At 72.9% G+C, this 50,911-nt stretch carries 43 protein-coding genes, 2 tRNA genes and 1 other RNA gene; 20 read left to right on the forward strand and 26 right to left on the reverse strand.

Annotated features, from left to right (window positions below):
* Positions 1–488 precede the first annotated feature (488 nt).
* Positions 489–1,547 (forward strand): LPXTG cell wall anchor domain-containing protein, encoded by a 1,059-nt coding sequence (locus C5N14_RS30060; RefSeq protein ID WP_117673069.1) that lies wholly within the window; start codon positions 489–491, stop codon positions 1,545–1,547.
* Between the two features lie 128 nt (positions 1,548–1,675).
* On the opposite strand, the gene C5N14_RS30065 is transcribed toward C5N14_RS30060, so the two are convergent.
* Positions 1,676–2,335, reverse strand: coding sequence for an HNH endonuclease family protein (locus C5N14_RS30065; protein ID WP_117673071.1), 660 nt, complete (start codon positions 2,333–2,335; stop codon positions 1,676–1,678).
* Positions 2,336–2,609: 274 nt separating this feature from the next.
* Between C5N14_RS30065 and C5N14_RS30070 the strand changes: the two genes are divergently transcribed.
* Complete coding sequence (locus C5N14_RS30070) at positions 2,610–4,529, forward strand: hypothetical protein (protein WP_117673073.1); 1,920 nt, start codon at positions 2,610–2,612, stop codon at positions 4,527–4,529.
* Positions 4,530–4,578: 49 nt separating this feature from the next.
* Here the strand turns inward: C5N14_RS30070 and C5N14_RS30075 are convergent, their stop codons facing one another.
* Entirely contained in the window at positions 4,579–5,052 is a 474-nt protein-coding gene (locus C5N14_RS30075) for a hypothetical protein (RefSeq protein WP_117673134.1), read from the reverse strand.
* Positions 5,053–5,223: 171 nt separating this feature from the next.
* Here C5N14_RS30075 and C5N14_RS30080 point away from each other — a divergent pair, with 171 nt between their 5' ends.
* Positions 5,224–6,507, forward strand: a complete 1,284-nt coding sequence (locus C5N14_RS30080) for an MFS transporter (protein WP_117673075.1) — start codon at positions 5,224–5,226, stop codon at positions 6,505–6,507.
* 181 nt (positions 6,508–6,688) lie between these two features.
* Positions 6,689–7,495: an alpha/beta fold hydrolase gene (locus C5N14_RS30085; RefSeq protein ID WP_117673077.1), complete on the forward strand. Its 807-nt coding sequence runs from the start codon at positions 6,689–6,691 to the stop codon at positions 7,493–7,495.
* A gap of 76 nt (positions 7,496–7,571) precedes the next feature.
* Here C5N14_RS30085 and C5N14_RS30090 read toward each other — a convergent pair whose 3' ends face one another.
* Both C5N14_RS30090 and C5N14_RS30095 read right to left on the reverse strand, forming a co-directional pair.
* Positions 7,572–8,030 carry a lamin tail domain-containing protein gene (locus C5N14_RS30090; protein ID WP_243640243.1) on the reverse strand — a complete coding sequence of 153 codons (459 nt, stop codon included), beginning with the start codon at positions 8,028–8,030 and terminating at the stop codon, positions 7,572–7,574.
* A 219-nt stretch (positions 8,031–8,249) separates the two neighbouring features.
* Positions 8,250–8,882 carry a histone deacetylase gene (locus C5N14_RS30095; RefSeq protein WP_117673079.1) on the reverse strand — a complete coding sequence of 211 codons (633 nt, stop codon included), beginning with the start codon at positions 8,880–8,882 and terminating at the stop codon, positions 8,250–8,252.
* A 332-nt stretch (positions 8,883–9,214) separates the two neighbouring features.
* On the opposite strand from C5N14_RS30095, the gene C5N14_RS30100 reads away from it, so the two are divergent.
* Complete coding sequence (locus tag C5N14_RS30100) at positions 9,215–10,591, forward strand: diguanylate cyclase (protein ID WP_243640245.1); 1,377 nt, start codon at positions 9,215–9,217, stop codon at positions 10,589–10,591.
* A gap of 124 nt (positions 10,592–10,715) precedes the next feature.
* Here the strand turns inward: C5N14_RS30100 and C5N14_RS30105 are convergent, their stop codons facing one another.
* Both C5N14_RS30105 and C5N14_RS30110 read right to left on the reverse strand, forming a co-directional pair.
* Positions 10,716–11,780: an aspartate-semialdehyde dehydrogenase gene (locus tag C5N14_RS30105; RefSeq protein ID WP_117673082.1), complete on the reverse strand. Its 1,065-nt coding sequence runs from the start codon at positions 11,778–11,780 to the stop codon at positions 10,716–10,718.
* Between the two features lie 5 nt (positions 11,781–11,785).
* On the reverse strand, positions 11,786–13,051 hold the full coding sequence (locus C5N14_RS30110) for an aspartate kinase (protein ID WP_117673084.1): 1,266 nt from the start codon (positions 13,049–13,051) through the stop codon (positions 11,786–11,788).
* A 246-nt stretch (positions 13,052–13,297) separates the two neighbouring features.
* Between C5N14_RS30110 and C5N14_RS30115 the strand changes: the two genes are divergently transcribed.
* The 3 genes from C5N14_RS30115 (at position 13,298) to leuA (ending at position 16,892) form a co-directional block, all read left to right on the forward strand.
* Positions 13,298–14,086 (forward strand): hypothetical protein, encoded by a 789-nt coding sequence (locus tag C5N14_RS30115; protein WP_243640248.1) that lies wholly within the window; start codon positions 13,298–13,300, stop codon positions 14,084–14,086.
* 84 nt (positions 14,087–14,170) lie between these two features.
* Positions 14,171–14,866 carry a nitroreductase family protein gene (locus C5N14_RS30120; RefSeq protein WP_117673086.1) on the forward strand — a complete coding sequence of 232 codons (696 nt, stop codon included), beginning with the start codon at positions 14,171–14,173 and terminating at the stop codon, positions 14,864–14,866.
* 277 nt (positions 14,867–15,143) lie between these two features.
* Positions 15,144–16,892 carry a 2-isopropylmalate synthase gene (gene leuA, locus C5N14_RS30125; RefSeq protein ID WP_117673087.1) on the forward strand — a complete coding sequence of 583 codons (1,749 nt, stop codon included), beginning with the start codon at positions 15,144–15,146 and terminating at the stop codon, positions 16,890–16,892.
* A 36-nt stretch (positions 16,893–16,928) separates the two neighbouring features.
* On the opposite strand, the gene C5N14_RS30130 is transcribed toward leuA, so the two are convergent.
* On the reverse strand, positions 16,929–18,383 hold the full coding sequence (locus tag C5N14_RS30130; protein WP_371685940.1) for an MFS transporter: 1,455 nt from the start codon (positions 18,381–18,383) through the stop codon (positions 16,929–16,931).
* Between the two features lie 136 nt (positions 18,384–18,519).
* Between C5N14_RS30130 and C5N14_RS30135 the strand changes: the two genes are divergently transcribed.
* Positions 18,520–19,176, forward strand: a complete 657-nt coding sequence (locus C5N14_RS30135; RefSeq protein WP_117673091.1) for an HNH endonuclease family protein — start codon at positions 18,520–18,522, stop codon at positions 19,174–19,176.
* Positions 19,158–19,667: a hypothetical protein gene (locus tag C5N14_RS30140; protein WP_117673093.1), complete on the forward strand. Its 510-nt coding sequence runs from the start codon at positions 19,158–19,160 to the stop codon at positions 19,665–19,667. Before C5N14_RS30135 ends, C5N14_RS30140 begins: the two co-directional genes overlap by 19 nt.
* A gap of 69 nt (positions 19,668–19,736) precedes the next feature.
* On the opposite strand, the gene C5N14_RS30145 is transcribed toward C5N14_RS30140, so the two are convergent.
* The 9 genes from C5N14_RS30145 to ffs form a co-directional block, all read right to left on the reverse strand.
* Positions 19,737–20,840, reverse strand: coding sequence for an ABC transporter ATP-binding protein (locus tag C5N14_RS30145; RefSeq protein ID WP_117673095.1), 1,104 nt, complete (start codon positions 20,838–20,840; stop codon positions 19,737–19,739).
* Positions 20,837–21,961 (reverse strand): ABC transporter ATP-binding protein, encoded by a 1,125-nt coding sequence (locus C5N14_RS30150; RefSeq protein ID WP_117673097.1) that lies wholly within the window; start codon positions 21,959–21,961, stop codon positions 20,837–20,839. Before C5N14_RS30150 ends, C5N14_RS30145 begins: the two co-directional genes overlap by 4 nt.
* A 6-nt stretch (positions 21,962–21,967) precedes the next feature.
* Positions 21,968–22,930: an ABC transporter permease gene (locus C5N14_RS30155; RefSeq protein WP_117673099.1), complete on the reverse strand. Its 963-nt coding sequence runs from the start codon at positions 22,928–22,930 to the stop codon at positions 21,968–21,970.
* On the reverse strand, positions 22,927–23,931 hold the full coding sequence (locus C5N14_RS30160; protein ID WP_117673101.1) for an ABC transporter permease: 1,005 nt from the start codon (positions 23,929–23,931) through the stop codon (positions 22,927–22,929). Before C5N14_RS30160 ends, C5N14_RS30155 begins: the two co-directional genes overlap by 4 nt.
* Before the next feature lie 78 nt (positions 23,932–24,009).
* Complete coding sequence (locus tag C5N14_RS30165) at positions 24,010–25,674, reverse strand: ABC transporter substrate-binding protein (RefSeq protein ID WP_117673103.1); 1,665 nt, start codon at positions 25,672–25,674, stop codon at positions 24,010–24,012.
* Between the two features lie 329 nt (positions 25,675–26,003).
* On the reverse strand, positions 26,004–26,597 hold the full coding sequence (gene recR / locus C5N14_RS30170) for a recombination mediator RecR (protein ID WP_117673105.1): 594 nt from the start codon (positions 26,595–26,597) through the stop codon (positions 26,004–26,006).
* A 12-nt stretch (positions 26,598–26,609) separates the two neighbouring features.
* The gene (locus tag C5N14_RS30175) at positions 26,610–26,918 is read right to left on the reverse strand and encodes a YbaB/EbfC family nucleoid-associated protein (RefSeq protein WP_243640253.1); all 309 of its coding nucleotides are present in this window, start codon (positions 26,916–26,918) and stop codon (positions 26,610–26,612) included.
* 110 nt (positions 26,919–27,028) lie between these two features.
* Positions 27,029–29,449: a DNA polymerase III subunit gamma and tau gene (locus tag C5N14_RS30180; protein WP_117673109.1), complete on the reverse strand. Its 2,421-nt coding sequence runs from the start codon at positions 29,447–29,449 to the stop codon at positions 27,029–27,031.
* A 119-nt stretch (positions 29,450–29,568) separates the two neighbouring features.
* Positions 29,569–29,658: signal recognition particle sRNA small type (gene ffs, locus C5N14_RS30185), an RNA gene on the reverse strand.
* An 82-nt stretch (positions 29,659–29,740) separates the two neighbouring features.
* Between ffs and C5N14_RS30190 the strand changes: the two genes are divergently transcribed.
* Positions 29,741–29,825 (forward strand) — tRNA-Ser (locus tag C5N14_RS30190).
* Between the two features lie 342 nt (positions 29,826–30,167).
* Here the strand turns inward: C5N14_RS30190 and C5N14_RS30195 are convergent.
* A complete protein-coding gene (locus tag C5N14_RS30195; protein WP_128763705.1) occupies positions 30,168–30,434 on the reverse strand; it encodes a hypothetical protein in 267 nt (88 codons plus the stop codon).
* A 302-nt stretch (positions 30,435–30,736) separates the two neighbouring features.
* Here C5N14_RS30195 and C5N14_RS30200 point away from each other — a divergent pair, with 302 nt between their 5' ends.
* From C5N14_RS30200 to C5N14_RS30210, 3 genes are all read left to right on the forward strand, one after another.
* On the forward strand, positions 30,737–32,413 hold the full coding sequence (locus tag C5N14_RS30200) for an FG-GAP-like repeat-containing protein (RefSeq protein WP_117673113.1): 1,677 nt from the start codon (positions 30,737–30,739) through the stop codon (positions 32,411–32,413).
* 272 nt (positions 32,414–32,685) lie between these two features.
* Entirely contained in the window at positions 32,686–33,300 is a 615-nt protein-coding gene (locus tag C5N14_RS30205; RefSeq protein ID WP_117673115.1) for a hypothetical protein, read from the forward strand.
* Entirely contained in the window at positions 33,297–33,863 is a 567-nt protein-coding gene (locus tag C5N14_RS30210; protein ID WP_117673117.1) for a hypothetical protein, read from the forward strand. The genes C5N14_RS30205 and C5N14_RS30210 overlap by 4 nt, the downstream gene beginning before the upstream one ends.
* A gap of 139 nt (positions 33,864–34,002) precedes the next feature.
* Here the strand turns inward: C5N14_RS30210 and C5N14_RS30215 are convergent.
* A tRNA-Ser gene (locus C5N14_RS30215) sits at positions 34,003–34,089 on the reverse strand.
* Positions 34,090–34,164: 75 nt separating this feature from the next.
* Between C5N14_RS30215 and deoD the strand changes: the two genes are divergently transcribed.
* Positions 34,165–34,872, forward strand: a complete 708-nt coding sequence (deoD, locus tag C5N14_RS30220; RefSeq protein ID WP_117673118.1) for a purine-nucleoside phosphorylase — start codon at positions 34,165–34,167, stop codon at positions 34,870–34,872.
* A gap of 125 nt (positions 34,873–34,997) precedes the next feature.
* Here deoD and C5N14_RS30225 read toward each other — a convergent pair whose 3' ends face one another.
* From C5N14_RS30225 to C5N14_RS30235, 4 genes are all read right to left on the reverse strand, one after another.
* Positions 34,998–35,441: a nucleoside deaminase gene (locus tag C5N14_RS30225; protein ID WP_207892944.1), complete on the reverse strand. Its 444-nt coding sequence runs from the start codon at positions 35,439–35,441 to the stop codon at positions 34,998–35,000.
* Positions 35,442–35,652: 211 nt separating this feature from the next.
* Positions 35,653–36,183, reverse strand: a complete 531-nt coding sequence (locus C5N14_RS30230) for a tRNA adenosine deaminase-associated protein (RefSeq protein ID WP_117673120.1) — start codon at positions 36,181–36,183, stop codon at positions 35,653–35,655.
* 138 nt (positions 36,184–36,321) lie between these two features.
* Positions 36,322–36,525, reverse strand: a complete 204-nt coding sequence (locus C5N14_RS31880; RefSeq protein WP_128763706.1) for a hypothetical protein — start codon at positions 36,523–36,525, stop codon at positions 36,322–36,324.
* 153 nt (positions 36,526–36,678) lie between these two features.
* The gene (locus tag C5N14_RS30235; protein ID WP_117673142.1) at positions 36,679–37,068 is read right to left on the reverse strand and encodes a hypothetical protein; all 390 of its coding nucleotides are present in this window, start codon (positions 37,066–37,068) and stop codon (positions 36,679–36,681) included.
* A gap of 154 nt (positions 37,069–37,222) precedes the next feature.
* Here C5N14_RS30235 and C5N14_RS30240 point away from each other — a divergent pair, with 154 nt between their 5' ends.
* The 3 genes from C5N14_RS30240 (at position 37,223) to C5N14_RS30250 (ending at position 42,264) form a co-directional block, all read left to right on the forward strand.
* Positions 37,223–37,993, forward strand: coding sequence for a M23 family metallopeptidase (locus tag C5N14_RS30240; protein WP_117673122.1), 771 nt, complete (start codon positions 37,223–37,225; stop codon positions 37,991–37,993).
* A gap of 209 nt (positions 37,994–38,202) precedes the next feature.
* A complete protein-coding gene (locus tag C5N14_RS33885; protein ID WP_256371577.1) occupies positions 38,203–41,127 on the forward strand; it encodes a glycosyl hydrolase in 2,925 nt (974 codons plus the stop codon).
* A gap of 72 nt (positions 41,128–41,199) precedes the next feature.
* Positions 41,200–42,264 carry a PHP domain-containing protein gene (locus C5N14_RS30250; RefSeq protein WP_117673126.1) on the forward strand — a complete coding sequence of 355 codons (1,065 nt, stop codon included), beginning with the start codon at positions 41,200–41,202 and terminating at the stop codon, positions 42,262–42,264.
* Here C5N14_RS30250 and C5N14_RS30255 read toward each other — a convergent pair whose 3' ends face one another.
* On the reverse strand, positions 42,265–43,359 hold the full coding sequence (locus C5N14_RS30255; RefSeq protein WP_117673144.1) for a DMT family transporter: 1,095 nt from the start codon (positions 43,357–43,359) through the stop codon (positions 42,265–42,267). It abuts the gene before it with no gap.
* Positions 43,360–43,576: 217 nt separating this feature from the next.
* Between C5N14_RS30255 and C5N14_RS30260 the strand changes: the two genes are divergently transcribed.
* On the forward strand, positions 43,577–45,247 hold the full coding sequence (locus C5N14_RS30260) for a DUF885 domain-containing protein (RefSeq protein WP_117673128.1): 1,671 nt from the start codon (positions 43,577–43,579) through the stop codon (positions 45,245–45,247).
* A 101-nt stretch (positions 45,248–45,348) separates the two neighbouring features.
* On the opposite strand, the gene C5N14_RS30265 is transcribed toward C5N14_RS30260, so the two are convergent.
* Together C5N14_RS30265 and C5N14_RS30270 are read right to left on the reverse strand one after the other, a co-directional pair.
* Entirely contained in the window at positions 45,349–46,986 is a 1,638-nt protein-coding gene (locus tag C5N14_RS30265) for a DUF6114 domain-containing protein (protein ID WP_117673130.1), read from the reverse strand.
* Positions 46,987–47,038: 52 nt separating this feature from the next.
* The gene (locus C5N14_RS30270) at positions 47,039–47,581 is read right to left on the reverse strand and encodes a DUF6230 family protein (RefSeq protein WP_117673145.1); all 543 of its coding nucleotides are present in this window, start codon (positions 47,579–47,581) and stop codon (positions 47,039–47,041) included.
* Between the two features lie 597 nt (positions 47,582–48,178).
* Between C5N14_RS30270 and C5N14_RS30275 the strand changes: the two genes are divergently transcribed.
* Complete coding sequence (locus tag C5N14_RS30275) at positions 48,179–49,990, forward strand: VanW family protein (RefSeq protein ID WP_117673132.1); 1,812 nt, start codon at positions 48,179–48,181, stop codon at positions 49,988–49,990.
* A 91-nt stretch (positions 49,991–50,081) separates the two neighbouring features.
* Here the strand turns inward: C5N14_RS30275 and C5N14_RS30280 are convergent, their stop codons facing one another.
* Positions 50,082–50,708 (reverse strand): NADPH-dependent F420 reductase, encoded by a 627-nt coding sequence (locus C5N14_RS30280; RefSeq protein WP_117673147.1) that lies wholly within the window; start codon positions 50,706–50,708, stop codon positions 50,082–50,084.
* Positions 50,709–50,911: the final 203 nt, after the last annotated feature.

The raw sequence follows: 50,911 nt of genomic DNA on the forward strand, positions 1-50,911 counted from the left end.
GGCGCGCTCACGGGAGGACCACATGCTCAAGCACTCCACCCGGCGTTGGCTCACCGGATTGAGCGTCGCAGGCGCGCTCGTCGCGGCCTCCCCCACCCCTGCGGTCGCCGACGACCGTCCCTTCGTCGTTGGCGCGCCGAACCAGCTCGTCGCCCCCGGACACTCGACCCACGGATGGCTCATGGCGCATCCCACCAGGGACGACGAGGATCAGTGGCAATTCGGCAGGACCACGCTCGATCCGAGGTCGATGATTTCGCCACCGTCGAGCCGATGCCCGACGGCTGGGCCTGCGAGGCGTCGTCGAGCAAGCTGCACTGCGAGGTCGACCTCCCGAAGGGCCAGCACCCCCGGTTTGACTCTACACGCTCACCGGCAGGGACGGCGCGACCCCGGGGCAGCAGGGTGATGTCACGGTCACGATCACGTCCGGCGGCATCTCCGCCACCGCCACGGCCGGCATCACGATCGCCGAGGGTGTCGACCTCGTGAGCGACGAGACGGTCGAGGTCAGCGGTGCCCCGCGCAGCCGGGTGGGACTGCCCGGCGTGGTACGAAACGGCAGTGCGACCACGGTCAACGAAACGATCCTCATGCTGCAGGCATCCTGGCTCGTCACGTACGCCGGCGACTACTCCAACTGCGCGTCGCTCAAGGGCTTGAACGCCGTCTGCACCTTCGACACCCAACTGGAGGCGAACAAGTCCTACCAGCTCTCCGAGGACTTCCCGCTCATCCTGAACGAGGACGCCCGCACCGGTGCCGAGCTCCCGGTCACCCTCGACTGGTGGACGAAGGACGACTGGGTGCGCATTTTCAGGAACTGGCCGCTGCCCGGCCTCGAGCCGGGTCGCGGTGGCGAACTCCGCTTGGTCGAGCAGACCGGGGCGAAGGCCAAGGCCCAGCAGACCGACGTGAACCGGATGAACAACTTCACCCTGGCGTCGATCAACGTGACCGGCGACAACCCGGCGGATCTGGCGGCCAGGGGTGCCACCGCCAGCGGCAAGAAGGGTGAGGTGGTCACCGTACGGCCGGGCTTCACCAACCACGGTCCCGCAGCGCTCGAAGTCCAGACTGAGAAGATGCCGATCCGGATCACCATCCCGAAGGGCACCACCGTCGTCGACGCACCCCGCGGCTGTGTGCCGTACGTGCCGGGCGAGGGGTGGGACCCGAGGAACGCAGAGTGGGCCGAGCCGGGTGCCAAGGAGTACGCCTGCCGCGCCGGCGAGATCGTGGTAGGCGGTGAGGCGCCGTACGAGTTTGCGCTCCGCATCGACAAGGTGGTGGCGGACGCGACCGGCACCTTCGCCGTGAAGCTGGACGGTGACCCGAACGCGCAGAACGACTCCGCGAAGATCATCATCAACCCGACCGGCCACGGGGGCGGAGACGGCGGTCAGGGCGGCGGTGACGACCGCCCGACGCTCCCGATCACCGGTGACTCGATCGGCCTGATCACCGCCGTCGGCGGGCTGCTGCTCGTCGCCGGCACGGCCGGCTACCTGGTCGCCCGCCGCCGCAAGACCCGCTTCGTCGCCTGATCCACTCCCGGTGCCCCCGCCGTGGGTACGCCGTCGCCGGGTTCATCACCGACGGCGATTCGTTTCGGGTGCCCGCTCCAGGCAGCGCCACGGCGGCCCCCGCCGGTCGGGCGGGGGCCAGCGCGCGGTCAGTACGCGTAGGTGACCGAGATGGTGACGTTGGAGCAGGAGCTGGCCAGGCTGGTCAGGGCGCTCTTCTCGGCCGTGTCGACGGTGAGCCGCCAGCGGATCTTGGTGGCCACCCACTCGTTGACGTAACGGCACCGGGCGGAGCTGTACGACGGCATCCAGGTGGCCGGGTCCTGGTCGCCCTTGGACTGGTTGACGTTGTCGGTCACGGCGATCAGCGGGCGGGAGTCACCCAGGTCGTTGGCGTACGCCTGGCGGCGGCTGGTGGACCAGTTGCGGGCGCCGGAGTCCCATGCCTCGGCGAGCGGGACCATGTGGTCGATGTCCACGTCGCCGGTCGCCGTCCAGTAGGCGTTGTCGTAGTAGGAGTACCAGCGCCCGCCGGAGAGGGTGCAGGTGCCGGTGATCGTCGGCGCGGAGACGGCCTCGGCGAGCAGGATCTCGTTGCGAGTGTTGCACCCGTCGCCGTCGGCGTCGATCCAGTGTGGGAAGAGGTCCCGGCTGTAGCCGGTGCGGATCTCGGTGGCCACGGGCAGGGCCGCGACCGCGGTCCGCAGTGGGGAGGAGTAGCTGGCGGCCCAGGCGGGGTTGGCCAGGCCGACGGTGGCGGCGAGGGTGGCGGCGAGGGTGGTCGCGGCCACGCGCAGCGTACGGTTCATGATGCTCCGTCCGGATCGGAGGACTATCGTCTGTCATGTATATAGACAGATGCAACATTCCCACAACCAGGACTCCCAGGTGAACGCTCCGCGAACCCGCCGTGCGGCATCGCCCGACCGGGACCGTTGTCCCGCACCGTCCACTGTCGGCCGACCACGGCGGCCCGGCCACCACCTGAACGGTTGATGCCTCGTGGCGAGTCTCGGCGGTTAGATGCCGGTGACTGCCCCGGGCGGACGCGCCGGGCACAGCACACGGTGAAGGAAATCTACTGTGACCGGACTCTGGCCACGTCGTGGCCTCGCCGGCCTGGTCGCGTTGACGCTCGGCGTCACCGGCCTCGCCGTCATCACCACCGGCGGCGCCGCCGCAGCGGCACCGCACACCGAAACGCCCCCGTCGGTGCAGGTCGGCTGGACCGACTCAGCGACGCCGGCCAAGGCGTACAACTTGGCCGAGCAGGTCAACCTGCCACTCGGCACCCGGCTCGACGAGGACGGCGTGAGCCACACCTCCAGGGTCTACGCCACCTTCGACCTCTCGCAGTTCGAGGGCAGGAAGATCTACGACGGGAAGGTCTTCGTCACGGAGTACAGCGCGGCGGACTGCACCAAGCGGGCCGTTGAGATCTGGCGTACCAAGCCGGTGGGCACCACGCCCACCTGGAACCGCCGGCCCGCGCCGCTGACCAAGCTCGACGAGGTGCTCACCCCGAACTTCTGCCCGAAGGGATCCCTGACCTTCGACGTGGGGGCCGCCGTGCAGGACGCGATGGCACACAAGCAGCGCCGGGTGACCTTCGAGATCCGGGTGCCGGAGCAGTTCGAGAACGACCCGGCCTACGGCCGGACGCTCAGCTGGTCTTACGGCGTGCGCTCGTCGGTGGATTACAACTCGCTGCCGACGATCGACAGCGGCAACCTCTACAACGGCGGTGTCCCCTGCACCCAGCTGAAGCCGTATCCCCGGCTGGGCGGATTCGCCAACGTGCTCCAGGCCCTGGGCGCCGACCCGGACGAGTGGGACCAACCGAGCCTGGTGACGGAGTACGCCGTCTGGCCCAAGAACGACGCGACCGCGCGGACCGTGTTCACCGCGGATTCCAGCATGCCCGGCCGGGTCAGCACGGTCAACCTGCCGGCGGGAACCCTGGTCGACGGGAAGTCGTACGGCTGGCAGGCCCGCGCCGGTGACGGCACCGACCTCTCGGCCTGGTCGAAGAAGTGCTTCTTCACCTACGACGGCACCGCGCCCACGACCCCGACGGTCAGCTCGGCGAACTATCCGCCGTTCAGCTCGGGTGAATCGGCCCCGGTGGGCGTGCCGGCGACGTTCACGTTCTCCGGCAACGGGAACAAGGACGTGGCGGGCTTCGAGTACGGCTGGAACGGCCTCGGCGTCCCTGCATGTGCGGGGAGCGGCGACGTCGGGCAGCTCGAGTGCCCGGCCCCGTTCAGCCGGCCGAACTCCGTCAGGGCGGACGCCCCAGGTGGCTCGGCCACGGTGACCCTCAGCCCGGTCGGATCCGGGCCGCAGCGGCTCACCGTCCGGTCGATCGACCTGGCCGGCAACCGTTCCGAAGGCATCGAGTACATGACCCTCGTGCCCTCGATCGAGCCGGAGGTGCGAGTCGAGGGCGGGCAGCCGGAGTGGGGGCAGGATGTCCTGCTCAAACTCGTCCCGGCCAACGGCATGACGGGCGTCATCGAGTACGAGATCACCCTGGACGGGGGCAAGCCGGTTACGCGGCAGGCCGAGGAGGACGGCACGGCGTACTTCCGGTTCACCGCCAACAACCCCGACGGGCACCGCGTCTCCGTGCGCAGCCACAGCGCCAACGGCTTCGTGTCGCCGACGGTAGACTGGTCGACCTACTTCCTGCCCTGGCCGGGGGTGAAGTCGGACGTCTACTACTCCCCCGAGGACGGGCACGCCGTCGGCGGCGTGGGGGTGCCGGGCACGTTCACGTTCTCCCCGCCGCCCGGTTGGACGGACGTGGCCGGGTACCGGTACTCGTTCAACGGCGGCGAGGTCGCCGAGGCCCCCGCCGGTGGGGACGGCCGGGCCACGATCAGCTGGACGCCGACCGAGGCGGGTTACGTGACGCTGATCGTCCACGCCGTCAAGGCCGACGGCACCTGGAGTGACTACCCGAACTGGTACTCGTTCGAGGTGGCGGCCACCACCCCCTGACCGCCCGCGACGCGGAGGGGCCCGGCGATCGCGCCGGGCCCTCCGCGGCTCAGTCGTGCAGCTCGGTACGCCGGATCTCGGCGAACGCGGCGGTCAGCCACCCGTCGAGCGGCCGGCCGGTCCCAGCCAGCAGGTCGGCGAGCAGCAGTGGGGCGTGCCGGGCCAGCGCGGCCGGGTCGGGCGGGGTGGCGTCGTCGTCCGGGTCGTACACGCCGAGGGCGCCGGCCAGCAGCACCAGCACCACGTGCGGGTCGATGTCCGACTGCCAGCTCGCCGCGCCCCGCACGCAGGTCTCCAGCACCTGTCGGACGTCGTCGCCGTCGAGCCCGTCGGGGTGGGTCTCCTCCAGCAGCAGCCGGACCACCGCGCCGAGCACCAGACCGGACCGGTCCGCCCCCGCGAGCCGGTCGACCGCCTCGTCGTACGCCTCCCGGTCGCGCGCCCGGGCCGCGGCCACGGCCTCGGTGGCCGCCACGGCGATCTCGCGGGCCGGTGCGGGCAGGTGTCGCCAGGTCGTCGTCATCCCGACCAGGATCGCAGACCGACCCGCCGGCGTCGCCGACGCGGTACGGCGGGCACCCCGGCCGCTGCCCAGGACGGCGGGCGTGGGCCGCGTCACCACGGACTTCGCCGAGCGCGTACGCGCCGGAAAACGGCTCGCGGCCGGTCGTACCCTCCGCCCAGAATCGCCGGCATGCTGCGTCGCGCCCTGCCCCGTCGCCCGGAAGCCCGGCGGATCCTCGTCGGCACCCTGCTCTCGGCGATCGGTCGCGGCCTCACCCTGCCGTTCCTGTTCATCTACCTGACCGACGTGCGCGGCCTCTCCGACCCGCGCGCCGGCCTGGTCATCGGCTGGTACGGCGTGGTCACCCTGGCGCTGTCCCCGCTGGGCGGAACGTTGATCGACCGGTTCGGCGCGCGCCGGGTGGTGCTGCCGTGCCTGCTGGTCGAGGCGGCGGGCACGGGCTCGCTGGCCCTGGTCTCCGGGACCGCGTCGGCGTTCGCGGTGATCACGCTGGTCGCGATCGGCAGCTCCGCGATCTGGTCGGGGCAGAACACCATCCTCGCCTCGCTCACCGCCCCCGACGAGCGGCAACGGGTGTACGGCCTGAACTTCGCCCTGCTCAACCTCGGCATCGGGGTCGGCGGGCTGATCTCCGGGGCGGTCGTGGACGTCGCCCGCCCGGTGACCTTCCAGCTGGTCTACCTGCTCGACTCGGTGAGCTACCTGGTGCCGGCGCTGATCCTGATCAGCCTGCCGGGAGTCGGCCATCGGATCGCCGGCACCGGGCCGGGCGGGGGCGCGGCGTCGGCCGGGGGCTACCTGACCGTGCTGCGGGACCGCCCGTTCCGCCGGCTGGTGGTCTTCGGGCTCGTCCTCACCACCTGTGGGTACGCCCAGATCGAGGTGGGCTTCACCGCGTACGCCGTCCGGGTGGCCGAGGTGACCCCGCGGGTGGTGGCCTGGGCCCTGGCCGGCAACACCGTCATGATCGTGCTGTCCCAACTGGTGGTGATCCGCCGGATGGAGGGGCGCAGCCGGACGGGCGCGCTGGCCCTGGTCGGGGCGGTCTTCGCGGGCGCCTGGCTGGTTCTCGGCGCGGCGGGCCTGATCGGGCCCGGCAACGCGTTGGTCGCCGCGCTCGGCGTGGCGGCCTGCGCGACGATCTTCGGTTTCGGCGAGACGATGCTGTCGCCGGTGATGCCCGCCCTCACCAACGCCCTGGCCACCGACGAGCTGCGCGGCCGGTACAACGCGATGAGCTCGATGATCTTCGGAATCAGCGGGGTGATCGGCCCGGTGACCGCCGGCCCGCTCATCGGCGCGGCGGACGGACGGATCTGGGTGGCCGTCGTGGTCGGCGGCTGCCTGGCGGCGTCGCTGCTCGCGCTGTCCCTGCGCGGGCTGCTCACCTCCGCCCAGGACGGCCGGCCACCGGCCGCCGCGCCACCCCGAACCCCCCTCCCGACCACCTGACCCCGCCCACACCCCCACCCCCGCCGGGATCCTGCGGCTTTACGGCGCCGCACGGAGCCCGTCACGACTGCGGAGGTACGGCGGGCGGGACAGGGGGTGAGGGATATCCGGCGGGGCGTGGCGGTTTCGTCGGTGGCACCGGCCAGGATGGGAGGCGACGGGTGGCGGAAGGAGTTCGCGGATGACTGGGACGTCCCTGACGGAGGGCCGGGTGCGGTCGGCCGACGGCACGATCATCGCGTACGAGCGGTCCGGCGAGGGGCCGCCGATCGTGCTGGTGGGCGGCGCGTTCAACGACCGGTCGACCACCCGCGCGCTCGCCGCCGCGTTGGCGCCGAACTTCACCGTGTTCGGCTACGACCGGCGGGGGCGCGGCGACAGCGGCGACAGCGGCGACACCGCGCCGTACGCGGTGCAGCGGGAGATCGAGGACATCGCCGCCCTGGTCGGGGCGGCCGGCGGGGCGGCCCACCTCTACGGGCTCTCCTCCGGGGCGATCCTCGCCGCCCTGGCGACGGCCGCCGGGCTGCCGGTGACCGGGCTGGCCCTGTTCGAGCCGCCGTTCACCGTCGGGCCGCACGCCGGGTCCCGCAGGCCGATCGCGGGGCGGCTGGCCGAGCTGCTCGCCGCCGACCGGCGCGCGGACGCGGTCGAGTGCTTCATGGTGGAGGCGGTGGGCCTGCCGGCCGAGCAGGTGCGCGGGATGCGGCAGCAGCCGATGTGGCCCGGGCTGGAGGCGTTGGCCCCGACGCTGGTCCACGACACCACCATCACCGGGGACGGTGGCCTGCCGGCCGACCGGCTCGCCGCGATCGACGTGCCGACGGTCGTGGTCGACAGCACGGCCAGCCCGCAGTGGCTGCGTGACGCGACGCGGGCGACCGCCGAGGCGGTGCCGGGGGCGCGGTACGTGAGCCTGGAGGGCGGCTTCCACGAGGTGCCCCCGGAGCGGCTCGCCGCCGAGCTGCGCCGCGGCCTGATCGGCTGAGACGACGGTACGGCGGTCGGCTCCCCCCTCACGAGAGCCGACCGCCGCACCGGCCGGACGGGTCCGGCCCCCGCGGTCAGCAGTTGGTGTAGCTGCCGCTGCTCCCCCACGAGCAGGAGTCGATCAAGGTGCCGGCCGAGTTGCGCACGTACGCGGCGTCGCCGGTGTTGTTCCAGATGTACGCGCCCGACCCCCAGTAGCGGTGGGTCGAGGTGTTTGTGCCCTTGCCGGTGTGGACGTAAACGCTGGCGCCGGAAGCAAGCCGGAAGTCGCTGGTGAACTTGTAGACGTGGCTCGACTTGTCGCGCAGGGTCCAGGACTTCAGGTTGACGGTTGAGGACCGGCGGTTGGTCAGCTTCACGTACTCGGCGTTCAGGCTGCTGTTCGACCGGTTGTCGGTACCCGGCGAGTTGTAGTACACCTTCGTGATCTGGATGGCCGGGGTGGCGGCCTGCGCGGGTCCGGTCATGGTGAGCGAACCGCCGACGGCGAGGGCGAGGGCCATGGCGATACCGGTCAGCCTCTTGTTCAACACGATCCCCCACCTGTTGACGGCCGGCCCCTGGCGGCGCCGGCGTGGAACGTGCACCGAGGCTATCCACTCGGCCGGCCACTGTGGACGATACGACCCCCGCGCCGTCAACTACCGGCCGCGGGTCGACCGATCGCGGCCGAACGGCGTCCCCGGCCGGTGCCAACGGCACCCCGGTCCGCCGCGAACGGCACCCCGGTCCGACGCGAACGGCGGCGCACGTCAGCCGCCGAGCGCCCCCGAGACCAACGACTCGACGGCGGGACGCTCCCACCGGCCGGCCACCCCGGGCCGGTCCGCCAGGTAGCCGGCGATCCGTGGCGCGTCCCAGCCGTGCGCCTCGCGCAGGCCCCCGGCGAGCATCGCGAGGTACACCGGCGCGGGCGCGTTCCACTCGACGTCCCCCGCCCGACCCGGCGCGGTGAAGGTCAGCATCGGCACGCCGTCGCGGACGCCGGTGCGGACCAGCGTCTCGTACCGGCCGGGGCCGAGGGTGGCCCGACCCCGCGCGACGGCGACCTCGATCAGGTCGAGGTCGGCGCCGGGTGCCCGGTACATCTCCTGCGCGGCGAGGTCGGCGAACTGCTCCGTGGTGAGCAACCACGCCCGGGCCGCGGCCACCCCGGGCAGCTCGGGGTCGTAGAAGGCCATCCCGCCGGTCCAGGCCCGCGACTCCCCGGCGAAGTAGATCCCACCGGGCACCAGCACCGCCGCCGACCGGCGCGGCGGCCGGCAGTCCCGGCAGCCGGGGTACGTCCGCAGCCCGCCCGGGGGACGGCCCCCGCCCAGGTACCAGTTGAGCCGGGCGGCGTGCATGTTGGACCCGTACGCGACGTACCAGAGCAGGCCGTCCATGCCCCGACTCAGTACGCCCCGGTCAGGCCGACCCGCGCGGCCTGCGTGACGCGGCCGCCGCCGACGGCGGCCGGGTGGGTGTGACTGAGCTGGGCGATGAGCATCGCGTCCTCCAGGTCGGCCGGTGGATCCAGGCTAACGCCGGCCGCCCGAATCCACAGGCCCCGTCCACACCCTGTGGATAGCACATGTGTACGACAGTATTTGATCATGAAAAACCGGCGCTGAGCTGCGGTGAGTACGCTGTATCTGACGATCGCCCCTCCCCTGTCTGGAACCACGTGCGCGTAGCTCACCACCGGGTCGTCCGGGACGTCACGGTCCGCCTGCCGATGGCGTCGACCGCCGTCGAGGCGTGCCAGTGGACCGTCGCCGCGCTCGCCCGGTACGCGCCGGCCACCATCTCCGTCCTGCTCCACGTGCCGGACCGGCTCCGCTGCGTCGCGGCCACCGGCGCCTGGCAGGTCTTCTCGACCGTCCCGCCGAAGGCCGGCATCGTCGGCCGGGTGTACGCCTCCGGCACCGGCGCCACCGTCCCCGACGTCACCGCCGACCCCGACTACCTCCCGGTACGCCCCGACGTGACCGCCGAGGTCTGCGTGCCGGTGCTCGACCCGGCGGGCCGCCCGATCGGGGTGCTCGACCTCCAGTGGAGCGGGCCGGTCGAGCTGGCCCTGTGGCGGGAGACCGCCGAGCGCGTCGCCGGCCGGCTCGGTGCCCGGATAACGGCGCTGGGCGGCCCGCCGGCGGAGAGCCGCAGCGAGAAGTTGCTGCGGCACGCCGCCGCGCTGACCGTCGCCCCCACCGAGTGGGACCTGATGACCACGGCGATCTGCGCGGCCCGGGAGGTCTCCACCCTCTCCGCGGCGGTGCTGCTGCTGGCCGACGGGGCCGGCCCCCGGCTGGGCGCCCCGACCGGAACGCCCGGCGAGTTGGAGTCCCGCGTCCGGGCCGAGCTGACCGAGGCCGGCGCCCCGGCGCTGCACCGGATGATCGCCCGGGCCCACCGGCACGGCCCCGGCTACACCCTCGGGGAGGCGGGGCACCCGCCCACCGCGGAGTACCGCCCGCTCGCCGACGCCGGGGTGCGCACCCTGGTGGCGGTACCGGTCGGCCCGCCCGACCGGGGCGGGGTGCTGCTGGTCGCCGACGAGCGGCTGCTGCGGCCCGACCCGACCACCGTCAACCTGGTGGAGTTGCTCGCCGGGCAGGCGTGGACCTGCCTGGACCGGCTGCGCACGCTGGCCCGGCTGCGCGAGCAGGCCAGCTCCGACCCGCTCACCGGGCTGGGGCACACCGGGCCGTTCGGGCAGCGGATCGCCCGCGCCACGCCGGGGCGTACGGCCCTGCTGGCGATCGACGTGGACGGTTTCAAGGCGGTCAACGACACGTACGGCCACCAGGCCGGCGACCGGTTGCTGGTCGGGCTGGCCCGGGCGCTGGAAGCGGCGCTGCGCCAGGGCGACGAGCTGTACCGGATCGGCGGGGACGAGTTCGTCGCGGTGATCGAGGTGAGCCGCCCCGAGGAGGCGGTCCGGATCGCCGAGCGGCTGGCCGAGGCGGCCCGGAGCACCGGCCGCACCATCAGCGTCGGCGTCGCCCTGCCCCAGGCCGGCGAGCCGTCCGAGCAGACCCTGCGCCGCGCCGACCAGGCCCTCTACGCGGTCAAGCGCCAGGGCCGCGACGGCGTCCGCCTAGCCACCACGTGACCCTCCACCCCCACCCTCATCCCTTCGCACTTTCAGTGAAAGCGTGGCCATCCGCCGCCGCAAAGGCACTCTTTCTCGGAAAGTGCGGGAGAAGAGGCGGGCGGGGTGGGCGGGGTGGGAGGGGTTAGGGGCGGGGGGTTAGTTCCTTGGCCAGGAGTTCGGCGATCTGGGCCGTGTTCAGGGCGGCGCCCTTGCGGAGGTTGTCGCCCGTCACGAACAGGTCGAGGGCGCGGGGGTCGTCGACGGCGCGGCGGATGCGGCCGACCCAGGACGGGTCGGTGCCGACGGCGTCGATCGGCATCGGGAACTCCCCGGTGGCCGGGTCGTCGACCAGGATCACGCCGGGGGCGTTGCGCAGCGCCTCGCGGGCGCCCTCGGCGTCCACCTCCGTGCCGAAAACCGCGTGCACGGCCACCGAGTGACCGGTCACCACCGGCACCCGGACGCAGGTCGCGGAGACCTTCAGGTCGGGCAGCCCGAGGATCTTGCGCGACTCGTTGCGCATCTTCAGCTCCTCGGACGACCAGCCGCCGTCGGCGAGCGAGCCGGCCCAGGGCACCACGTTGAGCGCCAGCGGAGCCGGGAACGGCCCCAACTCGTCGCCGACGGCCTGCCGCACGTCACCCGGCCGGGAGCCGAGCACCCGGTCCCCGGCGATCTTGCCGAGCTGGAGGTGCAGGGTGTCCACGCCGGCCTGCCCCGCCCCGGAGACCGCCTGGTACGAGGCGAGCACCAGCTCGCGCAGGCCGTACTCGCGGTGCAGCGGGGCGATCGCCACGATCATGGCGAGGGTGGTGCAGTTGGCGTTGGCGATGATCCCCTTCGGCCGGTTACCCACCTGCTCGGGGTTGATCTCGGGGACCACCAGCGGGACGTCCCGGTCCATCCGAAACGCCCCGGAGTTGTCCACCGCCACCGCGCCCCGGCTGACCGCGACCGGCGCCCACTGCGCGGAGACGTCGTCCGGCACGTCGAACATCGCCACGTCGACGCCGTCGAACGCCTCCGGGGTGAGCGCCCCGACGGTCAACTCCTCGCCCCGGCAGCGCACCTGTCGCCCCACCGACCGCTCGGAGGCGAGCAGCCGGATCTCGCCCCAGACGTTGCGCCGGGACGACAGCAGCTCGCACATCACGGTGCCGACGGCACCGGTCGCCCCGACCACGGCAAGGGTGGGCAGCGACGGCATCGCCGCTACCGCCCGGTCCCCGCGTACACGACGGCCTCGGAGTCGCCGCCCAGCTCGAAGGCGTCGTGGATGGCCCGGACGGCCTTGTCGAGGTCGGTGTCCCGGCAGACCACGGAGACCCGGATCTCGGAGGTGGAGATCATCTCGATGTTCACCCCGGCGGCGCCGAGGGCGGCGAAGAAGCCGGCCGCCACGCCCGGGTGCGACCGCATCCCCGCGCCGATCAGCGAGACCTTGCCGACGTGGTCGTCGTAGAGCAGGCCCTTGAACTTGACCGGCTCCTGGATCTTGCTGAGCGCGGCCATGGCGGTCGGGCCGTCGGTCTTCGGCAGGGTGAACGAGATGTCCGTGCGGCCGGTGCCCTCGGTGGAGACGTTCTGCACGATCATGTCGATGTTGATCTCGGCGCCGGCGACGGTGTCGAAGATCCGCGCGGCGGCGCCCGGCTCGTCCGGCACCCCGACGATGGTGATCTTCGCCTCGCTGCGGTCGTGGGCGACCCCGGTGATCAGTGCCTGTTCCACGGGAAGGTCCTCCATCGATCCGGTGACCATGGTGCCGGTGTTGGTCGAGTATGACGAACGGACGTGGATCGGCAACCCCGCGCGCCGGGCGTACTCGACGCTGCGCAGGTGCAGCACCTTGGCGCCGCAGGCGGCCAGCTCCAGCATCTCCTCGTAGGTGATGTCCCGGATGTGCCGCGCGTTGGGCACGATCCGCGGGTCGGCGGTGAACACGCCGTCGACGTCGGTGTAGATCTCGCACACGTCGGCGTGCAGCGCGGCGGCCAGTGCCACCGCCGTGGTGTCCGAGCCGCCCCGGCCCAGCGTGGTGACGTCCTTGGTGTCCTGCGAGACGCCCTGGAAGCCGGCCACGATGACCACCGCGCCCTCGTCGAGCGCGCCCTTGAGCCGACCCGGGGTGACGTCGATGATCCGCGCCCTGCCGTGCACCGAGGTGGTGATCACGCCGGCCTGCGAGCCGGTGAACGAGCGGGCCTCGTACCCCAGGTTGTGGATGGCCATGGCGAGCAGCGCCATGGAGATCCGTTCTCCGGCGGTGAGCAGCATGTCCAGCTCGCGGCCCGGCGGCAGCGGGCTGACCTGGTTGGCCAGGTCGAGCAGTTCGTCGGTGGTGTCACCCATCGCGGAGACCACCACGACCACGTCGTCGCCGGCCTTGCGGGTGGCGACGATCCGCTCGGCCACCCGCTTGATCCGCTCGGCGTTGGCGACGGAGGACCCGCCGTACTTCTGCACCACGAGTGCCACGACGGTGCACTCCCTCCCAGCGTCCCTGAGCGTGCCGACGCCGCCGGGGAACCGGCCGGCGGCGCGTATCAGACCACATCAGGGTATCCGGCAGGCCGAACGGCCGGGTCAGGTGATCCCACCATCCGGCCCGCGCGGGCCGGGCCGGCCGCCGTCCCACCAGTTCGGCAGCGGGTACGCGACACGCCGGCCGGGCCGGTGTCGCACGGGTCCCCGGGCGGGGGCGGCGCACCGCAGAATGACCCGGTGCATGCCCACCGCCGCGTGGCCCGGCGCCTGACCGGCGTCCTCACGCTCACCCTGCCGGCCCTGCTCGCCGCCTGCGCCGGCGACCCGCCCGCCGCGACGACCTCGCCGCCGCCGAGCGACCCCGCGCCCGCCGCCGTCGACTCCGCCCGCGACGAGCTGGCCGCCCTGGCCGCGGCGGCCCAGGACCGGCAATTCACCGCCCGGTACACCCTCACCGGCGACGGCCCCGACCGCACGATCACGGTGACCAGCGCGAACGACGGCACCTGGCGGGTCGACGTCCCGGGTGGGGCGCTGGGCGGCACGGCGGACGTCTCGTTCGCCGGCACCGCCGACGGGCTCTTCCAGTGCGGCCTGCCGTCGGCCGGCCGCCCCGAGCCGGCGAGCTGCGTACGCCTCGGTGACCGGGACGACGCCGTCCCGGGGCGGCTGGACCCCCGGGTGCAGCACCCCTTCACCGACTGGCTGAAGGTGCTCACCGACCGGCGGGCACCGCTGGCGGTCTCTCCGGCCCGGCCGCCGGCGGGGGCGACCGGGGCCTGCTACTCGGTCGACTCGACCTCGGCCTCGCTGAACGCCCCGCTGGACGCCGGGATCTACTGCTACGCCCCGGACGGCACGCCGACCGCCGTGCGGACCGTGACCGGCACCCTCGTCCTGGCCGGTCCGGCCGCGCCGGCCCCGGCGACCGTGCAGCTCGCCGGCCCGGTGACGGACGGCGAGCCGCTCGGTGTCGCGGCGCCGAGCGGCGCCGAGCCGACGCCCGGGGCCACCGAAACGCCCTGACACCGCGTCCCGTTACGGGTGGTTCTGGACACATTCTTCGACCCCGAACTTCGCGCAAAATGCCCGATACGGGACGCTTGCCCCATGGCCGACCTCACCCCGCTGCTCGCCTTCCGCTGGAGTCCTCGGGCCTTCGACCCGACCGCCACGCTGCCTCCGGCCGACGCGGCCTCGCTGCTGGAGGCGGCCCGCTGGGCACCCTCCGCCGGCAACCGGCAGCCGTGGCGGTTCGCCCTCGGGCACCGCGACGACGAGACGTACAAGCGGATCCTGGTCAACCTGCCGGCGGCCGAGCAGCGGTGGGCCCGGCATGCCGCCGCCCTGTTGCTCGGCGCCCACTTGACCGCCGAGCCGGCCGGTCCCGCCGAGCCGGCCGGTGACGCCGAGCCGGCCGGTGACGCCGAGCCGGCCGGTGACGCCGACGGCGGGGCCGGGGCCGGCACGCAGGGTCACGCCGCCGGGCCGGCCCACTCGGCCGGGGTCGGCGGCGGTCACGGGCCGGCGGCGGCCGGTCCCGCCGGCCGGGCCGCGTACGACCTGGGGCAGGCGGTGGCGCACCTGACCGTGCAGGCCACCGCGCTCGGGCTGTACGTGCGTCAACTGGCCGCCTTCGACGCCGCCGGGCTCGCCGCCGACCTGGAGCTGCCGGCCGGGATCCGCCCCCTGGTGGTGGCGGCGGTCGGCCGGCTCGGCGACCCGTTCAGCCTGCCCGAGGAGTTGCTCCGGCAGGAGACCGGCCTGCGCCGCCGCCGCCCGCTGGCCGAGCTGCTGCTGCGCTGACCGGCCTGCCCTGACCCGGCCGGCCGGCTGCGACGTCGATCTCAAACTCCGGACCGACCTTTGCACCCCCCACCTCATCACGTAGGGTCACTCTGTCATGTGGCAGGCGCAGCTTCTCCTTGGTCGCCGCGACGAGGCCTGACCGGCCGGCACCTCGTCGCGGAGTCGAACCGCGCCGTCCAGCACATCCGAGTTTTCCATCGGCGCCTCGCGCCGACCCGGCATCGTCGCCGACCTTCCGATTGCTGACGCCACATGTTCAGGGGAGCACTCCGTCATGGCTCAACCCACCGACGCTGACACCGATCCCATCGCCCGCCAGCGCCCCAGCCGGATGCCGTACCAGCGGTACCAGCCGTACCACCAGCAGTTCCGGATCGACCTGCCGGACCGCGCCTGGCCGACCCGGCACGTCGAGGCCGCGCCCCGCTGGTGCGCCGTCGACCTGCGCGACGGCAACCAGGCACTGATCGACCCGATGTCCCCGGAGCGCAAGCGCCGGATGTTCCAGCTCCTGGTGCAGATGGGCTACAAGGAGATCGAGGTCGGCTTCCCGTCGGCCAGCCAGACCGACTACGAGTTCGTCCGGCAGCTCATCGAGCAGGACCTGATCCCCGACGACGTGACCATCCAGGTGCTCACCCAGTGCCGGGAACACCTGATCGAGCGGACCTTCGAGTCGCTGCGCGGCGCGAAGCGGGCGATCGTGCACTTCTACAACTCGACCTCCACCCTCCAGCGCCGGGTGGTCTTCGGGCTGGACCGGGACGGCATCACCGACATCGCCACCACCGGCGCCCGGCTCTGCCAGAAGTACGCGGAGATCCACGCCCCGGACACGGACATCTACTACGAGTACTCTCCGGAGTCGTACACGGGCACCGAGCTGGAGTACGCGCTCCAGGTCTGCTCGGCGGTGATCGACGTGATCGACCCGACGCCGGACCGGAAGCTGATCATCAATCTGCCGGCCACCGTCGAGATGGCCACCCCGAACGCGTACGCCGACTCGATCGAGTGGATGCACCGGCGCCTGCCCCGGCGGGACAGCCTGGTGCTGAGCCTGCACCCGCACAACGACCGGGGCACCGGTGTGGCCGCCGCCGAGCTGGGGCTGCTGGCCGGCGCGGACCGGATCGAGGGCTGCCTGTTCGGCAACGGCGAGCGCACCGGCAACGTCGACCTGGTGACGCTGGGGCTCAACCTGTTCTCCCAGGGCATCGACCCGATGATCGACTTCTCGAACATCGACGAGGTCAAGCGGGCCGTCGAGTACTGCAACCAGCTCCCGGTGCACGAGCGCCACCCGTACGCGGGCGACCTGGTCTACACCGCGTTCTCCGGCTCCCACCAGGACGCGATCAAGAAGGGCTTCGACGCCCTGCACGCCGACGCGGCGGCGGCCGGGGTGCCGGTCGACCAGCACGCCTGGGCGGTGCCGTACCTGCCGATCGACCCGAAGGACCTGGGCCGCACCTACGAGGCGGTCATCCGGGTCAACTCGCAGTCCGGCAAGGGCGGCGTGGCGTACATCATGAAGTCCGAGCACCAGCTCGACCTGCCGCGCCGGCTCCAGATCGAGTTCTCCGGCGTGGTCCAGCAGGTCACCGACCACGACGGCGGCGAGGTCGACCCGGGCACCATGTGGGAGATCTTCGCGAGTCACTACCTGCTCGACCACCAGCCCGACCCGGCCGTCACCCTGGCCGGCTACGCCATCGGCACCGCCGACGGCAAGGTCGAAATCGAGGCCCAGGTGGGCCTCGGCGGGCAGGTCCGGTCGCTGGCCGCCGTCGGCAACGGTCCGATCGACGCGTACGTCAACGCGCTCGGCTCGATGGACGTGCCGGTGCGGGTGCTCGACTACCACGAGCACGCGCTCTCCTCCGGCGGGGACGCGCAGGCCGCCGCGTACGTCGAGTGCGAGGTCGACGGCCGCACCGTGTGGGGCGTCGGGGTGGACGCGAACATCGTCACCGCCTCCGTGAAGGCGGTCACCAGCGCCGTCAACCGCGCCCGCGCCTGAGTCGCCCGGCGGCGCCCGGCACCCGCCGGGCGCCGCCTACCGCTTGTCGGGTGGGGTCGAGGCGGGCAGCGACGGGCAGGGCTGCGCACCCGGGGCCTCGCGGGGCGGGCGGTGGATCAGCAGCCCGGCCAGCACCGCCCCGGCCAGCAGCCCGCCGGCGCACCAGAGCAGCGCGCCCCGGAACGCGTGGGTCAGCGCCGCCTTCTGCTCGTACCCGGTCCCGCTGAAGCCGACCAGCAGTGGCAGCGCGGCGACCGCCAGCAGCCCGCCGGCCCGGGACGCCGCGTTGTTGAACCCGCTGGCCACCCCCGCGAACCGGTCCGCCACGGCGGCCAGCACCGAGGCGGTCAGCGGTGCCACCACCAGGGTCAGGCCCAGGCCGAACAGGGTCACCCCGGGAAGCACGTCCGTCCAGTACGACGCGCCCGGCCCCACCCCGCGCAGCAGCAGCAGGCCGATCGCGGCCACCACCGGGCCCACGGTCAGCGGCAGCCGCGGGCCGATCCGGGCCGACAGCGCCCCGGCGCGGGACGAGCCGACCAGCAGCAGGACCGTCATCGGGACGGTGGCCAGGCCGGTGAGCAGCGCCGACCAGCCCACCACGTTCTGTAGGTAGACGGCGAGGAAGAAGGTGAACCCGCCGAGTGCCGCGTACACCACCACCGTGAAGACGTTCAGCACCGAGAAGAGCCGGCTGCCGAACAGCTTGGTGGGCAGCATGGCGGTGTCGCCCCGGCGGCGTTCCACCAGCACGAACGTGCCGGCGGCGAGCACTCCGACCAGCGCCGACGCCAGCACCGGCAGCGAGCCGCCCCGGGCCGGCGCGTCGATCAGGGCGTACGTGACGCCGCCCAGGCCGAGCGCGCCGAGCAGCGCGCCGGCCACGTCGAAGCGCCGCCGCCCGACCCCGGTACGCGAGGCGTCCTCGTCGCGGCTCTCCGGCACCCAGCGCAGCGCGGCCAGCACCACCGGCACGGCCAGCGGCAGGTTGATGAAGAAGATCCACCGCCAGGAGAGGGCGTCGATCAGCCATCCCCCGACGAACGGGCCGAGCGCGGTGGAGACCCCGGCCAGGCCGGCCCAGGTGCCGATCGCCCGGCCCCGGTCGTCGGGGTGGAAACTGGACTGGATGACCGACAACGAGCCGGGGGTGAGCAGCGCGCCCCCGGCGCCCTGGAGAAACCGGGCCGCGACCAGCCAGCCGGTACCCTGGGCCAGACCGCACAGCGCCGAGGCGACGGCGAACCAGACCACCCCGATCAGGAACACCCGCCGCCGGCCGAACCGGTCGCCGAGCGCCCCGCCGAACAGCACGAACGCCGCCAGCATGAGCAGGTACCCGTTGATGGTCCACTGGAGACCGGCCACCGTGGCGCCGAGTTCCGCGCCGAGGCGGGGCAGGGCCACGTTGACCACGGTGCTGTCCAGGAAGACCATGCCGGAGGCGAGGATCGCGGCGAGCAGCGTCCCCCGGGCGGCGGTCGTGCCCATCCTGAGCGTGGATGCGGGTTCGGTCACGGGTACCCATCCTCCTCCGGTCGATTTGCCGGACGCCACGAATCACGGAAACGGTGCCGGGGTACTGTGCGCAATCGCCAGAAGCCCGCAAGCTGGAGAGGTGTCGTCTGTGCGTACCAGATCAGGACGTCGTGCGGCCCGGGTGGTCGCGCTCGCCGCGGCGCTCGCCCTCGTGGCCGCCGGCTGCTCGCCGGTCGACGAGCCCGAGGCCCCGCCCAGCGGCGGCGGCAACGTCAGCGAGCAGTTGGGCCAACTGACCGTCGCCAGCGCCGGCTCGATGAAGGGATACAGCCGCAACCGCTTCCCGCACTGGCGGAACACCGGGAAGAACTGCGACGTGCGGGACAGCGTCCTCAAGCGCGACGGTGACGACATCAAGTTCTCCGGCTGCAACGTGGTCGCCGGCCGCTGGGAGAGCGTGTACGACGGCCGGGTCTTCACCGACCCCTCCGACGTGGACATCGACCACACCGTGCCGCTGGCCAACGCGTGGCGCTCGGGGGCGGACGAGTGGGACGACGCCAAACGGGGCGACTTCGCGAACGATCTCACGAGACCCCAGCTCCTCGCGGTTTCCGCCTCCTCCAACCGGTCAAAGGGTGACCAGGACCCGGCCCAGTGGAAGCCGGCGAACCGGTCATACTGGTGCCAGTACGCCGAGGACTGGGTGACGGTCAAGCACCACTGGCGGCTGACGGTGACCAGTGCCGAGAAGGCCGCCCTGACCGACATGTTGGAGGGCTGCACATGGGCGAGCAAGCCGTGACCGGGGCAGGGGCGACACCCGCCATGGACGAGACGCCGGACGCGGGCGGGAACGACGCGGCGACCGGCAGCGGCGACGCGGCGACGGGTGCGACGACAGCCGGCGGGCCGACCACGGCCGGGATGACCGCGGACGGCGCCCCGGCGGCTCCGGCCGACGTCTCCGGCGCCGGCATGTCCGCCGACGCCGGGGCCACCAGCGCCGCGGCGGCCCCGCCCACGGGCCCGCCGGCCGGCGGCGGGGCGCAGAGCCGCACGGCCGACTTCGTGCCCGGCCCGGGCGGCGTGATGACCGACGAGGTGGGCGTGGTGACCGGCGAGCTGACCCTGCGCACCGAGTACGCCGACGGCCAGGTCACCCTGCGCGTGCAGTACCGGGAGGCCGACGAGTGGTACGCCGTCACCGGTGGCCGGGCCCCGCTGGCCGACCCGGCCGGGCTGGACGCGGTGCACGCGATCGCGGTGGGCCTGCTGAACCGCCCCGAGGGCTGACCCGCCCCACCGGCCGCCGGCCGTGACCGGCCCCTTGCCCCGCCGAGGGCGTCGACAAGGGGCCCTTGCTCACACGTACGAGCCGGGTTCGGTGGGGGCGGAGACGACGGCCGGGGTCGCGCCCTCGCCCTCGGGCCGGACGATCCGCGCGCTCACCTTGTGCGGGCGCAGCTCGCCGCTGGCGATCCGCTCGGCGAAGTGGCAGGCGACCCGGCTGCCGCCGATGTCCCGCAGCGCCGGCCGCTCGTCGGCGCACCGGGTGGGCTGGGCCCACGGGCAGCGGGTGTGGAACCGGCAGCCCGACGGCGGGTTGGCCGGCGACGGCAGGTCCCCGGCGAGCAGGATGCGCTCCCGCCGGTCCTCCACGTCCGGGTCCGGCACCGGCACGGCCGACATCAGCGCCCGGGTGTACGGGTGCAGCGGCTCGCTGTACAGCCGGTCGCTCGGCGCTTCCTCGACCAGCGCGCCCAGGTACATCACGCCGACCACGTCGGAGATGTGCTTGACCACGGCGAGGTCGTGGGCGATCACCAGGTAGGTCAGGCCGAGATTGTCCTGGAGCTCGTCGAGCAGGTTCACCACCTGGGCCTGGATGGAGACGTCCAGGGCCGAGACGGGCTCGTCGGCGACGATCAGCTCGGGGCCGAGCACCAGGGCCCGGGCGATGCCGATGCGCTGCCGCTGGCCGCCGGAGAACTCGTGCGGGTACCGGGACAGCGCCCAGCGGGGCAGCCCCACCGCGTCGAGGGTCTCGCCGATGATCCGCCGCCGGTCGTCCCGGTCGGTCCCGATGCCGTGGGTCTGCAACCCCTCGGTCAGGATCGACTCGACGTTCTGCCGGGGATCCAGGCTCGACATCGGGTCCTGGAAGATCATCTGCATCCGGCGGCGCATGGTGCGCAGCTTTCCGGCCGGCAGCCGGGTCAGCTCGACGCCGTCGAAGCGGACCTCGCCGCCGGTGGGCGGGGTGAGCTGGAGCAGGGCCCGGCCGAGCGTGGACTTGCCGCAGCCGGACTCGCCGACCAGCCCGTACGTCTTTCCGCGCGGGATGCTCAGGTCGACCCCGTCGACCGCCTTGACGTGGCCGACCACCCGGTCGAGGAGGAGTCCCCGCTTGATCGGGAAGTGCACCTTCAGGTCGTGGACCTCGACGAGGACGTCGCTCTCGGTCACGGCTTCTCCTCCTCGCGCGGGGCGGGCACCGGACCCGCGGTCGCGTCGTCGGCCGGTGCCGGGCTGGCGCCACCGGCCGCCGGGGCGGTGCCCGGGGCCGGGGCGGTCGCGGTCCGGCCGCCGGTGGCGGCCGGGGGCACGGTGCCGCCGACCGGGGCCGGGTTGACGCACCGGTAGCTGCGGCCGTCGTGGGCGAGCACCAGCTCCGGCGGCTCCCCCACGCACTCGTCGACGCGGCGGGCACAGCGCGGGGCGAAGGCGCAGCCGTCCGGCCAGGCCAGCAGGTCGCGGACCGAGCCGGGGATCGGGTTCAGCCGCTCGCCGCGCCCGGCGTCCAGGCGCGGCACCGAGCCGAGCAGCCCCACCGTGTACGGGTGCCGCGGCTCGCGGAACAGCGGGCGGCGGCGGGCCGTCTCCACCACCCGGCCGGCGTACAGCACGTTGATCGTGTCGCACATGCCGGCGACCACGCCCAAGTCATGAGTGATCATCACGAGCGCGGTGCCGGAGTCCCGGACCAGGTCCTTGAGCAGCTCCAGGATCTGCGCCTGGATGGTGACGTCCAGCGCGGTGGTCGGCTCGTCGGCGATCAGCAGCCGGGGCTGGCAGGCCACCGCCATGGCGATCAGGGCGCGCTGCCGCATGCCGCCGGAGAGCTGGTGCGGGTACTCCCTGAGCCGACGGCGCGGGTCGGGGATGCCGACCCGGTCGAGCAGGTCGGCGGCCTCCTTCTGGGCCGCCTCCCCCCTCATCCCCCGGTGCCGGGTCAGCACCTCGGTCACCTGTAGCCCGATCGGGATCACCGGGTTCAGCGAGGAGAGCGGGTCCTGGAAGATCATCGCGACGTCCCGGCCCCGGATGTCCCGGCGGGACCGGTCGTCGAGCTGGAGCAGGTCCGTGCCGTCGAACACCGCCTTGCCGCCAACCCGCAGGCCGGGCTGCTTGGGCAGCAGGCCCATGATGGCCAGCGAGGTGACGCTCTTGCCGCAGCCGGACTCGCCGACCAGGCCGACCACCTCGCCGGCGTCGACGGAGAAGGACACCCCGTCGACGGCGTGCACGGTGCGCTGACCGCGCCGGGCGAAGGTGACGGAGAGATCGTCCACTTCGAGCAGTGCCATGACGACCTACTTCCGCAGCTTCGGGTCGAGGGCCTCGCGCATCGCCTCGCCGAGCAGGGTGAAGCCGAGCGCGGTGACGATGATGGCGAGTGCGGGCAGGATGGCCAGCCGGGGCGCGGCGTCGAGGTAGCGCTGCGCGTCGGCGAGCATCACGCCCCACTCCGGGATGGAGGCGTCGTTGTTGCCGAGGCCGAGGAAGGAGAGCGCGGCGGCCTCGATGATCGCGGTGGCCAGGGTCAGCGTGGCCTGGACGATCACCGGGGCGAGCGAGTTCGGCACCACGTGGGTCAGCGCGATCTTCGGCTTCTTCACGCCCAACGACGTCGCAGCCAGCACGTAGTCGCTGTTCGCCTGGGAGATCATCGAGCCGCGCAGCAGCCGGGCGAAGACCGGCACGGAGACCACGCCGACCGCGATCATGACGGTGGTCAGGCCGGAGCCGAGCAGCGCGGCGATGCTGATCGCGAGCAGCAGGCTCGGCATGGCCAGCAGCATGTCGACGAAGCGCATCAGGATGTTGTCGACGGCCCGGCCCCACCGGCCGCCGAGGCCGGCGGCGGCGCCGGCGACGCCGCCGATCAGCGACCCGACGGCCAGGCCGATCAGCGTGGAGATGATGCCGACCAGCAGGGTCTGCCGGGCACCGACGATCATCCGGCTGAACTCGTCGCGGCCGATGTGGTCGACGCCGAACCAGTTCTCGGCCCGGGGGCCCGGGAAGTAGCCGATGTTGTCCCGGATCTCGCCCTTCCAGAGCTGGGCGTCCGCCGGGTGCGGGACCAGGAACGGTCCGACGATCGCGACCAGCAGGAACAGTCCCAGGATCACCGCGCCGACGATGGCGGCCGGGTTGCGCCGCAGCCGGCGGAACGCCTCCTGCCAGAGGCTGACGCCGCGCTCGTCGTCCCGGGCGGCCAGCTCGGCGAGCCGGTCGATCTTCTCGCGCTTCTTGCCGGTGATCGCCGTCATCGCACCCTCACCCTCGGGTCGATCACGCTGTAGGAGAGGTCCACCAGGAGGTTCACCAGCACGTACACCACCGCGATGATCAGGATGAAGCCCATCAGCACGGGGTAGTCGCGCTGGCCGATCGCCTCGGCGACGAACGCCCCGATGCCGCTGAAGGCGAAGACGGTCTCGGTAAGCACCGCGCCGGAGAGCAGGCCGCCGGTGAGCAGGCCGATCGAGGTGACCACGGGCAGCATGGCGTTGCGCAGCACGTGCCGGCCCCGGACGGTCCGCTCGGTCAGGCCCTTGGCCTCGGCGGTGCGGACGAAGTCCTCGTTGAGCACCTCCAGCACGCTGGCCCGGGTGATCCGGACGATGATCGCCAGGGGGATGCTGGCCAGCGCGAGGCCCGGCAGCACCAGGTGCCAGAGCGCGTCGGCGGCGGCGTCCCACTCCCGGGTCATCAGCCCGTCGAAGACGAAGAAGTTGGTGATCCGGGTCGCCCCGAGGGTCGGATCCTGCCGGCCGCTGGACGGGAACCAGCCGAGGTTCTCCGAGAAGATCGCCTTCAGCACGTACGCCAGGAAGAAGACCGGGATGCAGATGCCGATCAGCGACCCGCCGACCGAGAGGTGGTCGAGCATCCGGCCCCGGCGGCGGGCGGCCAGGTAGCCCAGCGGGATGCCGATCCCGATCGCGATCACCATGGCCATCACGGTCAGCTCGACGGTGCCGGGGAACCGTTCGATGAACTCGGTGACGACCGGGCGCTTGGTGGAGGTCGAGGTGCCCAGGTCCAGCTTGATCAGCCGCCGGACGAACCGGCCGTACTGGATCAGGATCGGCTCGTCGAGGCCGAGGTTGCGGCGGATGGCGGCGCGCATCTCCGGCGTGCCGCGCTCACCGAGGATGGCGGTCTCGGGGCCGCCCGGCAGCCGGCGCAGCCAGATGAACAGCAGGAGGGAGAGCCCGATCAGCGTCGGTATCAGCTGGAGCAGGCGTCTGACGATGAACCGGAACACGGCGGCCTCGGTAGGGGGTGCGGAGGGGTGCGGGCGGGCGCCGTGGTGACAGCGCCCGCCCGCGTTCGTTGCGTCAGATCAGGACTTGAACTCGGCGGTGGCGAACCGCTCGTCGGTGAGCGGGCTCGCCTTGATCCCGGTCACGTCCTTGCCGAACACGATCGCCGGCGGCGAGTGCGAGATCGGCACACCCGGCAGGCGATCCATGATGGCCTTGTTCAGGGCCTTGTACTTCTCCACCCGGGCCGCCGGGTCGGCGGTGGTGTCGGCGTCCTTGAACTGGTCGAAGAGGGCCTTGTCGTTGAAGCCCCACTCGTCCTTCGGCCGGTCGAAGAAGGTGCCGATGAAGTTGTAGGCGTCGCCGTAGTCACCGGTCCAGCCGAGGAAGTGGATGTCGTGCTTGGCGCCGGAGGTGGTGGCGTTCAGGTAGTCCGGGCTCCACTTCAGCGGGATGGCCTGGACGTTGATGCCGACCGCCTTGAGGTCCGCCGAGAGCAGCTCGAAGATGTCCTTCGGGTTCGGCATGTACGGCCGGGTGACCTCGGTCGGGTAGTGGAACCGCAGGGCCAGGTTCGACGCGCCGGCCTCGGCCAGCAGCTGCTTGGCCTTCTCCGGGTTGTAGTCGTACTTGGTCACGTCGCCGTTGAAGCCCTCGACGGTGTCCGGCATGAAGTTCACGCCGACCTTGGCGCCCGGGGGCAGCTTCGAGTCGACCAGCGCCTGGCGGTTGAGCGCGTACGCGATCGCCTGGCGGACCCGGATGTCGGCGAGCTTCGGGTTCCCCTTCTGGTTGATCGCCAGGTAGAGGACGTTGAACGCCGGCCGGGTGAGCATGTTGAAGCCCTCGGTCTTCAGCGGCTCCACGTCGGCCGGGCCGACCAGGTCGTAGCCCTGGATGTCGCCGGAGCGCAGCGCCTGCTTGCGCGCGTTCTCGTCCGAGATGGTCTTGTAGATGATGGTCTTCAGCTTGGCCTTGGTGCCGGCGTAGTCGTCGTTGCGCTCGATGGTGAGCGTCTTGTTGGCGACGTCCCAGGACTTGAACTTGAACGGGCCGGTGCCGGTCGGGTGCTCCATCGCGTACGACGGGTACTTGATGTCCTCGGCGGTGCCGCCCACGTTGCTGGCGTCGTACTGCTCCAGCGCCTTCGGGCTGTGCATGGAGAACGAGGGCAGCATCAGCGCGGCCGGGATCTTGCTGGAGACCCGGGTGAACGCCAGGTCCACGGTGGTGGCGTCCTTGGCGGTGCACGACTTGAACAGGCTCGGTGGCAGGTCGGCGTTCTCGTTCTTGGCGAACCCGCCCATGACGTCCTGCCAGTACGCGGTCACGTCCGGGCTCTGCATGAGGCCCTTGCCGTTGTACCAGCGGTTGAAGTTGACGCACACGGCCTCGGCGTTGAAGTCGGTGCCGTCGTGGAACTTCACGCCCGAGCGGAGCTTGAACGTCCAGGTGGTGCCGGCGGCGTCCGGGGTCCACGACTCGGCCAGCCCCGGGGTGACCTTGGTGCCCCCCTCCTCCGGCCGGACCAGGGTCTCGAAGACCTGACGCGCCACGCGCAACGACTCGCCGTCGCTGGCAAAGCTGGGGTCGAGGACCTTCGGGTCGCCGGCCACGCCGAAGACCAGAGTGTCCTTCTTGCTACCACCGGAACTGTCGTCGCGGTCGCTCTCGGCGCAGCCTGCTACCGCGAGGGCCGCGACCGCGACGGCCGCGACAGCGACCTTCGGCCTGGGTGCACGCATGGGTGCTTCACCTCGTCCTTGGGGGTACGGACAACGTGGTGACAGGGGTCACCGATGGCCGTGACCTTAGTCGCCGTTCGGACCGCCGGGAAACTGCCGAGGAAGCGGTTGGTACCGGATCGTGTCTTAACCGGTGCGCCTCGCATGCGACGGCCCAGCGGACCGCCACCAAAGGGTACGATTTGCACTGTTTCATAGATGCGAATTTGTTACATCGCCCGTCGCCCCCGCCCGATCACATGTCAGATCCCCACAGTGGATCGGGACGCCGAAAGGACCGACGGCCGGCACCGGGAAACCGGTGCCGGCCGTCAAGTCGTCGGGTACGGTCAGACGGCGCGGCGCCCCTCGAAGGCGCGGCCGAGGGTGATCTCGTCGGCGTACTCCAGGTCGCCGCCGACCGGCAGGCCGCTGGCCAGCCGGGTCACCGTGATGCCCATCGGCTTGACCATCAGCGCCAGGTACGTCGCTGTCGCCTCGCCCTCGGTGTTCGGGTCGGTGGCGAGGATCAGCTCACGCACCACGCCCCCGCTGAGCCGGGTCATCAGCTCCCGGATGCGCAGGTTGTCCGGCCCGATCCCCTCCAGCGGGTTGATCGCCCCGCCGAGCACGTGGTAGCGGCCCCGGAACTCACCGGTCCGCTCGATCGCCACCACGTCCTTCGGCTCCTCGACCACGCAGAGCACCTCGTCGGTGCGGCGCGGGTCCCGGCAGATCCGGCACTGCTCGGACTCGGCGACGTTGTAGCAGGTGGTGCAGAACCGCACCAGATCCTTGACCTTGCGCAGCGCGCCGGCCAGCCGGTTGACGTCGGCCGGGTCCGCCGACAGGACGTGGAAGGCGATCCGCTGGGCGCTCTTCGGGCCGACGCCCGGCAGCCGCCCCAGCTCGTCGATCAGGTCCTGGATGGCACCTTCGTACATCTAGCGGCCGACTCAGAAGCCGGGCAGGCCGAGGCCGCCCATGCCACCCGTGACCGGACCCATCTTCTGCTCGGTCAGCGCCCGGGCCGCCTCGGCGGCGTTGTGCAGCGCGGCGACCACCAGGTCCTCCAGCGTCTCCACGTCCTCCGGGTCGACCGCCTTCGGGTCGATCTTGATGCCCTTGATGTCGCCGGAGCCGGAGACGGTCGCCGTGACCAGGCCACCACCGGCGGTGCCGGTCAGCTCGGCCTCGGCCAGCTCGGCCTGCGCCTTGGCGATCTGCTGCTGCATCTTCTGCGCCTGCTTCAGCATCTGCTGCATGTTCGGCTGTCCACCTGGGCGCACGGATGGCTCCTTCTCGCACTCGTCTGCTCGGCCGCGCCCAGCCTAGCCGGGGCGCGGCCGGTTCTCCGGCACGGGCGACACCCGCCTCAGCGGGCGTCCACCTCGTCGATCTTCTCGGCGCCGAACGCCTCCCGGAGCAGCTGCACCGCCTGCTCCTCGCTGGACTGCCGGGCCGTCCGCTCGTCGATCACCTCGTCGAGGGGTTCGTCGCCCGGGTCGAAGCCCTCGTAGGCCGGGGTGGCCGGTGCCGCGGGGCCCGGTCGGCCACCGCCGCGCACCGGCCCGTCGTAGTCGGGATCGTAGGGCGGCTCGCCGGCCCAGTCGGCGTCCGCCGTCCGCCGGGCCCCGTTCTGGGTACGCGGGCCGCGGCCGGCCGCCGCCGCCCGCGCGGCGGCGATGGCGCTGCTGACCGGCGCGCCGCCCGCACCGCCACCGTTGCCGGCGGCGCCGTTGGCCGGCGGGGCGGCCGGTGCCGGGCCCGCGCCTCGTGCCCCGGCGGGCTCACGCGTCGGGGCGCCGGGGGCGGGGGTGCGGGGCGGGGTGTCCGCCCCGGGGCCGGCGGCGGGCGGCGCGACCGGCCCGGTCCCGCCCGGGCGGGCCGCCTCCGGCCAGTCGTCGCCCTGCGTCGCGTTCGCGGCCGGCGCGGCCCCGCCGGGGCGGGCCGGCTCGGGCCACTCCTCGTCCCCACCGGCCGACGTGGCCGGCCCGGCCGGAACCGCGCCGCCCCGGCCGTCCGGCGCGCCGGACGTCGGGCGGGCGGCGGGGGCGGTCGGTGCCTGCGGGGCCGGGCGGGCCGCCGCGGGAGCCGCCGCCCGAGGGCCGCCGCCGCCCCGCTCGCCGGAGATCTCGCACCGGATCTGCCAGCGCCCGCCCAGCTCCTCGTAGAGGGCGTCGGTGAGCACCTGGGCGTGGTCGGACATCATCTTGGCCAGCACCGTCGACTTCACGGTCAGCAGCAGCACGTCGCCGTCCAGCTCCCGGACGACCGCGTCCCGCATCAGCGCCGCGATCCGCTTGTTGGTCCGGTTGACCTTGCCGACCACCTCGGGCCACGCCCGGCGCACCGCCACCGCGTCCAGCGCGCCCGGGGCCGCCGCACCGGGACGGGGCGGGGACGGGGTGCCCGGGTCGGGCAGGACCGCCTCCGGCGGGACCTCCCGCCGAGGCACGACCGGGGCGACCGGAGCCGCCGACACGGGAGCGGCGGGCGGGGGCGGGTCGCCCGCCGCGGCGGCGGACGCTGGCGCGGGCGGCGTGGCAGCCGTGGGCGGGGCGGCCGGCTCGGGGCGTACCGGAGGGGCGGGGGCGACCGGCGCGGGGCCGGCGGCGGCCGGCGGCTCGGCGCCGCCGAGGGTGATCCGGCGCTCCATCCGCTCCAGGCGCTGGAGCAGGGCACCGGTCGAGTCGTCCGCGCCCGGCAGCAGCATCCGGGCGCAGATCAGCTCCAGCAGCAGCCGGGGCGCGGTGGTGCCGCGCATCTCCACCAGGCCGTTGTGCACGATGTCGGCGCACCGGGACAGGGTGGCCGGGCCGAGCCGCTGGGCCTGGGCGGTCATCCGCTCGATCTGGTCGGCCGGCCCGTCGATCAGGCCCTTGGTGGCGGCGTCGGGCACCTGCTGGAGCACGATCAGGTCGCGCAGCCGCTCCAGCAGGTCGGAGGCGAACCGGCGCGGGTCGTGCCCGGCCTCGGCGACCCGGTCCACGGTCGCGTACGCCGCCGCGCCGTCCCCGGCGGCCAGCGCGTCGCACATCTCGTCGATCAGCGCCGAGTCGGTGACGCCGAGCAGCGCGGCGGCCCGGGCGTAGCTGACCCCCTCCGGACCCGCGCCGGCGATGAGCTGGTCGAGCACGGAGAGGCTGTCCCGGGCGCTGCCGCCGCCGGCACGCACCACCAGGGGGAAGACCGCCGGGTCGACGGTGGCCCCCTCGGCCTCGCAGAGCTGCTCCAGGTACGGCCGGAGCACCTTCGGCGGGATCAGCCGGAACGGGTAGTGGTGGGTCCGCGACTTGATCGTGCCGAGGACCTTCTCCGGCTCGGTGGTCGCGAAGATGAACTTGACGTACTCCGGGGGCTCCTCGACCAGCTTGAGCAGGGCGTTGAAGCCGGCCGACGAGACCATGTGCGCCTCGTCGATGACGTAGATCTTGAACCGGCTGCGGGCCGGCGCGAAGAACGCCTTCTCCCGCAGCTCCCGGGCGTCGTCGACGCCGCCGTGGCTGGCCGCGTCGATCTCCAGCACGTCGATGGACCCGCCGTCGGTGGCCAGCGAGCGGCAGGACTCGCACTGCCCGCACGGCTCCGGGGTGGGACCCTGCTCACAGTTCAGCGAGCGGGCCAGGATCCGGGCGCTGGAGGTCTTGCCGCAGCCGCGCGGGCCGGAGAAGAGGTACGCGTGGTTGAGCCGCCCGCTGCGCAGCGCCTGCGACAGCGGCTCGGTGACGTGCTCCTGCCCGATGACCTCGGCGAAGGTGCGCGGCCGGTACTTGCGGTAGAGCGCCAGTGCCACCCGTCCCGCCTCCTCTCGACCGAGCCATTCTGCGCCGGTCGGGCGCGGGTGACCACCCACCACCCCGTGAACCGACCCTGACCCTGATCCGCGGGTACGGTACCGGCGCCCGGAGACAAAAAGGCCTCCCGTGCACCCGGCAGAGCTCGCTTATCCTTGCTGCCTTCCGGCCCTGGGGAGGTTCACGAGATACCGCCGCACGGGAGGTGACACCCACCCTACCCGACCGCCGGTCGATCTTCGGGGGGTGGTGGGGTGGCCGGGCCGCGACGGACCTGTATTCTGTCCCACGGAGGATTCGCCTAGAGGCCTAGGGCGCACGCTTGGAAAGCGTGTTGGGTTCACACCCTCACGAGTTCGAATCTCGTATCCTCCGCTCACCTGAGCAGCACGAACGCTGGGCCGATCCCCTCACCGGATCGGCCCAGCGTTGTCTGTGTCGGGAAGCACTTGAGCCTGGACTGGGCACGCTCGACCTGGGCACGCACCATCCGGCGCCGCGCGTCCAGGCCGGCCTGCCGGTCGGGCAGCTCGCTGCCGTCGCGGGCCTCGCGGTACGGATGATCACCTCAGGATCGCCGCGGTAGCCGCCGTCGGACAGTCAGGTCGAGGTTGAGTGCATTCTTCTGGTAGACGACGTCGTGCCCGTGCTCGCCGGCGAGAATGGGTACGGGGGATGGCCGCAGGCGACTGCGGCCATCCCCCGTCAGCTACGGGTTCAGCAGGTGGTGTTGCGGGCCGGGACCCAGCCGTCCAGCGACGGATCCTCGGCGCCGTGGCCGTAGAGCCAGGAGTCGGCGTCGATGGCCCAGACCTGACCGTGCCAGCGGAATCCGCGCCCGGCCGTCAGGGTGCGCAGCACGAAGCCGCTCTGAGGCGCGGCGCGGAGCCAGGTGTTCTCCCTGAGGTTGCAGACAATGCCCCACGCGTCGCTGGCCGAGGCTGGCGTGGCTACCACGCCCGTACCGGCAATGATGACAGTCATGGCCGTCAGTGCATGCAGAAGTCGGCGTTTCACTCGTGTCCTTCCGTGTGAGCAGTGACGATTTCTATCACGATCCAGTACGCGATGTCGCTGGCCGACTGACGGACGCGCGTACCTCGCCGAGGGCAGCGTCCGGCAGGCCCGCAAACGGGTGGACGCATCCGCAACGGCCTGAGGTGACGGTCCGGCCGTTCGGTCGACGGTGCCGCCCGGCCGTCGCGCGAGGTGACCGTTCATCTGGTTACGGCCGTCGATCCGACCTTCTAGGGTGTCGGGGCGTCCACAGCGAGCGGGGGGTTCTGGTGCGTCGGAGAGTTGCGAGCGTCTCGGTTCTGGCCGTGTTGGCCGGGCTGACAGTCGGTGCCCCCGCGGAGGCGGCGGACGAATTCCGGACCGTCACCCGGGAGGGCGTCGTCCTCCAACACCACCGGGTGGCGAAGATGGGCGGCCCGGTGAAGAAGATCGGCATCCGGGTGAAGGCGACCGGTCCCACCCGATCCGACTTCGACGGCGACGGCGTCGACGACGTCGCGGCCACCGGCGACCCCTTCGAAACCAACCTCCCCCACTACCCGACCGGCGTGGTGACCGTGCGCTACTCGTCCGCGCCGCAGGTCGACTATCTCCTGGGTGTCCTGTCGTCGGACGGCGGCTGCGGCTGCTTCGGTATCGCGCTCGTGGCGGGCGACTTCAACGGCGACGGCTACGACGACCTGGCTGTCGGCGACTCGGACGAGGTGGATCCGGGCACCAAGGTCCACGCCGGCGGAGTCTGGGTCATCCCGGGCAGCCGGACGGGCCTGGTCGTCGACGCGACGACCCACTTCAACCAGAGCTCGCCGGGTGTCCCGGGAGACCCGGCGAACTACGACCGGTTCGGGTCGGCGCTCGCGGCCGGCGACATCAACGGGGACGGCCGCGACGACCTCGCGATCGGCGCGTCCGGCAAGTCGATCGGAGGCGCGGCGGAGGCCGGCACGGTCACCGTCCTGCTCGGCGGATCGGGGGGCCTCACGGCCACCGGCGCCCAGCAGCTCCACCAGGGCCAGGCCGCGGTGCCCGGCTCGGCCGAGCGCAACGACCACTTCGGCTTCACGCTCGCGATCGGCAAGGTCAACAGCGACCGGTACGCCGACCTGGTCATCGGTGCCCCGCACGAGAACGACGGCGTGTCCTGGGACGGCACCGGCATGGTCACCCTGATGTGGGGTTCGGCGGCCGGGGTCTCGCTCACCGGGGCCACGTCGGTGACCGGAGCGGCGGTGTACGGGTCGACGGGCCGCAGCGACACCATCGCGTGGTACCTGGGTGAGGCTCTCGCGATCGGCGACGTGGACGGCGACGGGCTGGGCGAGGTGGTCGCCGGTGCGCCCGGCGCCCAGACCCCGCACCTCAACGGTGGCCTCGTCGCGGTCTTCACGGGCCGCTCCGCCGGCCTGTCCGGCAGCGCCGTACGGATCATCACGCAGCGCACCGCCGGCGTACCGGGTGACCCCGAGGACGACGACCGCTTCGGTGCGACCCTCGCAACCGGCGACGTGGACGGCGACGGCAGGGCGGACGTGCTGGTCGGCACGCCCGGCGAGGCCGTCGGCTCGACGGCCGAGGCCGGCGTCGTCACCCTGCTCAAGGGCTCCGCCGGCGGGCTGACCGGGAGCGGTGCCCAGCAGTTCGACCAGAACCACGCGGCCGTCCCTGACTCGTCCGAGCGCGGGGACAAGTTCGGTGCCTCCGTCGCACTGCTGAGCCTCGACGGCGTCGGCGGGCTGGACGCGGTCGTGGCGTCGTACGGGGAAGAGGTGGCCGGCGACCACCCCGGATACCCGTCCGGGTCGATCAGCTCGTTCCGCGGCTCCACCGGCGGGCTCGTCCCGCAGTCGACCTCGTGGAGTGGTTTGTCCGTACGCACCGAACGCGTCTGGCCCATGCGGTACGGCCTGCGCATCGCCGGGCCGCAGAGCGGCGGCGCGGTGTACTGAGCAGGGCGGGCCGGGTCGACACCGGCACGAGTTCAACTCTCGTAGTCTCCGCTCGGAAGAGCGGCACGAAGGGTCGGCCCCGGCGGGGCCGCCCCTTCGTCGTCTCCCGGCGCGGGAGTGATCGGGGGCGACGGTCGGCAAAGAGCACCGTTGTGGCCTGATGCGCGACGTGCACACCACGCAGCGCCCCGGTACCTTCCGGGCAGCACCGGCGCTCCGCTCCCGGTCGTACACATGTTCCATCCACAGCCTGTGGATGCCGGAGGGGTCCGATGAGTTACCAGCTCAGCGCGGTGGTCGCCGACGTCGAACTGCTCCGCGAGCAGACCGCCGACCTGGACCACGCCGTGCTCGCCGCGCTGCGCCAGGATTTCGCCCTGCTGCCGGTCACCCCGCAGCTCGTCGAGGAGCTGACCGGATCACTGCCGGACTTCGTCGTGGCCGAGCCCGGCCCCGACCGGCCGTTCGAGCTGGTGCTCTCGCCGGCCCTGGCCGCGCTGTTCGCCGGGTGGTCGGGGCTCGGGCCGGTGGCGTACCTGGAGGCGGAGTTCTCCGGCGGCGTCGGCCGCCAGGCGGCGGTGGTCTGGCTGGCCGGCGCGGTGAGTTGGGGGCCGCACTTCGACGACGTGCTGGACTCCCCGCGCGAGCAGTGGCCGCTGAACGCGGCGCTGGTCCGCCTCGGCGCGGAGCCGGGCCGGTGGATCGACCCGTTCGCCGAGCTGGGCCTGCACCTGGAGCGGAACACCGACGGCTGGCTGACCCACGGCCGGCGCGGGCTCACCGCCGACTACTGGGACGAGCTGGCCGAAGAATGGGAAATCAGGGAATCCGTCGCTCGGCAGCAACCTGAACGCCCCGGTCCCGTTGGGGACTGGGGGATTCCATGAAATTGCGGCAATTCGTTTTCATTGCGACACTACTGGCGGCTGCCTCGATCGCCGGCAGCGGCGTGCGTCCACAGGGGCCGGTCGACGCCGGCAGCGGCCTTCGCCCGCCCGACCCGCCCGGTGCCGGCCGCCCGGCCCGCCCCGCGGAGGTCGTCGACCTGCGTGGGCTGCGCAACGTCGAGTTCGGCGACACCGAGGCGGACCTGACCCGGCGCGGCATACTCCGCGCCGAGGTCGACGCGTGCGGGCCGACGCTCGCCGGCCACGAGGAGGCCAGCCCGATCTTCGTCGACGACCGGCTGGTGCTGCTCTGGCTCGACGATCCGGTCCGCACCCCGGAGGGCGTCACCGTCGGCACCCCGGTCGACCAGGTCAGGGCCCGCTACGCGCGGGTCAGCCGGCTGGACGCCCCACACGGGACGTACCGGTTCGACGGCCTGTTGGCCCGCCGCGGCGACCGCGCGTACCTCTTCCTGCACGACGGCCGCACGGTCCGAAAGATCATCGCGGGGTACGCCGACTGGGCCCGCCGCCTCTTCGCCGAGGGCTACGGCCCCTGCTGACCCTGGGCGAAACCGGACCAAGGGAAGGAACCGGCGCCCGCCGCACCCACCACGAACGTCTTAGCGCACGAACTGAGGCCGAAAGCGGAATGCCCGGCCGATCCTGGCGGATCGACCGGGCATTCTCGCACTTCACGAGCGGTGGCGGCGGGATTTGAACCCGCGGAGGGCGTAAACCCTCACACGCTTTCGAGGCGTGCTCCTTAGGCCACTCGGACACGCCACCGCCGAGAAGGGTACAGGACGCCGGGTCCGGATGCCGAACCGGTATCGCCCCGGCCGGCCTGGCAGGATTCCTGCCATGAGTACGCACATCGGCGCGAAGCCGGGAGAGATCGCCGAGCGGGTCCTGATGCCGGGCGACCCGCTACGGGCCAAGTGGATCGCGGAGACCTACCTCGAGGGCGCAACGTGCTACTCGACGGTCCGGGGCATGCTGGGCTTCACCGGCCGCTGGAACGGCGTCGAGGTCTCCGTCCAGGGCTCCGGCATGGGCATGCCGTCGGCCTCGATCTACGCCCACGAACTGGTCAACGAGTACGGCGTGAAGTCCCTGATCCGGGTCGGCTCCTGCGGGGCGCTCGCCGAGGATCTCCAACTGCGGGACGTGGTGGCGGCGATCGGATCCTCCACCGACTCGAACATGAACCGGATGCGCTTCGACGGGCTGATCGACTACGCCCCGGTCGCCGACTTCGGGCTGCTGCGTACCTCGGTGGAGGTGGCCGAGCGGCGCGGCGTCACCATGCGGGTGGGCCCGGTCCTGGCGGCGGACGCCTTCTACACCGACCGCCCCGACCTGTACGACACGCTCGCCGACTACGGCGTGCTGGCCGTGGAGATGGAGTCCGCGGCGCTCTACACGATCGCCGCCCGGTTCAAGGCCCGGGCGCTGACCCTCCTCACGGTCAGCGACCACATCAAGACCGGCGAGAAGACCACCTCGGAGGAGCGCGAGCAGACCTTCTCCCAGATGGTCGAGATCGGCCTGGACACCATCATCGCCTGACCACTCCGCCCCTGCGGGATCGCGCTCGATCCAGGAAACAATGGCGTCCGGCTGCCCGGACGCCACCACATCCGGGATCGAGCGCGATCCTGCCCCCGGCGCGCCCCGCCACGGCGGATCTCGCCTCAGCGGAAGAAGGCCCGCAGGACGGCGGAGTTCTCCGCCTCCAGCACCCCCCCGTAGACCTCGGGGCGGTGGTTGAGGCGGCGGTCGCGCAGCACGTCCCAGAGCGAGCCGGCCGCCCCGGTCTTGGGCTCCCACGCCCCGAAGACCACGGTCGGGATCCGGGCCAGCACGATCGCCCCGGCGCACATCGTGCAGGGTTCGAGGGTCACCACCAGGGTGCAGTCGTCGAGCCGCCAGCGGCCCAGGCGCTCGGCGGCCCGGCGCAGCGCCAGCACCTCCGCGTGCGCGGTCGGGTCCCCGGTCAGCTCCCGCTCGTTGCGCCCGACGGCCAGCTCGACCCCGCCCGGACCGTAGACCACGGCACCCACCGGCACGTCGTCCGCCGTCGGACCGGGGCCGGCCGGTTCCGGGCCGGTGACGGCGACCTGGAGCGCCCGGCGCATCCACAGCTCGTGCCGCTGCCGGCGGCCGGTCCCGTCCAGTTCCGCCAGTCCCTCGGCCGCGCCCGGCCCGACCCGCCCGACCGCGCCGGGGGTCGGCTGGCCCGGTCGCACGGGCCCCAGCGCCGGGTCGGTCGCATCGGCCGGCTCGGCGGCACCCGCCGCCGCCGAGCCACCACCGGTCAGCCCGGCCCCGCCGGTGGAGGGTGCCGGGTCAGACGCCACGCAACTCCTCGACCTCTTCGGCGCAGCCGAGGATCTGGCACACCTCGGTGGTGACGTCGGCCGGCAGCATCCCCTCGTGCGTGCAGAGGGCCAGCAGCCGCTGCGTGGAGATGCCCAGGTCCGCCAGGAGGTCCGCGTCGCCGACCGGGTCGGCCTCCGGGTCGACGGCCGGCTGCTCGTTGTCGTCCTCGCTCCCGGCCGCGCTCGACCGGGGCTCGTCGGTCTCGTCGAAGCCGGTGACCGACGCCTTGAGGTCCCCGACCAGCAGGGCACCGAGCCGGGACTCCTCGGCGTACGCGGAGTCGGAGCCGAAGACCCGCAGGTCCTCCCCCTCGTCGAGGCGCAGGATGACCAGGTAGGCGTCGTCGGCCTCGACGAAGAGCAGCGACAGGTCGGCGTCCGGCTCGACGTCGCGCAGCCGGTCGGCGACCTCGTCGACGTCGGTGGCGCCGCGCAGGTTCACCTCGGCGGCTGCCCAGCCGCCCTCGTCGCGCACCACCGCGGCAGCGAAGTACGACACGGTCCCCCCAATAGCCTCGGCACAACTCGCCGACTCGTTACGCGTGCACGTTAACCGGTCGGGTCGGCAGGCGACCGGTCAACGCCCCGAAGGGCCGGTCAATCCGGTTGGAAAGTGCGGCGGCCGGCCGGTGCCGGCTCAACCCGCGACGCGACGCCGGGTGGCGATCAGCTGCCGCAACCGCTCGGTGCGTGCGCGCTGCGGCCGGTCCTGCTTGCGTACCGCTCGGGCCCCCGCCAGCTCGGCGAGGATCTGTAGGCGGCGGCGGCTCCGCTCGGGGTCGAGGCGGGAGGTGGTCCAGGCCATACCGCCGAGGGTGCGCCGTCGGAGCGGGTACGTCAAGACGGGATTCTGTGTGCAGCCGGGCCGCGACCGACGGTGCTCGGCCGACCCGGGCGGGCCCCGCGCCGGGCACCTGCCGTCGGCGTGGTGGGCGGTGCCGAGCCGCGCGGCGGCAACTCCGGTCACCGGCCTCGCGCCGCGCCGGCTGCGGTCTCACCACAGGGGCCAGTCGCCGACGGTCGCCCAGCGCACAGCGACCACCGCGGCGGCGACGCTCCAGCCGCCGGCGGTGACGATGGCGACCCCGGTGGCCACCCCCCGGTCGCCGAACCGGACGAGCGCCAGGGCGGCCAGCCAGGCCAGCCCGCCGGCGAGGACGGTCCACCAGGCGTACCCGGGGACGTCGTGGCCGAGCAGGCCGAAGAGCACCAACCAGGCGGCGGCGAGCGCGCCGCCGGAGGCGACGCCCGCCCCGGTGACGGGGTGCGGTTCCCGCCAGGTCGGCCGCGACGGCGGCCCGGAGGGGAAGAGCCCCGAGGGGGTACGCGAACCGGGACGCCCCGGTTCCGGATCGGCGGGGAGGGTGGGCTGCCAGGTCGTCACCGTCACTCCTTCCGAGCCGGCGCTCCCGCACCGGGCGATCCTGCCTACCCGGGCGATCCGGCCAGTCGGGCGATCCGGCCAGCCGGGCGGGACTGGTGCCGGCGGCGCCCCGGACCGTACCGCCCAACCGTAACCGTTCTGTCAGGATGGCCGGATGTCCTCGCGCTTCCCGCGCCGGCGCCGCGTGCGTACGGCGTACCCGGTCCTGCTGCTGCTCGCGCCGGTGCTGGCCGCCGGCTGCTCGGCGCCGCCGCCGTCCGCCGCGCCGAGCAGCCGCGGGTGGGTCGGGCCGACCGGCCCGGCTACCGCCGACCGGCCGGCCACGCCGCCGGCACCGCCGACGCCGACGCCGGCCCGGCCGTCGGCCTCGACCGCGCCGACCCGGGCCGGCCTGCGGCACGTCTTCCCGGTACGCGCCGGCAACGTCGACTACCACCCGACCCACTCGGCGTACCCGGGAACGGACATCTTCGCCGACTGCGGCGAGCCGGTGGTGGCGGTGACCGACGGGACGATTCTTGAGGTGAGCCGGGTGGACCGGTTCGACCGGCGGGGGCCGCGGGGGCCGAACAACGGGGGCCTGTCGGTGTCGCTGCTGGGCGACGACGGGGTGCGCTACTACGGCTCGCACCTGAGCGCGATCGCCACCGGGATCGACGCGGGTATCCGGGTGCGGGCCGGCCAGCAGCTCGGCAGGGTGGGCCGGACGGGCAACGCGAACAACGTCTGCCACCTGCACTTCGGCATCTCGCCGCCCTGCACCGCCCGGGGCGACTGGTGGATCCGGCGGGGGGTGGTCTGGCCGGCCCGCTACCTCGACTCGTGGCGGCGGGACGGCAACCGCGAGCCGGCCGTCGAGGTGGGCGCGTGGCGGCGCGAGCACGGCTGCCCGAAGGCCCCGGCGGCCGGCGGCGGGGGCGGCTGACCGCGCCGGGTGGGCAGCCCGCCGGGAGCGGGCCCAACCGCTCGGCCAATCGCGACATCACGGCTTAACCGGTCGGACACATTGACGCATGTCTCGGGAAGCGGTTAACGTCGCCTCCTGAGAGAGCGCTCTCACAGGTAACGAACCTCCCGATTCCGACCAAGCGCCGCCGCCGGCCGGTCCGGCAGCCCCGCGCGATGGAGGCACCCGTGACACCTCCCGCACCACACCGCCACCGCCTCTGGGCCCTCGCCTCGACCACCGTCCTCGCCCTCGTCGCCGGCGGCCTCGCCGTCGCCGCCAACACCGCCCCCGCCGAGGCCGCCCCGGTCGGCGCGGGCAGCTACACCATCACCCCGGTCGGCCCGTTGCCCTCCGGGTGCGGGCAGCTCTCCACCAACCCCCGGCAGTTCGTCACCGCCGACGCCCCCGCCGGGGCCGTGCCCACGAACGACTGGTGGTCGTCGCTGCTGTTCAAGCGCACCGACTGCGCCTACAGCGAGCCGCTGCACGCCCACCCGCTCTCCTACGACACGTTCACCGACGGGCTGGGCTTCTCCGCCAACTCCACCCCGGCGATCAGCGGCACCGCCACCGGCGTCGGTGAGTTCCACTACCCGTACGTGCAGGACATCCGCGTCGGGGTGGCCGGGCTGGCCGCGCCGACCGTGAAGGTGGCCGACTGGACCGACTGGACCGTCACCCCGTACTGGAGCGACGGGGCCCGGACGATGCGGGCCACCATCGGCCACGGGCTGCCGTTCGCGTACTTCCAGACCACCGGCGGCGACGCGGTGGTCAGCGCCAACAGCGCCCCGACCGTCTGGTCGAACAGCGGCGCCACGATCGGCTTCACCGTCGCCGGCCACGACTACGTCGGGTACGCCCCGAGCGGCGCGAGCTGGACGGTCAGCGGCGGCCGGATCTCGTCCACGCTGGCCGGCAGGGGCTACTTCTCCCTCGCCCTGCTGCCCACCACCGCGAGCAGCACCGCGCAGGAGCGCGCCGACCTGGCCGCCTCCTACGGCCGGTACGCGCACGCCCACGTCACCGGCACCCGGGTCTCGTACGCCTACGACCAGGCCAGCAGCCGGATGACCACCACGTACGCGTTCACCACCACGGCCCGGGAGGGCACCGCCACCCAGACCGTGGTCAGCCTCTACCCGCACCAGTGGAAGGCGCTGACCGGTTCCACCCCGATCGCCCAGAGCTACCCGTCGGCCCGGGGCCGGATGAAGGTGCTCACCGGCGTCAGCCAGTTCCGCACCGCGATGACCTTCCAGGGGGTGCTGCCCGAACTGCCGGCCGTCGGCGACGGCTCCGGCGCCGACCTGACCACGCTGCGCGACCAGCTCGCCGCCGTCCGGGGCAACCCGATGGACCAGCGCGGCGGGGACACGTACTGGACCGGCAAGGGCCTCGGCCGGGCCGCCCGGATCGCCGAGGTGGCCGACCTGGTCGGCGACACCGCCACCCGGGACAGCGCGTTGAACGCCGTCCGGGCCACCCTCACCGACTGGTTCACCGCCTCGCCCGGCAAGGCCGCGAAGGTCTTCTACTACGACCAGAACTGGGGCACGCTGATCGGCTACCCGGCGTCGTACGGGTCCGACCAGGAGCTCAACGACCACCACTTCCACTACGGCTACTTCATCGCCGCGGCGGCCACGCTGGCCAAGTTCGACCCGCAGTGGGCCACCGACGCCCGCTACGGCGGCATGGTGGACCTGCTCATCCGGGACGCCGACAACTACGACCGCAACGACACCCGGTTCCCGTACCTGCGGGACTTCGACATCTACGCCGGCCACGACTGGGCCTCCGGTCACGGCTCGTTCGGCGCCGGCAACAACCAGGAGTCCTCGTCGGAGGGGATGAACTTCGCCAACGCCCTGATCCAGTGGGGCCAGGCCACCGGCGACACCGCCGTCCGCGACGCCGGCATCTTCCTCTACACCACCCAGGCGGCGGCGATCCAGGAGTACTGGTTCGACCACTCCGACCAGAACTTCCCGCCCGGCTTCGGGCACTCCACGGTCGGCATGGTGTGGGGCGACGGCGGGGCGTACTCGACCTGGTTCAGCGCCGAGCCGGAGATGATCCAGGGCATCAACCTGCTGCCGGTCACCGGCGGCCACCTCTACCTCGGCTACGACCCGGCGTACGTCCGGACCAACTGGGCGGAGCTGGTCCGCAACAACGGCGGGCAGCCGACGGTGTGGCAGGACGTCCTCTGGCAGTTCCAGGCGCTCGGCGACGCCAACGCGGCGCTGTCGAGCCTGCGGGCGAACCCCGGCTACACGCCGGAGGAGGGGGAGAGCCGGGCGCACACCTTCCACTGGATCCGCAACCTCGCCGCGCTCGGCACCGTCGACACCACGGTCAGCGCGAACCACCCGCTGAGCGCCGTGTTCACCCGCGACGGGGCGAGGACGTACGTGGCGTCGAACATCACCGCCGGGCCGATCACCGTCCGGTTCTCCGACGGCACCACGCTCACCGTGGCGGCCGGGAAGACGGCCACCACCGGGGCGTACACCTGGAGCGGCGGCAACGCGAGCGGCGGCGTCGGCCCGGGCCCGACGCGGACGCCCACCCCGACCCCCACCAGCCCGTCGCCGACCCCGACCAGCCCGAGCCCGACCCCCACCACCCCGCCGCCGTCCGGCTCGCCCACCCGGTACCTGCTCAGCGGGGGCGGCCTCGGGGCGGCCGGCGGCGCCGCCAGCACGACGGTGGCGGCGGCCAACGGCAACCACGACGGCACCCCGACCAACGCGCGGGTGTTCACCGCGACCGGCCTCAACCTCGGGTACGCCGGTGGGCAGACCGCGTTCGACCTGTTCCTCGACGCCGGCGCCGCGGTCGGCAACGGGGTGCAGGTGCGGGTCTCCTACGACCTGACGGGCAACGGAAGCTGGGAACGGGTGGAGACGTACCGCTACTTCGCCACCGACCCGGTCGCCGGGTACGAGCACTACACCCACGCCGCCGGACTGGCCGCCAGCAGCGGAACGCTCGGCAACCTGACCGGCGGCACCGTCCGGGTGGAGGTCTGGTCGGCGATCGGCAACAACCCCACCACCCTCGGCCTCGGCAACCAGTCGGTCGTCAGGCTGCCGTACTCCTGATCCGACGCACCACCACCCCCGCGCCGCCGGTCGCCCCCCCGACCGGCGGCGCGGGCGCGTAGGTTGCAGGGCATGACCGCCCGGGACCCCGTCGCCGACCTTCGCCGGATCGCCTTCCTGCTGGAGCGGGCCAACGAGGCGACGTACCGGGTCCGGGCGTTCCGGTCGGCGGCGAAGGCCCTGGCCGCACTGCCGGCGCACGAGGTCACCGAGCGGGCCCGCGCCGGCAGCCTCACCGACCTGGCCGGGGTCGGCGACGTCACCGCGCGCTGCGTCGCCGAGTCGCTGACCGGCGAGGAACCGGTCTACCTGCGCCGGCTGGTCGCCACCGAGGGCACGGACCTGGACGCCGCGGCCACCGCGCTGCGTACGGCGCTGCGCGGCGACTGCCACACCCACTCCGACTGGTCCGACGGCGGTTCGCCGATCGAGGAGATGGCGCTCGCGGCGGTCGAGCTGGGCCACGAGTACGTCGTGCTGACCGACCACTCTCCCCGGCTGAAGGTGGCCCGGGGGCTGACCGCGGACCGGCTACGCAAGCAGCTCGACCACGTGGCGGCGGTCAACGCGGCGCTGCCCGAGGGGTTCCGCATCCTCACCGGGATCGAGGTGGACATCCTCGCCGACGGCTCGCTGGACCAGGACGAGGAGCTGCTGGCCCGCCTCGACGTCGTGGTCGGCTCGGTGCACAGCGCGCTGGGCGACGAGCGGGGCAGGATGACCCGGCGGATGCTGGCCGCGATCGCCAACCCGCACCTGGACATCCTGGGCCACTGCACCGGCCGGATGGTCTCCTCCCGGCCGGCCGGGGTGAAGGGGCCGGGCGACCGGGCGCACCGGCCGCGTACCCGGGCCGAGAGCGACTTCGACGCGGACGCCGTCTTCGCCGCCTGCGCCGAGCACGACGTCGCCGTCGAGATCAACTCCCGCCCCGAGCGGCAGGACCCGCCGAAGCGGCTGATCCGCCGGGCCCTGGAGGCCGGCTGCCGGTTCGCCATCAACACCGACGCCCACGCCCCGGGGCAGCTCGACTGGCAGCGGTTCGGCTGCGAGCGGGCGGCGTTGTGCGGCGTCCCCGCCGACCGGGTGGTCAACACCTGGCCGGCGGACCGCCTGGTGGAGTGGGCCCGGCGCTGATCAGCGGGCGGCGGGCCCGGTCGCCGGCAGGCGATGGACGCTCCCGTCGACCGCCGACGCGGCCGGCTCCTCGATCGGGGTGCTCCCCTCCTCGGCCACCGCCGGGCCGGGAGCTACCGCCGCCGGCCTGCGCCGGCCGAGCAGGCCCTGCGTCACCGCGACGCCGACCAACACGACCAGCGCGCCGACCGGCTGGTGCCAGTTCAGCCGCTCGTCGAGTGCCAGCGCGCCGATCAGCACCGCGAAGACCGGGACCAGGTAGGTCACCGTGGCGGCGGTGCTCGCCCCGGCGACCCGGATGTTGCGCAGGTTGATCACGAAGGCCAGCCCGGTGCCGAGCACGCCCAGCGCGAGCACGCTGGCGAGCACCCCGACCGAGAGGCCGGTGGGCGCCGGCGGCGCCCCGGCCACCAGTGGCCCCACCACGGCGAGCTGGGCGGTCGCCAGCACGAGCTGGGCCGCCGACAACGACACCCCGGAGTGGGAACTGCCCGCGATGAACCGCTTCTGGTACGGGATGGCGACGCCGTAGCAGGCCGCCGCGCCGAGGCACATGAGCTGGCCGGTGAAGTGGGCCCCGCCGACGCCCTCCCAGACGCCGAGCACCACGAGCACCCCGACGAAGCCCAGCCCCAGCCCGACCGCGCTGCGCGACATCAGCCGCTCGGTGCGGAACACCAGCACCGCCATCGGCAGCACGATCAGCGGCGTGGTGGCGTTCCAGATCCCGGCGAGCATCGACTCGACCCGCTGCTCGCCGTACCCGAAGAGGGTGAACGGCACGGCCACGCCGAGGGCCGCGGCCACGAAGAGATGGGCCCACACCCGGGGCTCCCGGGGCAGCCGGTCGCGCAGCAGCGGGAGCACGGCGAGCAGGGTCAGCGCCCCGGCGGCGACCCGGTAGAGGGTGAGGTGCAGCGGGTGCAGCTCCCGGATGCCGACCTTGATGAACAGAAAGCTGGAGCCCCAGATCGCGGCCAGCGCGAGGAAGCCCGGCAGCCAGCTACGCAGCGCCGACCTGTCAGGGGTGATGTCCGCTCTCACCCCTGACACTCTGCCGGAGCCGTACGATGAAGTCCCGCGCTTTTCGGCCATCGTGTCGCCCACCACAGCAACCGCATATCCACAGGCGGCGGTCGAGCTGTTCACCCTCGGCGAGTTCGACGGCTACGACACCGCCGCCGGGGCGGTCGGCGGGCACGGCTGCGGGTCGGCGCGCCGTTCCCGAGCGACTTCGACCCGGCCGAGCTGCTGCCCTGAACACGGCAAACGGGTCGACAACGAGGCGGCATGGTCGCGTAGGGTCGCAGCCGTGGGACGAATCGATGACCTCGCCGACCGGTACGTCGCCGACTGGGCGCCACTGAGCCCGATCGGCGCGACCTACGTCGGCATCGCCGGACACGACGACAAGCTGGACGACCTGTCGCCCGAGGGCTACACGGCCCGGGCCGAGCTGACCCGGCGCACCCTCGCCGACCTCGACGTCACCGAGCCCGAGTCGGAGTCGGAACGGACCGCCAAGGAGGCCATGCAGGAGCGCCTCGGCCTGGACCTCGCCCGGTACGAGGCGGGCGAGACGACCAGCGAGGTCAACGTCATCGCCAGCGGCCTGCACGACCTCCGCATGGTGTTCGACCTGATGCCGACCGGGGGCGCCGACGCGCAGGCCGACATCGCCGCCCGGCTCAACCGGTTCGCCGGCGCCCTGGAGGGCTACAAGACGACGCTGCGCGAGGCGGCGGCCGGCGGCCGGGTCAGTTCGAGGACGCAGCTCGTCGAGGTCGCCAAGCAGTGCGACGTCTGGACGGATCCGGACGGCGACAACTTCTTCCACGGCCTGGTCGAACGGCTCGGCGCGGACGGCACGCTCGACGCCGAGCTGCGCCGGGGCGCCGCGGCGGCCACCGCGGCAACCGCCGAGTTCGGCCAGTTCCTCCGCGACGAGCTGGCCCCGGTCGGGCGGGACAAGCAGGCCGCCGGCCGGGAGCGGTACGAGCTGGCCTCGCAGTACTTCCTCGGCGCGGAGGTCGACCTCGACGAGACGTACGCCTGGGGGTTCGCCGAGCTGGCCCGGCTGGAGGCCGAGATGCGGACGGTGTCCGCGCGGATCGCCGGATCCGGCGCGAGCATCGACGAGGCGGTCGCCGCGCTGGACGCCGACCCGGCCCGCACGATCCAGGGCAAGGAGGCGTTCCGGGACTGGATGCAGGCCCTGGCCGACAAGGCGATCGGCGAGCTGCACGGCACCCACTTCGACATCCCGGAGCAGGTCCGCCGCATCGAGTGCTGCCTCGCCCCGACCAGCGACGGGGCGATCTACTACACCGGCCCGAGCGAGGACTTCTCCCGTCCCGGGCGGATGTGGTGGGCGGTGCCGCAGGGCGTGACCGACTTTTCCACCTGGCGCGAGGTGACCACCGTCTACCACGAGGGCGTCCCGGGCCACCATCTCCAGGTCGCGCAGACCGCCGTGCGGGCCGACCTGCTCAACCGTTGGCAGCGGCTGCTCTGCTGGGTCTCCGGGCACGGCGAGGGCTGGGCGCTCTACTCGGAGCGGCTGATGGACGAGCTGGGCTACCTGGAGGACCCGGGCGACAAGCTCGGCATGCTCGACGGGCAGGCGTTCCGGGCCGCCCGGGTGATCGTCGACATCGGCATGCACCTGGAGCTGGAGATCCCGAAGGACAACCCGTTCGGCTTCCACCCCGGCGAGCGGTGGACCCCGGAGCTGGGCTGGGAGTTCATGCGGGCGCACTGCCGGGTGCCGGACGAGAACCTGCGCTTCGAGCTGAACCGCTACCTCGGCTGGCCGGGACAGGCCCCCTCGTACAAGGTGGGCGAGCGGATCTGGCTCCAGGCCCGGGAGGACGCGAAGGCGCGCAAGGGTGCCGACTTCGACCTCCGGGAGTTCCACCGGCAGGCGCTGGACCTCGGGGCACTGGGGCTCGACCCGCTGCGCCGGGCGCTGGCCCGGATCTGAGGCGACGGCGACGGCCGGGAACCGGGGCGGACCCCCGGGCTCCCGGCCGTCGCATGTTCACCGGCCATGCCGGCCGCTGATTCTCGGCCGGCGTGGCCGCGTCAGGCCAGGCTCAGCTTGAGTTCCGGCTCCCCGGTCAGGACGTCGCTGTCGACGTACGCCAGATCGATGACCGGGTCGGTGAAGGTGATCGGAATCGGCGAGGTGACCGGGATGCCGTCCGGGAACGGCAGGTCAGGGGTGAGGGTGATCTTGATGCCGAGCAGCCGCCCGACGAACCGGGTGGCGTAGAAGACCACGTCGCCCTGGACGGTCAGCCGGTCGGTGACGTACCGCATGGTCTTCCCGCCCGGGCCGTCGGCCTGGAGCAGGAAGTCGTCGGTGACGGACTTGGCCATGCTGAACTTCAGCGTCCTGAGCTTGCCCGCGCCGGTGTCCAGCTCGACGATCCCCTCGAACCGCAGCCCGGTCATGGTGACCTTGGAGCCGGTGAGCTTCGACGGTTCCGCCGCGACCCGGGGCTGACCGGGTTCGGCGGCGATCCGGGGCAGCGGCTTGCCGGCCTCGACCTCGCCCGGCCCGGGGGTGGCGCAACCGGGGCCGTCCGGACCCGGCTTGCCGGTGCCGGCCGAGGCGTCCGGGGTCGGCCTGGCCGACGAGGTCGGCCCGCGGGTCGGGGTGACGGTCGCTGTGGGACTGGCCCCTGCCGGCGCTCTGGCCCCCGCCGTCGCCCCGTCCGTCCCGCCGGTCGCCGGCCCGTCGTCGCCGCCGGTGAGCAGGTCGCCGATGCCGTCGATGATGTCGGTGATCGGGTTGCCGCCCGGCGTCTTCCCCGGGCCAGGGCTCGGGGTGGGGCTGGAACTGGGGCTCTCGCCGGCCGGGCGGGACGCCGACGGCCTCGGCGCGGCCGGGCTCGTGCTCGAATGCGACGGGGTGAGGCAGGGGACGGCCGGGGCGGCCCGCACGGGGCTCTGGTCGCGCAGTGCAAGGACCCCTGCGGCCGAGACACTGAGCAGCACCAGGGTGACCGCGAGCAGCTTCGGGTCCCGGTACGGGCCGCCCTGCGGCCGGCCGTCCGGCCCGACCGTCGGCAGCACCTGGGTGCTGTCGTGGTCCTGGTCGGCGGGCAACGGCTCGCGCAGCGGGTTGCGGGGCCGGGGCAGGGTGTCGGTGAGCGGACCGGTGACGTCCTCGCCGGGCTCCGACCGGGGCATCAGCTCGTCGACGAGCGCCGGCTCGTCGTCGCGCTCGCCCGCGTCGTCGGGCTGGGCGACCGGCTCCGGCTCGGCCGGGGCGGGGGCCGGCTCGGTGGCCGGCCGGCGGGACGGCACCCAGGCGAAGCCGAGGGCGCTGCCGACCATGCCGAGCAGCAGGCCGATGAAGAAGCCGCCGAGGTTGACCCCGATGAGCGAGAAGACGGCGGTGACGGCACCGACGATCGCGTAGAACATCCGCTGCTGGGGGGTGAACCACATCAGCATCCCGCAGGCCACCAGGATGACCGGGATCAGCCAGGACAGGAAGCCGGTCGGCCCCATCTGGAAGGTGAGGCCGCTGAGGCTCATCTGGGTGGTGGAGAAGATCTCCACCCCGGCCAGCGCGGTGAACAGCCCACCCCAGAAGGGTCGGCTCCGTCGCCAGCGGCGGAAGCCGCGCCACGCCTGACTGAGCCTGCCCGGCTGGGCGTGCTGCGGGTTGGCGGTCGTCACGTACTCCTCCTGGCGGTGCTCACTGGTCACGAGGCAGGGCCGAGGCCCGTGGAGGACGCCCTCCACGGGCCTCGGGGGTGGCTCAGAAGCACTCCTTGGCACCGGCGCCCATATTGATCTTGAGCTTCAGCCCGTTCAGGGTGAAGATCGCGGCGCTGGTGGAGCGGGCCACCTGTTCGAGACCGGTGATCGTGACGTGGTCGGCGCTCTGCCCGAAGGACTTGGCGGTGGCGTTGGCGTTCAGGTCGGTGGCGTCCCGGCCGATCTTGATGTTCTTGAACTCCGCGTCGCCGCCGAGGGATTCCATGTCGATCAGCAGGCCCTCGGCGGTGGCCGGCTTGCCGCCGCCACCGGCGTTGATGGTGAGCACGATCGGCAGGTCGGGCACCTTCACCGACTGGCAGAGGTCGTAGAGCTTGGCGCTGGTGATCTCGGAGACGGCCACCGGGTGGGCCGTGCCGTCCTTCTCCTTGACGAACCCGCCGTACTGCTTGAAGCCGTCGCCCTCCAGCTTCGAGGCCCCGACCTTGAAGGTCTGGCCGGAGACGGCGAACGACGCCGCGATCGCGCCGTTGGCCATGCCGAACACGATGGCGCCGGCAACGGCGGTCGCCGGCACCATCATCGCGGCGAACCGCCGCCAACGGGTACCGCCCTGCGACAGACGGTCTTCCGATTCCTTCACGGGTCCTCCTAGGACGGGGATCACCGAGCCCGGGGCGGCTCGGGACAGGAAAGCTGCGGTGTGGTGTTGCCGCGGGCCGCCGTGCTCGGCGGACGGCGCGGGCTGCGGATTGGATGCTCTCGCGGAAGCGACCTGGCTCACAAGACCCGCGCTACTGACCGGTAACCATCCGGCGCCACCAAGATCGCGACTGGTCACCAACGGTCAGCGCCCGCCAGGTCCGACCGCCGGACAAAACGGGCAGAGCACACAAGCCATCGATCGATGTCTCACGTGGGGTAGTTGTGATACCCGTCGGTAACTTTTTGGTAACGGGGCCCTGAAAAGACGCTGAGGATGATCCATCGATCCCCCGTACGGCCGACCGGGTCACGCCCGGGCCCCGATCGGTCCGCGCGGCGCACACCCGGTGCGTCGGGCGTCGACACCCTGCGCGGACGTGGCCGGGGCGCAGACTGCCGGACCGCCCGGGCGTTGGCTACCGTAGGTGTCCTCCGGGTGGGGACACCCAAGTGGTACGTACCGATCGAGGTTGCTGTGACTGTGTACGGCGAAACACTGCCGCCCGCCGACGACCGGCCGACCGTCAAGGTGACCGCGGTGAGCTGGCCGCACGACGAGCCGGAGCCCGCTGCGGCAACCGCCCCCGGCGGCGGCCCGGGCCCCCGGTCCCGGCGGCTGCGGATCCTGCTCGCCGCAGGCGTCACCACGGCGGTCCTGGGCACCGTGGCCGGCGTCGGCGCGTACGCCTACGCCGGCGACGTCCCGCGCGGCACGAGCGTCCTCGGCACCGAACTCGGCGGGCGCAGCCGCACCGACGCGGTCCGGGACCTGCGCACGGAGCTGGACCGGGCCGGCACGCTGAGCACCCCGCTGCGGATGACCGTCGGCGAGCGAACCGTCGAGCTGAAGCCCGCCGACGTGGGCCTCACGGTGGACGTCGAGGCCACCGTCGACGCCGCCGCCCGGGCGCAGGCCCACCCGGTGAGCCGCCTCGTCGGGTCCCGCACCGTCGCGCCGGTGGTAACCGTCGACGCCGCCCGGCTCGACGCCGCCCTGCGCAAGGCCGCCGGCGACCAGACCCGCGAGTGGACCGTTCCGGCGATCATCTTCACCGGCACGACCCCGAAGCCGGTCCGTCCGAAGCCCGGCCTCGCGCTCGACCCGCAGCGCTCGGCCCAGGCCGTCCGGGACGGCTGGCTCTCCGGCCAGCCGGTGGCCATCCCGCTGGTGGAGACCCTGCCGGCGACGACCGACGAGGAGGTCAGCCGGCTCGTCACCGAGCTGGCCCGCCCCGCCGTCGCCGCCCCGGTGACGCTTCGCACGCCCAAGGGCACGGTCACCATCCCGCCCACCGCCATCGCCCGGAGCCTGCGCTTCACCGCCGACGACCGCGGGAAGCTCACCCCCCGAATCGACGTGAAGCGGCTGCGCTCCGCCCTCGGCGACAAGCTGGCCGCCATCGAGGTGGAACCCCGCGACGCCCGGATGACCGTGACCGGCGGCCGGCCGACGCCGGTCGACGGCCGGCCCGGCCAGCAGCTCGACCCGACCGCGCTCGGCCACGACCTGCTCGCCGTGCTGCCCCGCGCCGACGACCGAACGGTCACCGGCCAGCTCAAGGAGACCCAGCCGGAGGTGACCACGGCGAAGTTGGCCGGCCTCGGCATCAAGGAACGGGTGTCCCGCTTCACCACCCGGTTCACCGGCGGACTCTCCTCGCCCCGAAGTCAGAACATCGTGCAGGTGGCCAAGGAGGTCGACGGCACGGTCGTGCTGCCCGGCGAGACGTTCTCGCTCAACGGTCACACCGGCGAGCGCGGCTACGACCAGGGCTACCAGGATGCCCCGGTGATCCTCGACGGCAAGCTCGTCCCCGGCGTGGGCGGCGGCGTCTCCCAGTTCACCACGACGCTGTTCAACGCCACCTACTACGCCGGGCTGGAGGACGTCGAGCACAAGCCGCACTCGTACTGGTTCAGCCGGTACCCGGCGGTCATCGAGTCGACGATCTTCTGGCCGAACCTCGACTTCAAGTTCCGCAACAACACCCCGTACGGCGTCCTCATCGACACCTCGTACACCGCCGGCTCGGTGACCGTGTCGATCTGGAGCACGAAGATCTACGACAGCGTCAAGACCGAGTACGGGCCCCGCCGGGACATCACCAGCCCGAAGACCATCCACCTGGAAGCCGGCCCGTCGTGCATCTCCAGCAACGGCATCGACGGCTTCACCCAGGACGCCTTCCGGATCATCAAAAAGGACGGCAAGGTGCTCAAGCGGGAGAAGTTCACCTGGCGGTACCTGGCCGAGCCCCGCTACGTCTGCGGTCCCGCCGGCGGCTGAGCGCCCGTCGGGCCCGAGCACGGAACTTCCCCGCCGGCAACGCCGGTGGGGCAGTTCCATCGGGTACGCGGAACACCGCCCCGGCGGTCGCTCAGGGCCGCGCCCCGGCCAACCCCTGGCGTACGCCGTCCGCGTCGCGGTCCGTGCCGTAGACGGGGGTGTCCGGCTGCTGCCGCCAGCTCTCGTCGAGGGTGCCGGCGTCCACCGGGTCGAAGCCGAGGGCGTCGACCAGCTCCATCACGATCCGCTTGGCCTCGGCGTCGTCGCCGGCCACCGGGAGGGCGATCCGATCGGCCGAGCCGGCCGGTCGCCCGTTCTCCAGCAGGTGCTGTGCCAGGATGTTGTTGAACGTCTTGACCACCCGGGCGCCCTTGAGGTGCTCGGCGGTCCAGCGGCTGGAGCTGAGGCTGCGGTCCAGCAGTTCGGCGATGTCCCCGTCCCGCTGGGAGTAGTAGTTGTCGGCGTCGACGACGACCTTGCCCTCGAAGAGTTCCGCCGGAAGCGCCGGCACCGCCAGCAGCGGGATCGCGAGCACCACCAGCTCGGCCTGGTCGACAGCCTGTTCCACGGTGCCCGCGGTCGCGCCGGTCTCCTGGGTCAGCTCGGTGAGGGACGCCGGCCCGCGCGAATTGGCCACGGTCACGTCGTGACCGAGGGCCCGCAGCCGCCGGGTGAGTGTGCCACCGATGTGCCCCGATCCGATGATTCCGATCTTCATGACCACTCCTGCCTCCGCCTGTCGGCGGTCAGATCCGGTCGAACTGTGGGCAGGTACCCCGACCCGCGCGTCCCAAGAGTGCTGGAGGCATACGCCACGTACGGCTTTTCCGGCCACGATCGTGGGGAACCCCGCGGCGGCGGGTCCCACAGCGACGCTACCGAGCCCCGTGGCACCGGTGGGAGGCGTTTCGCGGAAATGGT

Source organism: Micromonospora sp. MW-13, from assembly GCF_003434305.1.
GTDB lineage: Bacteria > Actinomycetota > Actinomycetes > Mycobacteriales > Micromonosporaceae > Micromonospora.

What these genes read in the sequence shown, in the direction of transcription:
- deoD (WP_117673118.1), top strand. Translation starts at nt 34,165, where the DNA reads ATGAGTACGCACATCGGCGCGAAGCCGGGAGAGATCGCCGAGCGGGTC.
- C5N14_RS30240 (WP_117673122.1), top strand. Translation starts at nt 37,223, where the DNA reads ATGTCCTCGCGCTTCCCGCGCCGGCGCCGCGTGCGTACGGCGTACCCG.
- C5N14_RS30080 (WP_117673075.1), top strand. Translation starts at nt 5,224, where the DNA reads ATGCTGCGTCGCGCCCTGCCCCGTCGCCCGGAAGCCCGGCGGATCCTC.
- C5N14_RS30205 (WP_117673115.1), top strand. Translation starts at nt 32,686, where the DNA reads ATGAGTTACCAGCTCAGCGCGGTGGTCGCCGACGTCGAACTGCTCCGC.
- C5N14_RS30130 (WP_371685940.1), bottom strand. Translation starts at nt 18,383, where the DNA reads ATGGGCACGACCGCCGCCCGGGGGACGCTGCTCGCCGCGATCCTCGCC.
- C5N14_RS30270 (WP_117673145.1), bottom strand. Translation starts at nt 47,581, where the DNA reads ATGATGGTGCCGGCGACCGCCGTTGCCGGCGCCATCGTGTTCGGCATG.
- leuA (WP_117673087.1), top strand. Translation starts at nt 15,144, where the DNA reads ATGGCTCAACCCACCGACGCTGACACCGATCCCATCGCCCGCCAGCGC.
- C5N14_RS30075 (WP_117673134.1), bottom strand. Translation starts at nt 5,052, where the DNA reads ATGACGACGACCTGGCGACACCTGCCCGCACCGGCCCGCGAGATCGCC.
- C5N14_RS30120 (WP_117673086.1), top strand. Translation starts at nt 14,171, where the DNA reads ATGGCCGACCTCACCCCGCTGCTCGCCTTCCGCTGGAGTCCTCGGGCC.
- C5N14_RS30140 (WP_117673093.1), top strand. Translation starts at nt 19,158, where the DNA reads ATGGGCGAGCAAGCCGTGACCGGGGCAGGGGCGACACCCGCCATGGAC.
- C5N14_RS30210 (WP_117673117.1), top strand. Translation starts at nt 33,297, where the DNA reads ATGAAATTGCGGCAATTCGTTTTCATTGCGACACTACTGGCGGCTGCC.
- C5N14_RS30165 (WP_117673103.1), bottom strand. Translation starts at nt 25,674, where the DNA reads ATGCGTGCACCCAGGCCGAAGGTCGCTGTCGCGGCCGTCGCGGTCGCG.
- C5N14_RS30105 (WP_117673082.1), bottom strand. Translation starts at nt 11,780, where the DNA reads ATGCCGTCGCTGCCCACCCTTGCCGTGGTCGGGGCGACCGGTGCCGTC.
- C5N14_RS30100 (WP_243640245.1), top strand. Translation starts at nt 9,215, where the DNA reads ATGGCGTCGACCGCCGTCGAGGCGTGCCAGTGGACCGTCGCCGCGCTC.
- C5N14_RS30175 (WP_243640253.1), bottom strand. Translation starts at nt 26,918, where the DNA reads ATGCAGCAGATGCTGAAGCAGGCGCAGAAGATGCAGCAGCAGATCGCC.
- C5N14_RS30225 (WP_207892944.1), bottom strand. Translation starts at nt 35,441, where the DNA reads ATGCGCCGGGCGCTCCAGGTCGCCGTCACCGGCCCGGAACCGGCCGGC.
- C5N14_RS30095 (WP_117673079.1), bottom strand. Translation starts at nt 8,882, where the DNA reads ATGGACGGCCTGCTCTGGTACGTCGCGTACGGGTCCAACATGCACGCC.
- C5N14_RS30280 (WP_117673147.1), bottom strand. Translation starts at nt 50,708, where the DNA reads ATGAAGATCGGAATCATCGGATCGGGGCACATCGGTGGCACACTCACC.
- C5N14_RS30255 (WP_117673144.1), bottom strand. Translation starts at nt 43,359, where the DNA reads ATGGCCGAAAAGCGCGGGACTTCATCGTACGGCTCCGGCAGAGTGTCA.
- C5N14_RS30250 (WP_117673126.1), top strand. Translation starts at nt 41,200, where the DNA reads ATGACCGCCCGGGACCCCGTCGCCGACCTTCGCCGGATCGCCTTCCTG.
- C5N14_RS30195 (WP_128763705.1), bottom strand. Translation starts at nt 30,434, where the DNA reads ATGACTGTCATCATTGCCGGTACGGGCGTGGTAGCCACGCCAGCCTCG.
- C5N14_RS30150 (WP_117673097.1), bottom strand. Translation starts at nt 21,961, where the DNA reads ATGGCACTGCTCGAAGTGGACGATCTCTCCGTCACCTTCGCCCGGCGC.
- C5N14_RS30085 (WP_117673077.1), top strand. Translation starts at nt 6,689, where the DNA reads ATGACTGGGACGTCCCTGACGGAGGGCCGGGTGCGGTCGGCCGACGGC.
- C5N14_RS30065 (WP_117673071.1), bottom strand. Translation starts at nt 2,335, where the DNA reads ATGAACCGTACGCTGCGCGTGGCCGCGACCACCCTCGCCGCCACCCTC.
- C5N14_RS30155 (WP_117673099.1), bottom strand. Translation starts at nt 22,930, where the DNA reads ATGACGGCGATCACCGGCAAGAAGCGCGAGAAGATCGACCGGCTCGCC.
- recR (WP_117673105.1), bottom strand. Translation starts at nt 26,597, where the DNA reads ATGTACGAAGGTGCCATCCAGGACCTGATCGACGAGCTGGGGCGGCTG.